The 50380-nt window shown below is 72.5% G+C and carries 53 protein-coding genes; 25 read left to right on the top strand and 28 right to left on the bottom strand.

Annotated elements, in window-relative coordinates; translation table 11 throughout:
* Positions 1 to 12: 12 nt before the first annotated feature.
* Genes QIS96_RS27555 through QIS96_RS27545 form a run of 3 tightly spaced genes read right to left on the bottom strand, consistent with a single transcriptional unit; the run spans position 13 to position 6401 of the window.
* Positions 13 to 2205 (bottom strand): NACHT domain-containing protein, encoded by a 2193-nt coding sequence (locus QIS96_RS27555; RefSeq protein ID WP_282545465.1) that lies wholly within the window; start codon positions 2203 to 2205, stop codon positions 13 to 15.
* 42 nt (positions 2206 to 2247) lie between these two features.
* Entirely contained in the window at positions 2248 to 5241 is a 2994-nt protein-coding gene (locus tag QIS96_RS27550; protein WP_282545464.1) for an AAA family ATPase, read from the bottom strand.
* On the bottom strand, positions 5238 to 6401 hold the full coding sequence (locus QIS96_RS27545) for an exonuclease SbcCD subunit D (protein WP_282545463.1): 1164 nt from the start codon (positions 6399 to 6401) through the stop codon (positions 5238 to 5240). The genes QIS96_RS27550 and QIS96_RS27545 overlap by 4 nt, the downstream gene beginning before the upstream one ends.
* A 199-nt stretch (positions 6402 to 6600) precedes the next feature.
* Between QIS96_RS27545 and QIS96_RS27540 the strand changes: the two genes are divergently transcribed.
* Complete coding sequence (locus tag QIS96_RS27540) at positions 6601 to 7227, top strand: YigZ family protein (RefSeq protein ID WP_282545462.1); 627 nt, start codon at positions 6601 to 6603, stop codon at positions 7225 to 7227.
* 61 nt (positions 7228 to 7288) lie between these two features.
* On the opposite strand, the gene QIS96_RS27535 is transcribed toward QIS96_RS27540, so the two are convergent.
* Positions 7289 to 7552, bottom strand: coding sequence for a hypothetical protein (locus tag QIS96_RS27535; protein WP_282545461.1), 264 nt, complete (start codon positions 7550 to 7552; stop codon positions 7289 to 7291).
* 277 nt (positions 7553 to 7829) lie between these two features.
* Here QIS96_RS27535 and QIS96_RS27530 point away from each other — a divergent pair, with 277 nt between their 5' ends.
* The 3 genes from QIS96_RS27530 to QIS96_RS27520 all read left to right on the top strand — a co-directional run bounded on the left by QIS96_RS27530 (position 7830) and on the right by QIS96_RS27520 (position 10679).
* The gene (locus tag QIS96_RS27530) at positions 7830 to 8795 is read left to right on the top strand and encodes a rod shape-determining protein (protein WP_282545460.1); all 966 of its coding nucleotides are present in this window, start codon (positions 7830 to 7832) and stop codon (positions 8793 to 8795) included.
* Between the two features lie 48 nt (positions 8796 to 8843).
* Positions 8844 to 10151 carry a PQQ-like beta-propeller repeat protein gene (locus QIS96_RS27525; protein WP_282545459.1) on the top strand — a complete coding sequence of 436 codons (1308 nt, stop codon included), beginning with the start codon at positions 8844 to 8846 and terminating at the stop codon, positions 10149 to 10151.
* A 120-nt stretch (positions 10152 to 10271) separates the two neighbouring features.
* A complete protein-coding gene (locus QIS96_RS27520) occupies positions 10272 to 10679 on the top strand; it encodes a CoA-binding protein (RefSeq protein ID WP_282545458.1) in 408 nt (135 codons plus the stop codon).
* A gap of 286 nt (positions 10680 to 10965) precedes the next feature.
* Here QIS96_RS27520 and QIS96_RS27515 read toward each other — a convergent pair whose 3' ends face one another.
* Together QIS96_RS27515 and QIS96_RS27510 are read right to left on the bottom strand one after the other, a co-directional pair.
* Positions 10966 to 11529, bottom strand: a complete 564-nt coding sequence (locus QIS96_RS27515) for a YbaK/EbsC family protein (RefSeq protein ID WP_282545457.1) — start codon at positions 11527 to 11529, stop codon at positions 10966 to 10968.
* A gap of 62 nt (positions 11530 to 11591) precedes the next feature.
* On the bottom strand, positions 11592 to 12164 hold the full coding sequence (locus QIS96_RS27510; protein WP_282545456.1) for a helix-turn-helix domain-containing protein: 573 nt from the start codon (positions 12162 to 12164) through the stop codon (positions 11592 to 11594).
* Positions 12165 to 12301: 137 nt separating this feature from the next.
* Here QIS96_RS27510 and QIS96_RS27505 point away from each other — a divergent pair, with 137 nt between their 5' ends.
* The gene (locus QIS96_RS27505) at positions 12302 to 13168 is read left to right on the top strand and encodes a DMT family transporter (RefSeq protein WP_282545455.1); all 867 of its coding nucleotides are present in this window, start codon (positions 12302 to 12304) and stop codon (positions 13166 to 13168) included.
* Between the two features lie 273 nt (positions 13169 to 13441).
* Here the strand turns inward: QIS96_RS27505 and QIS96_RS27500 are convergent, their stop codons facing one another.
* Positions 13442 to 14224, bottom strand: a complete 783-nt coding sequence (locus QIS96_RS27500) for an acyltransferase (RefSeq protein WP_282545454.1) — start codon at positions 14222 to 14224, stop codon at positions 13442 to 13444.
* 157 nt (positions 14225 to 14381) lie between these two features.
* Here QIS96_RS27500 and QIS96_RS27495 point away from each other — a divergent pair, with 157 nt between their 5' ends.
* Positions 14382 to 14912, top strand: coding sequence for a gamma carbonic anhydrase family protein (locus QIS96_RS27495; RefSeq protein WP_282545453.1), 531 nt, complete (start codon positions 14382 to 14384; stop codon positions 14910 to 14912).
* Between the two features lie 76 nt (positions 14913 to 14988).
* Here the strand turns inward: QIS96_RS27495 and QIS96_RS27490 are convergent, their stop codons facing one another.
* Together QIS96_RS27490 and QIS96_RS27485 are read right to left on the bottom strand one after the other, a co-directional pair.
* Positions 14989 to 15645: a DedA family protein gene (locus QIS96_RS27490; RefSeq protein ID WP_282545452.1), complete on the bottom strand. Its 657-nt coding sequence runs from the start codon at positions 15643 to 15645 to the stop codon at positions 14989 to 14991.
* A gap of 193 nt (positions 15646 to 15838) precedes the next feature.
* Positions 15839 to 16276 carry a DUF4442 domain-containing protein gene (locus QIS96_RS27485; RefSeq protein WP_282545471.1) on the bottom strand — a complete coding sequence of 146 codons (438 nt, stop codon included), beginning with the start codon at positions 16274 to 16276 and terminating at the stop codon, positions 15839 to 15841.
* A gap of 276 nt (positions 16277 to 16552) precedes the next feature.
* Here QIS96_RS27485 and QIS96_RS27480 point away from each other — a divergent pair, with 276 nt between their 5' ends.
* Positions 16553 to 17704, top strand: coding sequence for a hypothetical protein (locus tag QIS96_RS27480; protein ID WP_282545451.1), 1152 nt, complete (start codon positions 16553 to 16555; stop codon positions 17702 to 17704).
* Between the two features lie 62 nt (positions 17705 to 17766).
* Complete coding sequence (locus tag QIS96_RS27475) at positions 17767 to 19071, top strand: MFS transporter (protein WP_282545450.1); 1305 nt, start codon at positions 17767 to 17769, stop codon at positions 19069 to 19071.
* Here QIS96_RS27475 and QIS96_RS27470 read toward each other — a convergent pair.
* From QIS96_RS27470 to QIS96_RS27460, 3 genes are all read right to left on the bottom strand, one after another.
* Positions 19033 to 19824 (bottom strand): spermidine synthase, encoded by a 792-nt coding sequence (locus QIS96_RS27470; protein ID WP_282545470.1) that lies wholly within the window; start codon positions 19822 to 19824, stop codon positions 19033 to 19035. The genes QIS96_RS27475 and QIS96_RS27470 overlap by 39 nt on opposite strands.
* A 936-nt stretch (positions 19825 to 20760) precedes the next feature.
* Positions 20761 to 21603, bottom strand: coding sequence for a patatin-like phospholipase family protein (locus tag QIS96_RS27465; protein WP_282545449.1), 843 nt, complete (start codon positions 21601 to 21603; stop codon positions 20761 to 20763).
* 107 nt (positions 21604 to 21710) lie between these two features.
* Positions 21711 to 22463, bottom strand: a complete 753-nt coding sequence (locus QIS96_RS27460) for a DNA alkylation repair protein (protein WP_282545448.1) — start codon at positions 22461 to 22463, stop codon at positions 21711 to 21713.
* 49 nt (positions 22464 to 22512) lie between these two features.
* Between QIS96_RS27460 and QIS96_RS27455 the strand changes: the two genes are divergently transcribed.
* Both QIS96_RS27455 and QIS96_RS27450 read left to right on the top strand, forming a co-directional pair.
* Positions 22513 to 23241, top strand: a complete 729-nt coding sequence (locus QIS96_RS27455) for a TVP38/TMEM64 family protein (protein ID WP_282545447.1) — start codon at positions 22513 to 22515, stop codon at positions 23239 to 23241.
* A gap of 313 nt (positions 23242 to 23554) precedes the next feature.
* Positions 23555 to 24427 (top strand): undecaprenyl-diphosphate phosphatase, encoded by an 873-nt coding sequence (locus QIS96_RS27450; protein ID WP_282545446.1) that lies wholly within the window; start codon positions 23555 to 23557, stop codon positions 24425 to 24427.
* A gap of 36 nt (positions 24428 to 24463) precedes the next feature.
* Here QIS96_RS27450 and QIS96_RS27445 read toward each other — a convergent pair whose 3' ends face one another.
* Positions 24464 to 24667, bottom strand: a complete 204-nt coding sequence (locus QIS96_RS27445) for an antitoxin (RefSeq protein ID WP_282545445.1) — start codon at positions 24665 to 24667, stop codon at positions 24464 to 24466.
* 202 nt (positions 24668 to 24869) lie between these two features.
* Here QIS96_RS27445 and QIS96_RS27440 point away from each other — a divergent pair, with 202 nt between their 5' ends.
* From QIS96_RS27440 to lnt, 4 genes are all read left to right on the top strand, one after another.
* Positions 24870 to 25211: a deoxyxylulose-5-phosphate synthase gene (locus QIS96_RS27440; protein WP_349017420.1), complete on the top strand. Its 342-nt coding sequence runs from the start codon at positions 24870 to 24872 to the stop codon at positions 25209 to 25211.
* A gap of 125 nt (positions 25212 to 25336) precedes the next feature.
* Positions 25337 to 25513: a hypothetical protein gene (locus QIS96_RS27435; RefSeq protein WP_282545443.1), complete on the top strand. Its 177-nt coding sequence runs from the start codon at positions 25337 to 25339 to the stop codon at positions 25511 to 25513.
* Positions 25514 to 25605: 92 nt separating this feature from the next.
* Complete coding sequence (locus QIS96_RS27430; RefSeq protein WP_282545442.1) at positions 25606 to 26127, top strand: nuclear transport factor 2 family protein; 522 nt, start codon at positions 25606 to 25608, stop codon at positions 26125 to 26127.
* A gap of 169 nt (positions 26128 to 26296) precedes the next feature.
* Positions 26297 to 28138 (top strand): apolipoprotein N-acyltransferase, encoded by a 1842-nt coding sequence (gene lnt / locus QIS96_RS27425; protein ID WP_282545441.1) that lies wholly within the window; start codon positions 26297 to 26299, stop codon positions 28136 to 28138.
* Here the strand turns inward: lnt and QIS96_RS27420 are convergent.
* Positions 28047 to 28967 (bottom strand): Gfo/Idh/MocA family protein, encoded by a 921-nt coding sequence (locus QIS96_RS27420; protein ID WP_282545440.1) that lies wholly within the window; start codon positions 28965 to 28967, stop codon positions 28047 to 28049. The genes lnt and QIS96_RS27420 overlap by 92 nt on opposite strands.
* A gap of 79 nt (positions 28968 to 29046) precedes the next feature.
* A complete protein-coding gene (locus tag QIS96_RS27415; RefSeq protein WP_282545439.1) occupies positions 29047 to 30312 on the bottom strand; it encodes an FAD-dependent monooxygenase in 1266 nt (421 codons plus the stop codon).
* A gap of 93 nt (positions 30313 to 30405) precedes the next feature.
* Here QIS96_RS27415 and QIS96_RS27410 point away from each other — a divergent pair, with 93 nt between their 5' ends.
* Both QIS96_RS27410 and QIS96_RS27405 read left to right on the top strand, forming a co-directional pair.
* A complete protein-coding gene (locus tag QIS96_RS27410) occupies positions 30406 to 31092 on the top strand; it encodes a TetR/AcrR family transcriptional regulator (RefSeq protein ID WP_282545438.1) in 687 nt (228 codons plus the stop codon).
* A gap of 79 nt (positions 31093 to 31171) precedes the next feature.
* Positions 31172 to 31687 (top strand): hypothetical protein, encoded by a 516-nt coding sequence (locus QIS96_RS27405; RefSeq protein ID WP_282545437.1) that lies wholly within the window; start codon positions 31172 to 31174, stop codon positions 31685 to 31687.
* An 84-nt stretch (positions 31688 to 31771) separates the two neighbouring features.
* Here QIS96_RS27405 and QIS96_RS27400 read toward each other — a convergent pair whose 3' ends face one another.
* From QIS96_RS27400 to QIS96_RS27370, 7 genes are all read right to left on the bottom strand, one after another.
* Positions 31772 to 32311, bottom strand: coding sequence for a hypothetical protein (locus tag QIS96_RS27400; RefSeq protein WP_282545436.1), 540 nt, complete (start codon positions 32309 to 32311; stop codon positions 31772 to 31774).
* A 178-nt stretch (positions 32312 to 32489) separates the two neighbouring features.
* A complete protein-coding gene (locus QIS96_RS27395; RefSeq protein ID WP_282545435.1) occupies positions 32490 to 33188 on the bottom strand; it encodes a uracil-DNA glycosylase in 699 nt (232 codons plus the stop codon).
* Between the two features lie 130 nt (positions 33189 to 33318).
* Positions 33319 to 34902, bottom strand: coding sequence for an ABC transporter substrate-binding protein (locus QIS96_RS27390; protein WP_282545434.1), 1584 nt, complete (start codon positions 34900 to 34902; stop codon positions 33319 to 33321).
* A 151-nt stretch (positions 34903 to 35053) separates the two neighbouring features.
* A complete protein-coding gene (locus tag QIS96_RS27385; protein ID WP_282545433.1) occupies positions 35054 to 35809 on the bottom strand; it encodes an SDR family oxidoreductase in 756 nt (251 codons plus the stop codon).
* 15 nt (positions 35810 to 35824) lie between these two features.
* Complete coding sequence (gene fabG / locus QIS96_RS27380; protein WP_282545432.1) at positions 35825 to 36586, bottom strand: 3-oxoacyl-ACP reductase FabG; 762 nt, start codon at positions 36584 to 36586, stop codon at positions 35825 to 35827.
* A 198-nt stretch (positions 36587 to 36784) separates the two neighbouring features.
* Positions 36785 to 37177, bottom strand: a complete 393-nt coding sequence (locus QIS96_RS27375; RefSeq protein WP_282545431.1) for a DUF3037 domain-containing protein — start codon at positions 37175 to 37177, stop codon at positions 36785 to 36787.
* On the bottom strand, positions 37174 to 38025 hold the full coding sequence (locus QIS96_RS27370) for a HipA family kinase (RefSeq protein ID WP_282545430.1): 852 nt from the start codon (positions 38023 to 38025) through the stop codon (positions 37174 to 37176). The genes QIS96_RS27375 and QIS96_RS27370 overlap by 4 nt, the downstream gene beginning before the upstream one ends.
* A gap of 323 nt (positions 38026 to 38348) precedes the next feature.
* Between QIS96_RS27370 and QIS96_RS27365 the strand changes: the two genes are divergently transcribed.
* The gene (locus QIS96_RS27365; RefSeq protein ID WP_282545429.1) at positions 38349 to 38861 is read left to right on the top strand and encodes a Rieske (2Fe-2S) protein; all 513 of its coding nucleotides are present in this window, start codon (positions 38349 to 38351) and stop codon (positions 38859 to 38861) included.
* A 60-nt stretch (positions 38862 to 38921) separates the two neighbouring features.
* Here QIS96_RS27365 and QIS96_RS27360 read toward each other — a convergent pair whose 3' ends face one another.
* Entirely contained in the window at positions 38922 to 39557 is a 636-nt protein-coding gene (locus QIS96_RS27360; RefSeq protein ID WP_282545428.1) for a cysteine hydrolase, read from the bottom strand.
* Positions 39558 to 39761: 204 nt separating this feature from the next.
* Between QIS96_RS27360 and QIS96_RS27355 the strand changes: the two genes are divergently transcribed.
* On the top strand, positions 39762 to 40232 hold the full coding sequence (locus tag QIS96_RS27355) for a pyridoxamine 5'-phosphate oxidase family protein (RefSeq protein WP_282545427.1): 471 nt from the start codon (positions 39762 to 39764) through the stop codon (positions 40230 to 40232).
* Positions 40233 to 40581: 349 nt separating this feature from the next.
* Here QIS96_RS27355 and QIS96_RS27350 read toward each other — a convergent pair whose 3' ends face one another.
* Positions 40582 to 41484 (bottom strand): LysR family transcriptional regulator, encoded by a 903-nt coding sequence (locus QIS96_RS27350; protein ID WP_282545426.1) that lies wholly within the window; start codon positions 41482 to 41484, stop codon positions 40582 to 40584.
* Between the two features lie 74 nt (positions 41485 to 41558).
* On the opposite strand from QIS96_RS27350, the gene QIS96_RS27345 reads away from it, so the two are divergent.
* The gene (locus tag QIS96_RS27345; RefSeq protein WP_408907267.1) at positions 41559 to 42512 is read left to right on the top strand and encodes a DMT family transporter; all 954 of its coding nucleotides are present in this window, start codon (positions 41559 to 41561) and stop codon (positions 42510 to 42512) included.
* Between the two features lie 36 nt (positions 42513 to 42548).
* On the opposite strand, the gene QIS96_RS27340 is transcribed toward QIS96_RS27345, so the two are convergent.
* Positions 42549 to 43880 (bottom strand): aminotransferase class I/II-fold pyridoxal phosphate-dependent enzyme, encoded by a 1332-nt coding sequence (locus tag QIS96_RS27340; RefSeq protein WP_282545424.1) that lies wholly within the window; start codon positions 43878 to 43880, stop codon positions 42549 to 42551.
* Between the two features lie 23 nt (positions 43881 to 43903).
* Between QIS96_RS27340 and QIS96_RS27335 the strand changes: the two genes are divergently transcribed.
* Positions 43904 to 44641, top strand: a complete 738-nt coding sequence (locus tag QIS96_RS27335; protein WP_282545423.1) for a pyridoxamine 5'-phosphate oxidase family protein — start codon at positions 43904 to 43906, stop codon at positions 44639 to 44641.
* A 159-nt stretch (positions 44642 to 44800) separates the two neighbouring features.
* Here the strand turns inward: QIS96_RS27335 and QIS96_RS27330 are convergent, their stop codons facing one another.
* Positions 44801 to 45832, bottom strand: a complete 1032-nt coding sequence (locus tag QIS96_RS27330) for an EamA family transporter (RefSeq protein ID WP_282545469.1) — start codon at positions 45830 to 45832, stop codon at positions 44801 to 44803.
* 228 nt (positions 45833 to 46060) lie between these two features.
* The gene (locus QIS96_RS27325) at positions 46061 to 46594 is read right to left on the bottom strand and encodes a Clp protease N-terminal domain-containing protein (RefSeq protein WP_408907266.1); all 534 of its coding nucleotides are present in this window, start codon (positions 46592 to 46594) and stop codon (positions 46061 to 46063) included.
* Positions 46595 to 46901: 307 nt separating this feature from the next.
* Here QIS96_RS27325 and QIS96_RS27320 point away from each other — a divergent pair, with 307 nt between their 5' ends.
* Together QIS96_RS27320 and QIS96_RS27315 are read left to right on the top strand one after the other, a co-directional pair.
* A complete protein-coding gene (locus QIS96_RS27320) occupies positions 46902 to 47291 on the top strand; it encodes a hypothetical protein (RefSeq protein WP_282545472.1) in 390 nt (129 codons plus the stop codon).
* Positions 47292 to 47434: 143 nt separating this feature from the next.
* On the top strand, positions 47435 to 47863 hold the full coding sequence (locus QIS96_RS27315) for a type II toxin-antitoxin system Rv0910 family toxin (RefSeq protein ID WP_282545421.1): 429 nt from the start codon (positions 47435 to 47437) through the stop codon (positions 47861 to 47863).
* Between the two features lie 122 nt (positions 47864 to 47985).
* Here QIS96_RS27315 and QIS96_RS27310 read toward each other — a convergent pair whose 3' ends face one another.
* Positions 47986 to 48615 carry a PadR family transcriptional regulator gene (locus QIS96_RS27310; protein WP_282545420.1) on the bottom strand — a complete coding sequence of 210 codons (630 nt, stop codon included), beginning with the start codon at positions 48613 to 48615 and terminating at the stop codon, positions 47986 to 47988.
* Positions 48616 to 48840: 225 nt separating this feature from the next.
* Between QIS96_RS27310 and QIS96_RS27305 the strand changes: the two genes are divergently transcribed.
* From QIS96_RS27305 to QIS96_RS27295, 3 genes are all read left to right on the top strand, one after another.
* Positions 48841 to 49044, top strand: a complete 204-nt coding sequence (locus QIS96_RS27305) for a hypothetical protein (RefSeq protein WP_282545419.1) — start codon at positions 48841 to 48843, stop codon at positions 49042 to 49044.
* 114 nt (positions 49045 to 49158) lie between these two features.
* Positions 49159 to 49713 carry an SMI1/KNR4 family protein gene (locus QIS96_RS27300; RefSeq protein WP_282545418.1) on the top strand — a complete coding sequence of 185 codons (555 nt, stop codon included), beginning with the start codon at positions 49159 to 49161 and terminating at the stop codon, positions 49711 to 49713.
* 43 nt (positions 49714 to 49756) lie between these two features.
* Positions 49757 to 50362, top strand: a complete 606-nt coding sequence (locus QIS96_RS27295; protein ID WP_282545417.1) for a DinB family protein — start codon at positions 49757 to 49759, stop codon at positions 50360 to 50362.
* Positions 50363 to 50380: the final 18 nt, after the last annotated feature.

The following is a 50380-nucleotide window of genomic DNA, read 5'->3' as shown; positions in this document are numbered from 1 at the left end:
GAGCGGGCTGAGCTACCTCTGCGCGGCGAGGCGACGCTGCAGACTCGCATGCCGGAACTGGTAGTGGGCCCCCGTGGACCGCAGCACCCCCAGCTTGTGGGCGTCGTGGAGGAACGACGCCAGGCTCCACGGGGTGTGTCCTCGCCAAGCGAGCCAGCCGCGCGCCGTCGTGTAGTGCCCCCAGGCGCTGGTGGAGAGAACAACCAAGCCGAGCCCCACGCCGCAGAGAAGCGCACCGACCGACGCGCCCATGACCCCTTGGACGGCTGGAGACGCCGAGATGACCAGGTCGTAGCGAGCGCGGTCGATCCCGGCCGTGGCAAGGAAGCCGCCCACACAGCCCCCAGCGAGCGAGCCGAACAGCCATGCGTAGAGCACGGCGTTGCGGTCGTCTCGCAGGGACCTCAGCGGCGTAACAGTATGTTTCGGCTCCGTGGGGCGGGTGAAGCGTCGGGCCGACGCGAACACGAGGCCGAAGGCGAGTCCGGCGGCAACCCCGTAGGTGACCGGGTAGAGCAGCCCGGCCAGGAGACCGCCGGTGACGAGGCCGATGAGGCCGAATCCCAGATCGATCACCAGCGGCCGCAGCACGAGCCGGTTGTGCTGCCGGGCACGGCGTGGGGCGAATCGCCGCGGCGGCTCCGCCCTCACCAGGCCGAGCAGCGGGCTGAAGACCAGACCGACAGCGGCACCGAACAGAGCGCCGAACCCCGGCCGCCCGAACAACCCGAAGATGAGTAGCCCCAGCAGACAACAGCTGACGGCTCCGATCACTGTGGGCACGACGACGAACAAACGGCGAGGTATGGCCGCCAGATCCCGCAGGTTCCACCAGCTCAAATCGACGGGCCGCCGTCCCCCGTCGCGGAACTGGGACTCAAGCCTGTTGGCGAAGAACGTCAGCGCCCGTAGCGCCTGCTCCTCGGGCCACTCCCGAGTGGGGCGTCCCGGGTTGCCGTCATCGGAGCCCAAGGGCGGAGAGTCGAAGACCACGGGGATGAACGCATCGAGGAGATGGTCCTCGATCTGCTCCCTCGTGCCGAACCGCACGGGGTCCAGCAGGTCCTCGGGCGTGCTGCTACGGGAACGGTACGAGGCTCGGGTCAGAAACAGCATCAGTGGGCTGGACAGCGCGTCGGCCAGCGGTCCGGCCGGGTCTTCTCGGAGGGTGCGCGTGACGGACGCCCAGCGGTCCAGGTCGTCGGGAAAGTGCGCCACCAGGTAGGCGACCATGTCGATGGCCGGTACCGGCAGGAGGCGAACCAGCCTGCTGTCCGGCAGCGGCTCTTCGGCGGTAGTCGCCGCGTACTCGTCCGGGCGGCAGGTCAGTACCAAGTCCGCGGGCAGATGGGTGTTGTCACGCAGCGTTCTGATGACCTGCACACGCAGCTCGGGCGGCAGTTCGTCGAGTCCGTCCAGTACAAGGAGCAGCCGTCGATGGGAGAGCAGCTCCATGACAGCCCCCGCACCGTACTTGGTCGTGTCCTCCAGGAACCGATAGTCCTCGGTGAGGCGTTGCACGATCCAGTTCTGGAAGCTGATCTCCGGTTCCCAGGTGGAGAGTTGGAGGAGGACCGGCACGCGCTGTGGATCGGCAGGGCGGCACAGCGCGAGCGTGAGGTCGACGCAGAGGCCAGTCTTCCCGGAACCGGCATCGCCCACGACGATCAGGCGCGACGGGCGGGCTGCGTAGTCCTCGACGAGCGCGTCGAGGCTGCCGTGCTCCGGCAGCGGCCGTGGCGCTTCGACGGTAGTGGCGCGGGAGCGCTGGTCGTGCAACGTGTCCCAGCGCACGGGGATGCGGTCGATGGACAGATGTTGTTTCCGGCGCCCGGCTTCACTGGTCCAGTGCCGCTTCACGGCGTGGTTCAACGCGACGGCCGCAGCGTCGAGTTGGGTGCCCTCACTTGGCTCGGCGTTCCACGCCCACGTCCGCGTGAGGAAGGATTTCGCCGGCGAGGCGACGAGCAGCACCCCACCGATACCGAGGACAGCTGTCACGGGTTCGAAGCCGAAGTGGATCACAGCCCCGACGGCCACCGCGCATCCGGTCAACCAGAGCGCCAGGACCCCACGCTCCCTGTTCGTCATGACAGCATGAAAACCCAACTCGGTTGTGTCGTCTATGGGGTGACGATCAATCACCGACAGCCGCAGGGCGGCCTGACAGATTCCCACCCTGGCCGGGCCGGACCGTCGCAGCATCCGCGCTCGGTCGACCGAGGCTCAACACCTCCCGTACGCGACTCAGTTCGCGGACTGCCGCACCCGCGACCCCGCCCGCCCCTTCACGACCTCCAGCTGCGCGTGCACGCGGCGGCGCAGGTCGGCGACGTGGCTGACGATGCCGACGCTGCGGTCGCGCTCCCGCAACGAGTCGAGGACGTCGAGGACCTCGTCGAGGGTCTGGTCGTCGAGGCTGCCGAAGCCCTCGTCGATGAAAAGGGTGTCGAGGCGGACGCCGCCGGCCTCGTCGGTGACGACGTCGGCGAGGCCGAGGGCGAGGGCCAGGGAGGCGAAGAAGGTCTCGCCGCCGGAGAGGGTCGCCGTGTCGCGTTCGCTGCCGGTCCAGGCGTCCACGACGTGCAGGCCGAGCCCGGAGCGGCCGCGGCCCGCGCGGTCGTCGGAGTGGACGAGGGTGTAGCGGCCGGAGGACATGCGCTGCAGGCGGGCCGTCGCGGCGGCGGCGACCTGTTCGAGGCGGGCGGCCAGGACGTACGACTCGAGGCGCATCTTGCGTTCGTTCTCCGCCGACGTGCCGGCGGTGAGGCTCGCGAGGCGTGCCACCCGGTCGAACTCGGCGCGCAGCGGCCCCAGTTGGCGGGCTTCCGCGGCCGACTGGCGGGAGAGGCGGTCGAGTTCGGCGCAGCGGTGTTCGGCGGCGGCGCGTGCCGTGACGGCGGTGCGCAGGCGGCGGTCGGCGGCCTCCGCCGCGGCCTGGGCGGCGGCCGGGTCGGCGGGCGGGAGCAGGTCCGCGGCGGCGGTCTCGGGCTCGGCGAGGACCGCGCGTACGGCTGCTTCCTCCTGGCGGCGGGCGTCGATGCGGTGCTGGAGTTCGCGGTACGCGGCGTCGTCGAGGGCGGCGTCGGCGGCGTCCTGCGGGGTGGCGAAGCCGGCGCGGTAGGCGGCGTCGGCGAGGCGGGCGTCGGCGTCCTTGAGGCGGCGGGCGGCGTCCTCGGCGGCGCGGACGGCGTCGGCGGCGTCGGTGAGCAGGGCCGCCTGGCGCTCCAGTTGCGCGGCGCGGGCGGCGACGCTCGCGGCGCCTCCTCTCGCCTGCGTCAACTCCTCCTGGAGCGTGGCCTGTTCGCGGTCGAGGGACTCGCGCAGGGAGCTGCGGGACGCGGCGCGGGTGGCGGCCTCCTGGCGGTGGGCGAGCCGCCGCTCGTGCTCGGCCTCGGCGCGGGCGAGGGCTTCGCGGGCGGCGTGCAGGCCGAGGGCGAGCTGCCGGGCCTCGTCGAAGAGGCGCGCCAACTCCTCGGCCTTGTCGGCGAGTTCGCGTACGGGGGCGTCCCCCGCTGCGGCGGTCTGCACGGCGAGCGCCTCGCGTACGTCGGCGAGGGCCCGCTCGGCCTCGGCACGCTCCTCGTCGGCCCGCCGGTACGCGGCGAGCGCCGCCTCCTCGGCCTGGCGGCCCACGTGGCCGTCGACGAGCGGGGCGGGCTCCGGGTGCTCGGTGGCTCCGCAGACGGAGCAGGGCTCGCCGGGGGTCAGGCCCTGGGCGAGTTCGGCGGCGATGCCCTGCAGGCGGCGCTCCTTGAGCTGCAGCCAGTGCTCGTGCGCGCCGGTGGCGGTCTCGCGTACGGCGAGGGCGTGGTCGTTGGCCTCGACGGTCCGCGTCTGGAGGGTGTCGCGGCGGTGTGCGGCGGCGGCCTTCTCGCGGGCGGGTTCGAGCTGCCCGGCGAGGTGCTCGGCGCGGGTCGCGGCGTCCTGGGCGTGCTCGATGCGCTCCTGCAGGGTGCGGCGGGTCTCCTCCCAGCCGTCGAGCCAGGCCGCGGCCTCCTGAAGGGCCTCCGTGTCGGCGCGTTCCTGCCGGTCGGCCTCGGCGCGGCGCTCGGCGAGCTCGGCGAGGCGCTGTTCGGCGCGGCGAGCCGATTCGAGGCCGCCGAGCTCCTCAAGTGCCTTGCGGGCGGCGGTGGTCAGGCCGGTGGCGGAGGCCCCGTCGAACCGTTCGGGCAGCTGGGCGCGTGCGGCCGACTCCGCGCAGCGGGCGCGCCCGTGCTCGGCGTCGGTCTCGGCGCGCAGGGCGAGCGCGGGCGTCACGGCCTCGGCCTTGCGGGCCCGGTCCATGCGCTGCTGCCAGTCGCGCTGCTCCCCGGCACGCTCGTCGAGCCGTGCGGACCGCGCCCGCGCCTCGGCGTACCGGGCCTGCAGGCGGTGGGTTTCACGTACGGCGTCGAGCTCGGTCTGGGCGCGGGTCTGGGCGGACTCGGCTGCGGTGACGGCGCAGGCGGCGACGGTGCGGCGTTCGCGGGCGCCCGCGCGGGCGACAGCGGCCCACTCCGACAGGGCGGCGGCGAGGCCGGGTTCGCCGGGGGCCGCGCTGGGCAGCGGGAGTTCGGCGGCGTCGCCCGCGGCCTGCTGGATGCGGTGGGCGACGGCGAGGAGCCGGTCGTCGCCCGCGGTGACCTGGGCCTGGGCGGCGCGGCGGCGCTCGGCGAGGTGGGTCTCGACGGCGGCGAAGCGGCGGGTGTCGAAGAGCCGGCCGAGGAGTTTGCCGCGGGCCTCGGCGTCGGCGCGCAGGAACCGCGCGAAGTCGCCCTGCGGCAACAGGACGACCTGGCAGAACTGTTCGCGGCTCATGCCGAGCAGCGCCTCGATCTCGGCGCCGATCTCCTGGTGGGAACGGCTGAGGTCCTTCCACGTGCCGCTCTCGGCGTCGTACTCGCGCAGCCAGGACTGGGCCTTCTCGGTGGTGGTGCCGGTGCCGCGCTTCTTGGGGCGCTCCCAGGGCGGCTGCCGGGTGACCTCGATCCGGCGTCCGGCGACGGTCAGGTCGAGGCACACCTCGGTGCGGGCGGTGGAGGCGGCGTGGTCGCTGCGCAGGGTGCCGCCGCGGGTCTGGCGGTCGCCGGGCACGGCGTTGTAGAGGGCGTAGCAGACGGCGTCGAGGACGGAGGTCTTGCCCGCGCCGGTCGCGCCGTGCAGCAGGAAGAGGCCGGCGCTGCCGAGCGCGTCGAAGTCGACCTCCTGCCGTCCGCCGAAGGGCCCGAAGGCCGTCACCGTCAGGTGGTGCAGCCTCACCGGGCCACCTCCTTGACCATGTCGGAGACGCGTACGTCGTCGAACGCGGCCTGCAGCACGGCCCGTTCGGCCTCGTCGGGCCCGGCGCCGCGGACGTGCGCGACGAAGTCCTCGGCGATCTCCTGGTCCTCGCGGCCCTTGAGGCGCTCGGCGTACGAGTCCACATGGTGGCCGTCGGCCCTGCGCGGCGCGAAGGCGAGGCTGAGGATGTGCGGGAAGCGTTCGCAGAGCCGGGCCATGGGCTCGGGCGGCCGTACGGCGTCGGTGAGGGTGGCCTCCACCCAGCAGTCCTCGTACGGCTCCAACTCCGGGTCGGCGAGGAGCACTTCGCGTTCGCCCTCGATCCGGGCGAGGCGGCGCGGCACCGGGCAGTCGATCCGCTCGGCGGCGATCTCCCCGCCGGGGCCGAGGTCGACGAGCCACATGGACTTGCGGTGGTGCTGCTCGGAGAAGGAGTACGCGAGCGGGGAGCCGGAGTAGCGGACGTGCTCGGAGAGGGTCTGGCAGCCGTGCAGGTGGCCGAGGGCCGCGTAGTCGACGCCGTGGAACACGGCGGCGGGCACGGACTCGACGCCGCCGACGGTGATGTCCCGTTCGCTGTCGCTGGGCTCGCCGCCGGTGACGAAGGCGTGCGCGAGGACGACGGAGCGGGTGCCGGGCGGGCGCTCGGCGAGATCGGCCCGTACGCGGTCCATGGCGGCCCCGAGGACGGCCTCGTGTCCGGCCTTCTTGACCTTGAACTCGTCCTTGACCAGGGCGGGTTCGAGGTACGGCAGGCCGTAGAAGGCGACGTCGCCGTGCTCGTCGGAGAGCACTACGGGCTCGTGGCAGGCGGCGGGCGCGGTGCGCAGGTGGATGCCGGCGCGGCCGATCAGCCCGGCCCCGACGCCGAGCCGGCGGGCGGAGTCGTGGTTGCCGGAGATCATCACGGTCGGCACGCCCAGCTCGGCGAGCCGGTGCAGGGCGTCGTCGAAGACCTCCACGGCGGCGAGCGGCGGCACGGCCCGGTCGTACACGTCCCCGGAGACGAGCACCACGTCGACCTGCTCGGCACGCACGGTGTCGACAAGGTGGTCGATGAAGGCCCGCTGAGCGTCGAGCAGGCTCACACGGTGAAACGCCCGCCCCAGGTGCCAGTCGGAGGTGTGTAGAAGCCGCATGATCCCCGAGGGTATCGGGCCCCGACAGGGCGCGGGGTTGTGACATCTGCGGCTCCGCCGCGTGGGCGCGAGCAACCACGACGAAAGCGGCAGCCGAACGACGGCAGAGGAAAGCCCCTCCGGCGCTTGAGGAGCGGGGGGCCGGGGGCGGAGCCCCCTGGGGGAAGGCGGGTCGACGCACCCCGCATAGGCTGACGGAATGCAGGACGAGTACCGCACCGTGGCCCGCGAGGGCGTGCACGAGACCGAGGTCAACCGCTCCCGCTTCCTGTGCGCGCTCGCACCGGCGGCGACGGAGGAGGAGGCCCAGGAGTTCATCGCGCGCATCCGCAGAGAGCACCCGGGCGCCAACCACAACTGCTGGGCGTACGTGATCGGCGCGGACGCCTCCGTGCAGAAGGCGAGCGACGACGGCGAGCCCGGCGGCACGGCGGGCGTGCCGATGCTGCAGATGCTGACGCGGCGGGACATGCGGTACGTCGTCGCGGTCGTCACGCGCTACTTCGGCGGCGTGAAGCTCGGCGCGGGCGGCCTGATCCGGGCGTACGGCGGGGCGGTCGGCGAGGCCCTGGACGCGCTCGGCACGATCACGCGGCGCCGCTTCCGGCTCGCCACGGTGACGGTCGACCACCAGCGCGCGGGCAAGGTGCAGAACGATCTGCGGTCCACCGGGCGCGAGGTGCGGGACGTGCACTACGGCGAGGCGGTGACCATCGAGATCGGCCTGCCGGACGCGGACGTCGAGGCCTTCCGCGCCTGGCTGGCGGATGTGACGGCGGGCTCGGCGGAGCTCGAGCTCGGCGGGGAGGCGTACGGGGACGCGTGACGCCCAGGCCACGCCAGGGCCGAGCCCGGCTCACTCCCGGCCCACGCCCGGCCGGCCGCGCTCACCGCTCCTCCTCGGCGACCTCCGCGACCCAGCCGTAGGGCAGCTCGTCGCCGTCGACCGTCGCGGCCTCGACGGTGCGGGTGGCCGGGTCGATGTCGACGTGCACGCCGTCGCCCTCGTAGCGGGGGAAGCCGCTCGCGCCGGTCTCGCCGGTGCGCTCGACGGTGGCCGAGCGCAGGGCGGTGCCGTGGTCGAGCTTGCCTTCGGCGTCGGTCAGCTGGGGCTTCAGGACGACGGTGAACCGCTCCGGGATCGCGCTCATGCCCCGAGGCTAAGCCGCGGGGTCGGGGCGCGCCTCCCGTCACCGGGGCAGGTACGGGACCGGTCCGGGTTCGGTACGGGTCCGGTACAGGTCCGGTACGGGTCCGCTCCGATTCCGGTACGGGTCCGTGAAGCGCCGGGCCCGCGCGCGTACCGCTGAATCGGACGCCCCACGCTCGCCGCCCTGTTCGAGCTGTGCCAGCGTCGAAGACGCGGCCCCGCGGACGTTCCCGGGGCCGGCCGCCTTCGGCGTACCGGTTCCACTGAGCGGAGAGCCCATGCGCACCCTGGCCCGCGGATACTCGATCGACCTCGGCAGCGCGATGCTGCGGATCCTCGCCCGCGACGGGGAGCGGATCCTGCACATGCCGACGGTCGCCGCGATCGACGCCGAGGGCCGAATACGCGCACGGGGCAGCCGCGCCGTGGAGATCCAGGGCAGCCGCCCGGACACGCTGCACCTGGTGCGGCCCGTGCTGCAGCGGTCCGTCGCCGACCCGCTGGTCGCCGCGTTTCTGCTGCGCGCGGCGCTGCGCGAGGTCTCCGGCGACGCGAAGGCCCGGCACTTCGCCGCCGCGACGCTGTGCGTGCCGGACCGGATGGGCGAGCTGCAGGTCGAGGCGCTGCTCGCCGCCTGCGAGACGGCCGGCCTCAAGCGGGTCCGGCTCGTCGCCAACTCCCTCGCCCAGGCGGTCGGTTCGGGTGTTCCGCTCGCCGAACCCGCGGGCGCGCTCGTCGTCGACGTGGGCGCCGAACGCAGCTCCGCCGCGCTGCTGTCCTGCGGCGACGTGATCGCGACGAGCACCTTCCCGGTCGGCGGTCTGGACGTCGACGAAGGCCTCGTACGGCTGCTCCGGCACCGGCACGGCCTGATCATCTCCCCGTCGGAGGCCGAGCGCGCCAAGGTCCGCATCGGCACGGCCGACTCCGGCACCGTCCCGGTCCGCGGCCACGACCTGCTGCGCGGCCTTCCCGACACCCGCACGATCCCCGTCGCGGAGCTGGCCCGGGTCCCGCTCGCCACGTACGACGCCCTGGCGAAGCACGTGCTCGCGCTCCTCTCCGACAGTCCGCCGAAGCTGGTGGAGGACGTGCAGGACCGCGGCCTCGTGCTGTGCGGCGAGGGCGCCCGCATGCTCGGCCTCGCCGACCGGCTGCGGGACCGCCTCTGCCTGCCGGTGCACGTACCGGACCAGCCGGGCGACGTGGGCGTGCTCGGCGCCTGGGACGTGGCCGAGGTGTGAGCCGGAATCCCCTCCCGCGCCGGGGAGTTGCCCGGCTACCCTGCCGGAATGCTGGAGACGATCGGGGTCGACCGGCGTCAGGCGCTGCGGTACGGCGCGGGCGCGGCCGGGGCGGTCGCCGCGCTGATGGCGGGCAGCGCGGTGCTGAAGAACGCGACCGAGGAGGAGAAGCCCCCGCTCCGCAGGCCGCTGTGGGCCTTCCGGCCGTCCGGCCGGGACGGCGACGTGCTCTGCCTGGACCCGGTGCTGCACGCGAACGGCACGCTGTACGTGCGCTCGGCGGGGCCCACGGGCCTGTACGCCGTGGACGCGGAGTCCGGCCGTACCCGCTGGCAGGCCCGGTTCGACGGCGCCCCCGGCGAGCCCGCCGCGACGCCGCACGCCGTGTACGCGGCCACCGACGACGCCGAGGTGTACGCACTGCGCGCCTCCGACGGCCGGCGACTGTGGCGGGTGCGCCCCGGCAGCCCCCTGAAGAACGCCGTGCCGGGCCCGGTCCACACCAGCGGCTCGGTCGTCCTGGTCAGCGTCCGTCCCCACGTGGAGGAGGACGCGGACCCGGAGCCCGCCGAACTGCACGCCCTGGACGCGGCCGACGGGCGGGTGCGCTGGCGGACCCGCGGCGACGTCCTCGCGGTGCGCGACGGCCTCGCGTACGTGAACCCGCCGGACCGGAGCCTCACCGCCCTCGACGTCCGCTCCGGCGCCGTCGTCTGGTCCGCGCCGGTACGGGACTCGCTCGGCCGGCGCACCCTCGATCTCCAGGGCCCGGACGCCCTGTTCGGCCGGAACGAGGTGGACGAGGAGCGGACGGAGCTCGTGGCGTACGACCCGCGCACCGGGAACGTCCGCTGGACCGGCCCGTCGACGTACCACTCCGTGCCCGTCCTGGGCGGGGACACCCTGTACGTCATCGGCCCCGGCGCGCACCGGGCGAGCGAGCGCCGCCTGCACGCCTTCGACGCCGCGACGGGCCGCCGCCGGTGGACCCGGACCGAGCCCGCCCGGTCGCTCGACCACACGATCCCGCTCTCCGCCGACGCGCACTCCGTCCGGCTGCTACTCAGCGCCGACCTGGGCTGGGACGAGGAGCGCACGACCCTCCGGGCGTACGCCGACGACGGCCGCCTCCTCTGGGAGACAAAGCGCCGGACCTCCTCGTTCAGCCTCGTCACCCCGCCGGACGGCCAACTCGTCGTCGGCCACCTCCACGACTGGTACGGCTACGACTCCCGCACGGGCAGGCCGAGTTGGCGGCTGAACGTGGGCGAGGACACCGCGAGCGCGGCCCCGATCGCCGTCGACGGCCGGCTGTACTGCGCCCACGACTCGGGGGTGACCGCGGTCCGCGCGTAAGGCCGGGCAGGCTGGCCGCGGGAATGCGGGCCAGGTCAGTGCTGTTGGCGTTCACGAAGCTCGGTGCACGAAGCACGAGACGAGCGGCAGACAAGCGCAGCGATGCCACGGAGGCTCAGCATGTACGCGGACCGGGCGACCATTCGCAGGATCCTCACGGAGGCCGGTGACACCTGGGCGATCGTCGGGCTTTCGCGGAACGAGGAGCGGGCCGCGTACGGGGTCGCCGAGGCGCTGCAGCGCTTCGGGAAGCGGATCGTCCCCATCCACCCGAAGGCGGAGACGGTCCACGGCGAGCAGGGGTACGCCTCACTCGCGGACGTCCCCTTCCCGGTGGACGTGGTCGACGTCTTCGTCAACAGCTCGCATGCGGGCCAGGTGGCCGACGAGGCGGTCGCGGCGGGCGCCAAGGCGGTCTGGTACCAGCTGGGCGTGATCGACGAGCGGGCGTACGAGCGGACGCGCGCGGCCGGGCTCGACATGGTGATGGACCGGTGCCCGGCGATAGAGATCCCGCGCCTGGGCTGAGCCGCACGGCGCGCAGCCGTACGGGGGTCGTCGTTCGGCCCTCTTTCAGGTGAACTGACCTGCTCCTAGCCGGAATTCGCCGCGTTACGGAATGAATTGTTCCGCTCTGGTGTAGAACGTCTACGGCTGCCCCGTACCCGGTCGGCGGGGCACGGGGCAGCCGCTGCACGTCAACCGGCCTGCCGCCGGGGCGAGTTCAGCCCGTTCAGGCCGTTCAGGCCGTTCAGGCCGTTCAGGCCGTTCAGGCCGTTCAGGCCGTTCAGGCCGTTCAGGCCGTTCAGGCCGTTCAGGCCGTCGGCACTCCGAGCCCCTCGATGACCACCGCGCCCGGCAGCTCCGCGAAGGTCTTCCCCGGCACGATCAGCTTGCCGCGCCTGCGACCGCTGCCGATCAGGACGTGCGGGACGTCGAGGACGGCCGCGTCGACCAGGACCGGCCACGCCTCGGGCAGCCCGATCGGGGTGATGCCGCCGTACTCCATGCCGGTCTCGCCGGTCGCCGTGTCCATCGGGGCGAACGAGGCCTTGCGCGCGCCGAGTTGACGGCGGACAGCGCCGTTCACGTCCACGCGCGTCCCGGACAGGACCACGCACGCCGCGAGGGTGCTCTCGCCGCCGCGCTTGCCCGAGACGACCACGCAGTTCGCCGACCGGTCACGGAGTTCGGGCCCGTAGTGCTCCACGAAGACGGCCGTGTCGGCGATCTCCGGGTCCGTGTCGACATACACGAACTGCTCGGCGGGGACGCTGCCACGCCAGTGTCGTACGGCGTCGGCGACGGGCGCGGTCAGCTCGTCCAGGCAGTCGGGGGCGGGGCGGGCGTTGTCGAAGGTGCCGATGGGAGCGCGCATGAGCCGAACGTAACAGCGCGCCCCGCGACCGCCCCCGGCCGTCTCAGCTGGCGAACAGGGCCTCAGGTGGCCGGCGGGATGGACACCGCCATCGTCATCTCGACCGGCACGTCACCCTCGTTGTGGTAGCCGTGCGGGACGTTCGACTCGAAGGTGGCGGAGGACCCGGCGGGCACGGAGTGGTCGACGCCGTCCACGCGCAGGGTGAGGTGGCCGGCCGAGACGTGCACCAGCTCGACGGTGCCGCGCGGGTGCGGGTCGGACTCGCTGCTCTCGCCCGGCATGATCCGCCAGGACCAGAGTTCGAGCGGGCCGCGCTTCTCCGTGCCGACCAGGAGCTTGGTCCAACTCCCCGCCTCCGTCGACCACATGCGCACGATCTGCTCCTCGGGCACGATGCGGACGTGCCCGCCCTGCTCGTAGTCGAGGAGCGTGGTGATGCTGACGCCGAGCGCGTCGGCGAGCTTCACGGTCGTGCCGACGCTGGGGTTCGTACGCGCCTGCTCGATCTGGATGATCATGCCGCGACTGACCCCGGAGCGGGCGGCGAGGGCATCGAGCGTGAAGCCGCGCTCACCCCGCCAGCGCTTCAGATTGCGGGCTAGCGACTGGGTGAGCTGATCGAGGTCCGACACGTCCCGTCCATCGTCGAGTCTGCGGGCCGCGGCTGACGACCCCTGCGAAGTCGAATATTCTGAATGACAGAGTTCAGTTCATTGAACTACGGTGTGGTGCACCAAACGTCCAGCACACTGTACTGCGAGGCTGCCGCATGTCCGCACTCTTCGCCCTGGCCACCAGCCTCCTCTGGGGGCTCGCCGACTTCGGCGGAGGGCTGCTCACCCGACGCATCCCGGCCCTCACGGTCGTGGTCGTCTCGCAGTGCATCGCGGTGGTCGTGCTCGGCGCGGTCGTCGTCGCCACCGGCGCGTGGACCGAGTGGGGCCCGCAGCTGTGGTTCGCGGTCGCCGCCGGCATCGTCGGCCCGGTCGCGATGCTCGCCTTCTACCGGGCCCTCGCCCTCGGCCCGATGGGCGTGATCTCCCCGCTCGGCTCCCTCGGCGTGATGGTGCCGGTCGGCGTCGGCCTGCTCCTCGGCGAGCGGCCCGGACTGCTGCAGTACGGCGGGATCGCGGTCGCCGTCGCCGGCGTACTCCTCGCCGGCGGGCCGGAGTTGCGGGGTGCGCCCGTGCAGCGGCAGGCCGTTCTGCTCACCCTGGTCGCCGCCTTCGGGTTCGGCGCGGTGATGGCCCTCATCGCGGAGGCCTCGACGACGCTCACCGGGCTTTTCCTCGCACTGTTCGTGCAGCGGGTCACCAACGTCGTGGCCGGCGGCGGCGCCCTCTGGCTCTCGGTACGGCGCGGGGCGCGGGCACTGCCCGAGGAGGGCGGGCTCCGGGTCGTGTGGGCGGCGCTGCCCGCGCTCGCGTTCGTGGGGCTCGCCGATGTGGCGGCCAACGGGACGTACGCACTCGCCGCGCGGACCGGGCCCGTCACGGTTGCCGCCGTGCTGGCCTCGTTGTACCCGGTGGTTACGGCGTTGGCCGCGCGGGGGGTGCTGAAGGAGAAGCTGCGCCTTGTGCAGGCGGCGGGAGCGGGGCTCGCCCTCCTGGGCACGGTGCTGCTGGCCGGGGGCTGAGCCCCTGACCCCGGCTGTCGTTCGCCTGCGGCTTTCGTCGTGGCTGATCGCGCAGTTCCCCGCGCCCCTAAAGGGGCACGTGACCCTGCCCCCTGCACGTGCTGTGGGCAGGCGTTCCGCAGGGCGATGGGGGTCCCCCCCTGCTCGAGCGAAGCCGAGAGCTTGGGGGAGGGTGGGCACAGCCCCACGACGGCGGGAAAGCCGACGACGGACCCGGGAAGCCTCTCCGGCGTTTGAGGAGCGGGGGGGGCCGGGGGCGGAGCCCCCAGGGGGCTAGCCCGTGCGCAGCTTGTCCGCCAACTCCGCGAGCGCGCGCAGCTCTTCGGGCGTCACGCCCTCCGGGATCGGCACCGGCGCCGGGGTCCGCAGCGGCGGCTGCCAGCCGAGCTCGGCATCCCACGTGCGCACCACGCGCGCGGGCGCCCCCGCCACCACCGCGTGGTCGGGTACCTCTCCCCGTACGACGGAACCGGCCGCCACCACCACGTTCCGGCCGATGCGCGCGCCGGGCAGGATCACGGCGTTGGTGCCGATCCAGCAGCCGGGGCCGATCTCCACCGGCTCCATCCGCGGCCACTGCTTGCCGACCGGGGTGTGCGGGTCGTCGTAACTGTGGTTCGTGGACGTGACGTAGACGTGCGGCCCGAAGTAGCAGTCATCGCCGATCGTCACCGAGGTGTCGGCGATGACATGGCTGCCGCGGCCGAGCACCACACCGTCGCCGATCCGCAGGATCGGCTCGGGGCCGAGGTCGAGGTCCGGCATCAGACCGGCCGTCAGCGTGACTTGCTCGCCGATGATGCAGTGCGAGCCGAGCCGGATCCACGGCTCGCCGAAGACGGTGCCCTGCGGGAAGGCCAGCTTCGTGCCCGTGCCGATCGCGCCGAAGCGCAGCCGCCCGGGGCGCGCGGCCGTGACCGCGCCCGCGCCCTGCACCCAGCGCCAACCGGCGTGCACGGCACGCGTGACGGCGCGACGGCGCCAGGCGGCGAGAGCAGCGCTCCGCCCACCCGTCCCTCTGCCCGCGAATGAGAACGCGTTCTTGTTCTTCGGCACCCGCTCACCGTACTCAGCGCCGCGGCACCCGACAGGGCCGTGGCCTGTGATCTTCGCCCCACCCGCCGCGCGTGCGCGCACCCCCGTCGCTTACGGTTCCGGTGAGGCGCGACGGCTCCGGCCACCCGCCGGACACGAACGACAATCAGGAGACGCAATGGCAGAGCGGGCGTTGATCGCAGGCGTCGGCGGCGCGGAACCCGAGGTGGACGAGGCGGCGTTCGCCGCACCCACCTCCGTCGTGATCGGCGACGTGACCCTGAAGGCGGGCGCCAGCGTCTGGTACCACGCGGTGCTGCGCGCCGACTGCGGACCGATCGTCGTCGGCGCCGACAGCAACATCCAGGACAACTGCACCGTGCACGTCGACCCGGGCTTCCCGACGACCATCGGCGACCGGGTCACGGTGGGCCACAACGCCACGGTGCACGGCTGCACGGTGGAGGACGACTGCCTGATCGGCATGGGCTCGACCGTCCTCAACGGCGCGGTGATCGGCGCGGGTTCGCTCGTCGCGGCCCAGTCCCTCGTGCCGCAGGGGCTGCAGGTGCCGCCGGGCTCGCTCGTCGCGGGCGTACCGGCGAAGGTCAAGCGGCCGCTGACGGACGAGGAGCGCGAGGGCCTCAGGCTGAACGCCGCGATGTACACGGAGCTGGCGAAGCAGCATCGCGAGGCGCACGCGGAGTAGGTCTACGCGGAGCAGGCCCCGGAGAGCGATCCGCACCGTCGACCACGGCACCGCAGATCGCCCTCCGGGCTCGTCCTCAAACGCCGGACGGGCTGGTTTTCACCGCGACTTCGGGCTCGACGACTGGCTGAGCCTGCTGCTTCGCCCGCCGCTTCAGCACCAGCATCGAAGTGACGCCGAAGGCCACCGCTAGCACCAGGCCGAGCCAGGAGAACCGCTTGAGCCAGGCCTCGGCGACCACGCCGACGTAGTAGATGACCGCGGTCGTGCCGCCCGCCCAGACGATGCCGCCGAGCACGTTGGCCGTGGCGAACTTCCAGTACGGCATGCGCAGTACGCCCGCGAGGGGCCCGGCGAAGATCCGCAGGAGCGCCACGAAGCGGCCGAAGAAGACGGCCCACATGCCCCACTTCTCGAAGGACCGCTCGGCGGAGGCGATGTTGGCCTCGCTGAAGTGCTTGGGGAATCGGCGTCCGAGCCGGGCGAGCAGCGGCCTGCCGCCCTTGCGGCCGATGGCGTACCCGATGGAGTCGCCGACGATCGCGCCGCCGGTCGCACACGCGCCGAGCACCACGGGGTCGAGCTCGCCGTGCTGCGAGGCGAGCAGTGCCGAACTGACGAGGATGATCTCGCCGGGGAGCGGGATACCCAGGCTCTCCAGACCGATGACCACCCCCACCAGGATGTAGATGCTGACCGCGGGAACGGTCTCGAGCCACTCCTGGACGTGCAACGCCGGTCCTCCGTCTTCCCTGGTGCCACTGCCCGGCGTGCGCTCCCCTCGGCGCACGACGCGCGCAGCCTACTGGATCGCGGAACGGCCCCGTTCCCGACGGTTCGACGTCGGGAACGGGGCCGGAGCGGGGCCCGAGGCGGGACTGCCCGGGTACGGATGAGCCGAGGCTGAGTTGCGGCTCATCCGTGGCTCAGCTGTTGGGACGCAGGGTCCAGACGACGGTCATCTCGGTGGTGACCGCGCCGTCCTCACGCGTGACCGCGATGTGCACGGGGAACTCGGGGCGCTTGCCCTCGTCCAGCTCCGCGAGCACGTCGGCGATCGGGCGGCCGAGCGTCGCGGTGGCCGTGACGCGACCCTTGGCGATCTTCTTGAACGCGATGTCGGAGGTGACCGGCAGCGGCACGGCGCGCGACAGCTGGTCCCCGAAGGCGGCGAGGACGATCGCGCCACTGGCCGACTCCCCGAGCGTGAAGATCGCGCCGGCGTGCGGGCCGCCGACGTGGTTGCGGTAGTCGGGGTCGTCCGGGAGGTGGAGGACGGCCCGCTCGGGCGTGGTCTCGGCGTACTCCAGCTTCAGGGTCCGGACCATCGGGACGGTTGCGGCGAGCATCTCGCCGATGGACATCTGGTCAGCGCTCATGAGCGCGATGTTACCCGTGGGTATCTTCCGTGCCGACGGGCAGCCGGGTGAGCTGCGTCACGCCCCGGACCGACCGTGCGCGAGGCGGGTCATCCGGCCTCGATCAGCGGGCGAACACCGACGGGACCGTATCCATTTGTGCTGGTCACCCCCTTTGCCCGACCCTGTCGACAGCCTCGACCGGCCCGGCCTGTCGCCGGCGGGTCACAATTGGGGGCGCCCGTGGCAGGCGGGTCCGCGGCACCTCTATCGTTACGGGCCATGTGGCCAGGACAGCAGCCGCCCGGGGGCGAGCAGAACCCGCAGAACCCTGATCAGCAGCAGTACCAGCAGCCGGGGTACCCGCAGCCGGGTCAACCGGGTCAGCCGGGACAACAGCAGCCCAACCCGTACCAACAGCCGGGCTATCAGCAGCAGGCCACACCGCCTCAGGGTGCGCCGCAGCAGCCGGGGACTCCCGCGCCAGGGACTCCCCCGCCGCCTCCGGGCGCGCCGATGCAGCCCGGCACGCCTCCGCCGCCCGGCGCGTACCAGCAGCAGGGCGTCCCGCAGTGGAACGCGCCGACCGCCCCGCTCGGCGCCCCGCAGCCGCCCGGCGGCGGTGGCCGGAACAAGACCACGGTCACGGCGATCGTCGCGGCGACCGCCGTCGTGATCGCCGCGGGCGTCACCGGCTTCCTCGTGCTCGGCGGCGAGGACGACAGCACGGACGAGTCCAAGGGCGCCGAGAAGAAGCCCACGTCCTCCGCACCGGCCACCCCCAGCGAGGAGCCCTCGCCCACGCAGGAGGGGCGCGGCAACGGGACCACGGTCGAGCCGGTCATCGACGGCTGGCAGGTCGTCGTCAACCCGAAGCGCGGCACCGCCTTCGACGTACCGCCCGGCTGGGTCGTCAAGGAGCCGGACAGCCAGCTGACCTACATCGACGAGAAGACCGACAAGCCGGTCACGACGATGACGGGCATCACGGAGTACAAGCCCGACTGGTGCCGGTACGACGAGGACAAGGACGGCCGGAAGGACAGCTGGAAGCTGGCCGCCGCGGGCACCAAGGGCGCCAACGGCGCGAAGAACACCGGTGAGGCCGCGCAGAACACGGTCGGCTGGTGGGTCTACGGCCCGTACACCCAGCCCAGCCAGAAGATCATCGGCCTGTCCAAGCCGTCCAAGTACAAGTCGAAGCTCACCGGCCTCGAGGGCAGCATCGCGTACGCCGAGTCGCAGGGCGTGCCGAAGTCCAAGAACCCGTGTGCCACCGAGGGCAAGGCCCTGTCGTTCGCGTTCAAGAACGAGGCCGGGGACTTCGTGGTGTGGTCGCTCTTCGGTCCGATGGACGTGAAGGACGAGGTCAGCGAGGCCACGATCAAGAAGATCCTCAGCTCGGTCCGGCTCGCGGGCATGCCGCGCGGCTGAAAGAACGAGCTTGACCCTGGGGCGGTTTGGCGGGGCGGGGGCGCGGCGGCGATAGTTCAGCGGTGGACAACGCCGTGACACCCCGACTCCGCCGCCCCGCCTGGGCAGGCCGCAACTACAGCCTGCTCACCGCGGCCGCGGTCGTCACCAATCTGGGCAGCCACGGCGCCCTGATCGCCGCGGCCTTCGCGGTCCTGGACGCCGGAGGCGACGGCGGCGACGTGGGGCTCGTCGCGATGGCGCGCACGATCCCGCTCGTCGTCTTCCTGCTCATCGGCGGCGCGGTCGCCGACCGGCTGCCGCGGCACCACGTGATGGTCGCCGCGAACACCCTCAACTGCCTTTCCCAGGCGGCGTTCGCGGCCCTGGTGCTGCTCGGCGAGCCGCAGCTGTGGCAGATGATGCTGCTCACCGCGCTCGGCGGCACGGGCCAGGCGTTCTTCAGCCCCGCCGCCGAGGGCATGCTGCTCTCCAGTGTCACCGGGGACCAGGCGAGCCGGGCCTTCGCCCTCTTCCGGATGGCGATGCACGGCGCCGCGATCGGCGGTGCGGCACTCGGCGGCGCCCTCATCGCGGCGATCGGGCCCGGCTGGGTGCTCGCCGTGGACGCCGTCGCGTTCGCCGTCGCGGGTGTGCTGCGCGCGTTCCTCCGGGTCTCCGAGGTGCCCGAACGCGCCCCGGGCGGCGGCATGTTGGCCGACCTGCGGGACGGCTGGCGCGAGGTGATCGGCCGGCCCTGGCTGTGGACGATCGTCGTCCAGTTCTCCGTGGTGGTGGCGGTCATCGGCGCGGCCGACGCGGTCTACGGTCCGCTGGTCGCCCGCGACTCGCTCGGCGGCGCGGCGCCCTGGGGGCTCGCCCTCAGCGCGTTCGGCGCGGGCACCATCGCGGGCGCGTTCCTGATGATGCGGTGGAAGCCGCGGCGGCTGCTGCTCGCCGGTTCGCTGTGCGTGTTCCCGCTCGCGCTGCCGTCGGCGGCGCTCGCGGTGCCGCTCCAACTCCCGCTGCTCGCCGCCGCGATGTTCGTCAGCGGCGTCGCCATCGAGGTGTTCGGCGTCTCCTGGATGACGGCCCTGCACCAGGAGATCCCCGAGGACAAGTTCTCCCGGGTCTCCGCGTACGACTGGTTCGGCTCCGTCTCCCTCGTACCCCTCGCGACGGCCCTCGCGGGCCCGGCCGAGACGGCCTTCGGCCGGGACACCGCGCTGTGGGGCTGCGCGACGCTCGTCGTCCTGATGACGGCGGGGGTGCTGTGCGTTCCGGACGTACGACGCCTCACGCGCCGTACGGAACAGGAAGTGGCCCGGTCCGGGGCGGAGGAGACCGGCTCAGCCGACGCTGAAGGCGCCGCCGGGCGGCTCGGGTGAGGCCACCGCGTCCTGCTCGCCCACGGGGCGCGCGTCCCCGACGAACCGGCGCAGCGCCTCCCCGTCGGTGACGCGCGCCGGGAACACGTCCGCGGCGGTGCGCCGGGCCAGGGCGGCGGCGTCGAGCTCGTGGTGCGCGGCGACGAGGACGGCGTTGCCGAAGCGCCTGCCGCGCAGCACGGCGGGCTCGGCGATCAGCAGCAGCTCCTCGAACACCTCCTGGAACGTGGCGAGTTGGGAGCGCAGGAAGGCGAAGGGGGCGCTGTCGGCGAGGTTGGCGAGGTAGACCCCGTCCGGCCGCAGTACGCGCTCGGCCTGGCGCGCGTAGTCGAGGGTGGTCAGGTGCGCGGGCACCCGGGAACCGCCGAACACGTCGCCGACGACGACGTCCGCGCTGTCGTCCGGGGCCGCCTCCAGCCAGGCGCGGGCGTCGGCGTGATGCGTACGGATCCCGGAGTCCGGCGCGAGGGGCAGCTCCTCGGCGACCAGCTCGGCGAGGCCCCGGTCGGCCTCGATCACCTCCTGCACCGACCCGGGCCTGGTCGCGGCGAGGTAGCGGGGCAGGGTGAGGGCGCCGCCGCCGAGGTGCACTGCGTGCAGGGGCTGCCCGTCGTCGGCGGCGAGGTCGAGTACGTGGGCGAGCCTGCGGGCGTACTCGAACTCCAGGTGCGTCGGTTCGTTTAGGTCCACGTACGACTGCGGCGCGCCGTCGACGGTCAGCAGCCAGGCGCGGCTGCGGTCGATGTCCGGCATCAGCTTGGCGAGGCCGTGGTCGACGGCACGGGTCACGGGTATCGGCTCGTCCGCCGGGGGTGTCGAGTGGTCCACGGGGCCATTCTGCCGCTCCACGCGGGGGTTCTTCCCCTCCCCGCGGCTCCTGGGGGCTGCGCCCCCTCGGCCCCGTCCCCAGCTGCCGCGCTGGGGGCGATTTCTTCCCCACCCCACCCCTTCCCGAAAGTCCTCAGCGGACGGCTACTGGGCGCTGCACCCCCTCAGACCCGTCCTCAGCCGCCGCGCTGGGACGACTTCTTCCCCACCCCACCCCTTCCCGAAGTCCTCAGCGGACGGCCGCCCTTCCGGGCCTGACGAGGCCGTCGTTCGGCTGTCGCACCGTCGTGGCCGGTCGCGCAGTTCCCCGCGCCCCTCACGGGGCACTCGAATCCAACCCAGCCCACAAAAAGCAGCCCCTCCGGCGTTTGAGGAGCGGGGGGCCGGGGGCTGGCCCCCGAAGCAGGGTCCGGGGCGGCAGCCCCGAGGCGGGGCGGAGGGGGCGGTACCCCACCCCGCCCCTTCCCGAAAGTCCTCGCGGACGGCCGCCCCTCCGGGCCCGGCGAGGCCGTCATTCGGCTGTCGCACCGTCGTGGCCGGTCGCGCAGTTCCCCGCGCCCCTCACGGGGCACTCGAATCCAACCCAGCCCACAAAAAGCAGCCCCTCCGGCGTTTGAGGAGCGGGGGCCGGGACTGGCCCCCGAAGCGGGGGCGGGGGCGGCAGCCATGGGGAGCAGGGCCTAGGGGCGCCAGCCCCGAAATGGGGGGCCGGGGCGCAGCCCCGGGGGAGCGGGGTCCAGGGGCGGCAGCCCCTGGGGAGCCGAGGCCCAGGGGGGGGCGGCAGCCCCGGGGAAGCCGGGGGGGGCGCAGGCCCCGGGGCTGGCCGCAGGACTTTCGGGAAGGGGCGGGGTGGGGAAACGCTCAGCCCCGCCACACCCGCCCCACCGACTCCACGCACGCCCCCGCCTGCGCAAGCCCCGCTCGGGCGGCCGGGGCCCGGCGGGTCGGGTCGAGGGTTCGGCGGCCGAAGGCGCGCCGCGCCGCCGCGTCCGGCGTGATCAGCGTGACCCGCGCCCCCTCGGCTTCGAGCCGCTCCGCCTGCCGGCGAGGCGACGGCAGCGGCCCGCCGCCCGCCGGCTGCGGAGCGAGGATGACGACCCGTGCGTACCCGCTCGCGAGGTGGACGTTGGCGCAGGAGTGGATGCCGCCGTCGATCCACTTCCGCCCCTCGATCGTGACGGCGGGCCACACCCCGGGCACCGCACAGCTCGCCGCGACCGCGTCCACGACCGGCACGCCGCTGGCCGCGTCGAAGGCGCGCAGCTCGCCCGTGCCCGCGTCGACCGCGGTGACGAGCAGCCGGCGCTCCGGCCAGCTGTGGGAGACGAGGCGCCGCGCGATCACCTCCCGCCGCGCCGCCTCGTCCCCTGCGTCCGCGGCGACGGCGAGCGCGCCGAGCTTCCTGCCGTACGCCTCGGGTGTGCGCGAGCCGAGGACGGCGCGGGCGTACTTGAGGACCAGGCCCGCGCCCAGCTGCCCGGGGATCTCCCCTGCGGGATCGGCGAGTTGGCGCTCGTACAGCTCGGGCAGCGTGAGTTTGCCGGAGGTCAGCTGGGCGCCGACGACCGAGCCCGCGGAGGAGCCGACGACGAGGTCGGCGTCGCTGAGGTCGACGCCCGCCTCGGCGAGCCCGTGCAGCACGCCGATCTCCCAGCCGACTCCGGTGAGCCCGCCCGCTCCGAGCACCAGTGCCGTCTCCGCCATAACCGCCGCCCCTCCGTCGTACCGCCTACGCTGCCTGTGTCGCTTCGGGCAAGGAGTGTGTCGTACGCCGACGGGGGACGCTCAACCGGCCCCCGCCCGCCGGGAGTTCAGGGGCCGATGGAGCCGATGGGACCGATGGGGCCGATGGGACCGATGTTCTTCAGGGCCTCCCGTACCGACAGCGGCGCGAGCCGGTCGGCGTGCTCGGCGACGAAGGTCCGTACCGCCTCCGGGTCCGTCTTCGCGTACTCCCGCAGGCACCAGCCGACCGCCTTGCGGACGAAGAAATCGGGGTGCCCGGAGCGGCGCAGGCAGTAGCCGAAGAGGCGCTCGGTGTCGGTGGCGTCCTTGAAGCGCAGCTGGTGCAGCAGGGCCGCGCGGGCCACCCACAGGTCGTCGTCCTCGATCCAGTCGTCCATGTCCCGCTTCAGGCCGGGGTCGGCGGCGACGAGTCCGCCGACGACGTGCGCGGCGAGCAGATCCACCGTGTCCCACCAGGGCACGGTGGCCACGAGATGCCGGGCCACGGGCAGGAACGCGGACGAGCAGACGCGCACGTACCACCGCAGGTAGTCCACCGCGAAGTAGTGGTACTCGCGCTCCGGCAGTCGCCAGCAGCGCAGTGCGACCGCCGCGCAGTCCGCCTCGTCCGGCCGCGGCAGCCCGTCGAGCACGGCGCGGGACAGCGCCCGCCGCTCGGTCGCCATGATCCCGAGGAACGGCGCGACGCCCTTCATGTACGCGGCCAGCTCCCCCGCCCTGTCGGGGTCCGCGCCCTCGGGGTACGTGCGGACGAGGCGCGCGAGCACCTCGTCGGCGAGCTCGCTCGCCGGCACGGACAGGGGTTCCCAGGCGCACATGAGACGCACCATACGGCGATCACACATATGTGTCGGTTAGTCTCCCCGGATGTTCGAACCCGTGCCAGAGCCCGCGGCCGCCGCTCCCCAGGGCCTCGCCGTGCGCTTCGGCCGCGCGCTGCTCGCCCCGTGGTCCCGGCTCGCCCTGCTCGTCGTGCTGCTCGCGGCGGCCGGCACCAGCGTCCTCGTCCTCGAACCGCAGCGGCTGCTCGCCGACGGCTGGCCGGTGCAGCTGAACGGCGCGGCGGCGGTGGTCGTGTTCGCCGTCGCGTACGGCCTGTGCACCGCGGCGTTCGTCCCACGGCCGCTGCTCAACCTGGCCGCGGGCGCCCTGTTCGGTACGCAGGCGGGGCTCGTCGGGGCGCTCGCGGGCACGGTCATCGGCGCGGGGCTGGCCTTCGGCCTGGGCCGGGTGCTCGGGCAGGACGCGCTGCGCCCGCTGCTGCGCGGCCGCGTCGTGCACGCGGTGGACGGCCAGCTGAGCCGGCACGGATTCCGTTCGACCCTCGCCGCGCGGCTCTTTCCCGGAGTGCCGTTCTGGGCGGCCAACTACTGCGCCTCCATCTCCCGGATGGGCTGGTTCCCCTTCCTCCTGGCCACCGGCCTCGGCTCGATCCCGAACACCGCGGCGTACGTGGTGGCGGGCAGCCGGGCGAGCACGCCGACGTCCCCCGCGTTCCTCGTCGCCATGGGGTTCATCGCCCTGACCGGACTCGCCGCGGCGATCGTCGCCTGGTGCAAGCGCCACAAGCTGCGCGGCGACGGCGCCGAGGGGTGACGGCCGCCCCGTCTCCGGGCGCGACGCACGGACCCGGCTCTCCAGCAGGGACGGCCCGAGCTCTCCGGGCAGGCACAGCCCGAACTCTCCAGCAGGCGCAGCCTCTCCGGGCAGGCGCAGCCCCAGCTCTCCGGGCAGGCGCAGCCCGTGAACGGGGCCCCGAACGGCTGCCGCTACGCTTCCCCTGAACAACGGCGACGATCACAAGAGTCAGATGCTTAAGCCGACACCTCGTCCGTCCATCCACTCAGGGGTCCTGACCTGCCAGTTCGCTGGTCAGTCCATGATCAGCACGCGAATGGCCTAGCACCCAATGTCTTGGTTCGAATCCTTCATCCTCGGACTCGTGCAGGGGCTCACCGAGTTCCTCCCCATCTCCTCCAGCGCGCATCTGCGCCTCACGGCCGCCTTCGCCGGCTGGCACGATCCCGGGGCCGCGTTCACCGCCATCACGCAGATCGGCACGGAGACCGCGGTCCTCATCTACTTCCGCAAGGACATCGCCCGGATCATCTCGGCCTGGTTCCGCTCGCTCACGAACAAGGAGATGCGCGGCGACCACGACGCCCAGATGGGCTGGCTGGTGATCGTCGGCTCGATCCCGATCGGCGTCCTCGGCATCACGCTCAAGGACCAGATCGAGGGCCCGTTCCGCGATCTGCGGCTGATCGCCACCACGCTGATCGGGATGGGCATCGTCCTCGGCATCGCCGACCGCCTCGCCGCCCGCGACGAGGCCGGCGGCCGCCACCGCGCCCTCCGCGAGCGCAAGACCCTGAAGGAACTCGGCGTACGCGACGGACTGATCTTCGGCGTCTGCCAGGCCATGGCCCTGATCCCGGGCGTCTCCCGCTCCGGCGCGACCATCAGCGGCGGCCTGCTCATGGGCTACACCCGCGAGGCCGCCGCCCGCTACTCCTTCCTGCTCGCCATCCCCGCCGTACTCGCCTCGGGCGCCTACGAGTTGAAGGACGCGGGCGAGGGCCATGTCTCGTGGGGCCCGACGATCTTCGCGACGGTCATCGCCTTCGTGGTCGGTTACGCGGTCATCGCCTGGTTCATGAAGTTCATCACCACGAAGTCCTTCATGCCGTTCGTGTACTACCGCGTCGTCCTCGGCATCGTCCTGTTCATCCTGGTCGGCATGGGCGTACTGAGCCCGCACGCGGGCGAGTCCGCGGGCTGAGCCACGAAGGCGTCGACGCTGCTCAGGAGTTGAGCGTCACTGCTGCGGCGGGTCGTCCTGGCCCTTGGCCTGCTGGTCCGTGCCCAGCTGCTGCTTGAGCTTCTCCTGGGCGGTGTCGACGTGCTTGCTGTACTTGCCCTGCGTCTTCTCGTCGACCATGTCACCGGCCTTGTCGACGCCCTGACCGGCCTTCTCCTCGTGGCCCTTGATCATCTGCTTCAGCTTGTCCATCACAGACATGGCAGTCCTCCTGCTCTGCTGTACGGGTTCCTCCAGCATCCCGGACCTGCGCGCGGGGTGCATCCGCTGAGCCGCGTCGCCGGTTCCGCCGCAGTTCACAGCCCTCGCGGCGGTTCTCGCGGATAGAAGGCGGCGGTTCTGGCCTACGGAAAAGGGGCTGCCTCGCGCCCGTACCACTCCGTACGGTGCCCTGGTGGTCATCATGCGGAGTCATCTCGTCTGCCTCGGCTGCCGGCACGCGTTCAAGAAGGCGTCGCCGCAGCCCGTCCCCTGCCCCTCCTGCGGGGAGCCGATGATCGACGCCGGGGAGCAACTCGCCGTACCGCCGCGCCGGGACGTCGACGGGTGGCGGGCCCTGGCCGTGGTCCTCGAAGCCGGCCTGCGCTTCCGCCCGACCTGCGGCTGCATGCCGGACGGGCCCGGCTACCGGCCCCGCACCCTGCGCGAGGTCCGCGAACGCCAGGAGGTCGCCGCCCGAACCGGCCGCCCCCTCGCGGAAGTTCTCGCCGATCCCGACCCGTGGTCCGACGAGCGGCGGGACTGACGTCGGCGGAAGGAGGCGTTCCGCAGGGTGACTTCCGCGCATATTGCCGTGGGTGTGACCGGATAGGCACAGAAGTCGCCTGCAGAGCACGGCCGTTGTCAGACCCAGGCCCTAGACTCTTTCACATGATCGCCACTTCGCCCGAGGGTGCCCCGTGGTCCGCAGACGAGTTGAACGAGCGGATACGCGGCCTGATGCTGTGCTCCGGCGGGCGGTTGAGCGATGAACAGCGTGCTGAGTACCAGGTGCTCGTCGTCGCCTGGTCCGCAGCCGTTCGTGAAGAGGTCGTGAAGGTCGCCTGACCGGCAGGCGACCGCGAACGGACGGCGACCCGACAGCGACCGGTCCGCGCACGCCCCTTGGCCTCACGGCTCCGGGGGACAACACTGAATCGATGACGCAGCGTGTGGACCTCGCAACCGTGATGGACCGGCTGGCCATCGACGCCCTCATCACCGACTACGCCGTGGCCGTCGACGACGGCGACTGGCTCGCGTACCGCAGCCTCTTCAGCCCCGACGGCCGCGCCGACTACAGCTCCGCCGGCGGCGTCGAAGGCGCGGCCGACGAGGTCGCCGAGTGGCTGGCCGACACCCTCCAGCTCTTCCCGATGCGCCAGCACCTGATCGTGAACCGCAGACTCCGCTTCGGCCCGCTCGACGGGGACGTCGGCGACACCGCCGAGGTGCAGGCCGACTACACCAACCCGATGCGCACCTGGCCCGACGGCGGCGCCCCGGACTTCGAGTGCGGCGGGCGGTACGTGTTCTCGGTGCTGCGCACCCGCATCGGCTGGCGGGTCACGAGGGTCGTCGTACGCGAGAAGTGGCGCCGGATCGCCATCGAGGGGCGGGACGCGGACGGCCTGCGGGAGCAGCCGCCCGCACCGCGCCCGCAACCCGACCACTCCTCCTGACCACGGCTCCTCCTGACCACCGCTCCTCCCGACCACCGCTCCACCTGACCGGAACGACCCGCTCGGCGCGCCCTCGCGCCGCGGACCACGTCCTCTGTCGAAGATCGCGGAGCGGGAGCACACTGGACGTACGCACGCACCGGATGTCCGGCGCCGAGGGAGGCACGGCATGGAGCTGACCGGCTGGTCGACCGGCGCACTGCGCAGAGCCGGCTTCCGGGACGGCGGCCCGAAGGGCCTGCCCCAGCCCCGGCGCACCACGAACCGGCACTTCGGTCGGCACTTCGGACACGACCGGCAGGACCGGCAGGACCGGCAGGACCGGCGCGATCGGCAGGATCGACGGGATCAGCACGACCGGCAGGACCGGCGGGACCGGCAGCCGTCCGGGCGGGCGCGGAGCGGTGTGCGCGGGCGGCTGCTCGACTCCCGCTGGGGCCGGGCCGCCCTCTGCGTCCTGGCGGGCGCGCTGCCGGCGCTCGCGTTTCCCGAACCGTCCTGGTGGTGGTTCGCCTACGTCGCGCTCGTGCCCTGGCTGCTGCTCGCCCGCTCGGCGCCGACGGCGCGCAGGGCCGCGTACGACGGCTGGCTCGGCGGGTTCGGCTTCATGCTCGCGGTGCATCACTGGCTGCTGCCGAGTCTGCACGTCTTCACGTTCGTGATCGCCGCGCTGCTCGGCGCGCTGTGGGCGCCCTGGGGGCTGCTCGTACGGCGGCTGCTCGGCGGTTCGCCCGCGCCGCGGCGGGTGGCGGCGGCCCTGGTGCTCGTGCCCAGCGCCTGGCTGATGGTCGAACTGGTCCGGTCCTGGGAGGGGTTGGGCGGGCCGTGGGGTCTGCTCGGGTCGAGCCAGTGGCAGGTCGAGCCCGCGCTGCGGGTCGCGTCGGTGGGCGGGGTGTGGCTGGTGAGCCTGCTCGTCGTCGCCGTGAACACCGCGTGCGCCGCGCTGATCGCCGTCCGGCGGGCACGCGTCCCGGCGGTCGCCGGAGTCCTCGCCGTGGCCGTCGCGGCGTGCGCGGCCTGGGCGTGGGCGCCGCGCCCCCAGCCGGCCGGCTCGGCGCGGGTCGCCGTCGTACAGCCCGGCGTGAACGGCGGGGCGGTCGGCGCCGCGAAGCGCTTCGCGAGCGAGGAGGCCCTGACCCGCACGCTGGCCGGGCGCGGTCTCGACCTGGTCGTCTGGGGCGAGAGCAGCGTCGGGTACGACCTGGCCACGCGACCCGACCTGGCGCAGCGGATCGCGCGGCTGTCCCGGGAGGTGGGCGCGCAGATCCTGGTGAACGTGGACGCGCGCCGCTCCGACAAGCCCGGCATCTTCAAGTCCGCGATCCTCGTGGGCCCCGAGGGTCCGACCGGCGACCGCTACGACAAGATGCGGCTCGTGCCGTTCGGCGAGTACGTGCCGATGCGCGGCCTGCTCGGCTGGGCCACCTCCGTCGGCAAGGCCGCGGGTGAGGACCGCAGGCGCGGCACCGCACCCGTCGTACTGCCGGTGTCGGGCCGGGCGGACGCCCCCGCCGGGCGGGCCTGGGGGAAGGTGGGGCCGCTGGTGTGCTTCGAGACGGCGTTCCCCGACATGAGCCGCCACCTGACGCGCTCCGGCGCGCAGTTGCTGCTCGCGCAGTCGGCGACGTCGACGTTCCAGGACAGCTGGGCGCCCGAGCAGCACGCCTCGCTCGCCGCGGTGCGCGCCGCCGAGAACGGCCGCCCGATGGTGCACGCCACGCTCACCGGCGTCTCCGCGGTGCACGGCCCGGACGGCGCGCGCGTCGGCGGCACCATCGGCACGGACGAGAGCACGGCCCGGACGTACGACGTCCCGCTCGCCACCGGCACCACGCTCTACGTCCGCTTCGGCGACTGGCCGGTGTACGGGGCGGTGGCGGCGCTCGCCCTGCTGTGCGCGGTCGAGGCGGTACGGGCGGTCAGGCGCCGGGGCGACGGGAGCCGGCCGCGAGCGACTCCCGCACCACCCGCTCGCACAGCTCATGCGTCGCGAGCGCGTCGCGAGCGCTGAGCACCCGACCGGCGCGCACCGCGTCGAGGAAGGCGTGCACCGCCTGCTCGATGCCGCGCTGCCGCGCCACCGGCACCCAGTCGCCGCGCCTGCGGATCGTGGGCTGGCCCTTGTGGTCGACGACCTCGGCGAGGTTGCGCACCTCGCGCTTGGTGTCCTGGCCCGAGACCTCGAGGATCTCCTCGGTCGAGCCACTGAGCCGGTTCATGATGCCGAGCGCGGTGAACCCGTCACCGGCGAGCTGCAGCACCACGTGGTGCATCAGGCCCTCGCGGACGCGGGCGCGCACGGAGATGTCGTCGACCGGACCGGGCACGAGGAACCGCAGGGTGTCGACGACGTGGATGAAGTCGTCGAGCACCATCGTCCGCGGGTCCTCCGGCAGGCCGACCCGGTTCTTCTGCATCACGATCAGCTCGCGCGGATGGTCGGCGCACTGCTCGTACCCGGGCGCGAGGCGCCGGTTGAAGCCGACGGCGAGGCTGACGTTCCGCTCCTCGGCGAGCTCCACCAGCCGCTCGGACGCGGCGAGTTCGTACGCGAGCGGCTTGTCGACGTACGTGGGCACGCCCGCTTCGAGGAGCCGCGTGACGATCTCGGGGTGCGCCGCGGTGGGCGCGTGCACGAACGCCGCGTCGAGGCCCTGGGCGATGATCCCGTCGAGGTCCGCGTGGGCCTGCTCGACGGGCACGCGGTATGCGGCGGCGACGCGTTCGAGCGTGGCGGGCGTCCGCGTCTGCAGGTGCAGCTCGACCCCGGGGAGGGTGCCGAGGACGGGCAGATAGGCCTTCTGCGCGATGTCGCCGAGCCCGATGCAGCCGACCTTCACGTGCGTGCTCCCTGCTGTGCGCGGTGGTACGAGGCTCAGCAGCATACGTGCGGCCGGGGCGGCCGGGCGGCCGGGATGGCTATGGCTGTTGGGGTTGCCGGGGCGGGCGGACCTGCTGGGGCGGTTGGACCTGCTGGGGCGGTTGGACCTGCCGGGGCGGTTGGACCTGCCGGGGCGGTTGGACCTGCTGGGGCGGTTGCCAGTCCACGATGCCGTCGAGGGTGCGCAGGACCAGGTTCGGGCCGAGCCGGTCGACGCCCGCGATCAGCGCGTTCCGAAGGAGCGCCACCGGGCGGCTGAGGCGTGTGGTGTTGATGCGGCCCGTGCGGTACGCCTTGGCGACGATGCCCATCGTGCGCGGCAGCCGCTCCGCCGAGTACGCCGCGAGGGCGGGGCCGGGCTCCCGCTCCGGGTCGGCGTGGTGGGCGAGGACCACCGCGTCCTCGATCGCCTGGTTGCCGCCCTGGCCGAGGCTGGGCGTCATCGCGTGCGCGGCGTCGCCGAGCAGGGCGACCCGGCCCCGGTGGTACGCGGGCAGGGCGTGGCGCATGTAGTACACGTCGTGCCGCAGGATCTGCTCGGGCCGCGCGCTGTCGAGGATCGTCGGGATCGGCTCGTGCCAGTGCCCGAACCTCCGTATCAGCTCCGCCCGTTCGCCGCCGGGAGCCTGCCATCCTGCGGGCACTCCGGCGGCCGCGTACGCGTACGCCGTTCCGTCCTTCATCAGGTGCGAGCCCCACAGCTCGCCGCGGCCCCACGTCTCGTGCGAGCCGAAGTGCCGCTCGGGCGCCGGCACGACGACCCGCCAGGTGGTGAATCCCGCGTACGTCGGTCCGGGGTGGCCGGGGAACAGGGCCGCGCGCACCCCGGAGTTGATGCCGTCGGCGCCCAGCACGAGCTCGGCCTCCAGGTCGCCCTCGTCGGTGGTGACCGTCGCGGGCCTGCCCGGTCCGCCCGGGTCGGCGAGGCGCGCGGCCAGGCCGGTGCGGACGGCGTCCTTCGGCAGCCGGGAGCGGAGCACGTCGACCAGGGTGGCGCGGTGCAGCAGCACGAGGGAGCCGCCGAAGCGCTCGGCGACCGCTTCGCTGCTGGTGCGCGAGAGCCAGCGGCCGCCGGGCGTGCGCAGGCCGCCGTCCCGCTGCCAGGCGGCGAGCGCGCGGATCTCGTCGCCGAGTCCGATGACATCGAGGGCGCGCTGGGCGTTGGGCGAGAGGGAGATGCCCGCGCCCACCGGCTCCAGGGCGGGCGAGCGCTCCAGGACGGTCACGGCCCAGCCCCGCTGGTGCAGCGCCGCGGCCGCGGTGAGGCCGCCGACGCCGCCTCCGATCACGATGGCCCGGACCATGAATCCTCCTCGCGACGAGACCGTTCACTACACCTGTAGTACTTACGGGAACGAGGTTACTACAGGTGTAGTCGCAACCGATAGGGTGCCCTCATGCCCGACCCCACGCCCGCACCCGCTCCTGAACCCGTCGCCCGTGCACCGCGCGCCTCCCGCACTGCTGGCACCTCCCGCGCCCCCCGTGCCTCCTCCCGCACCTCCTCCCGTGCCGAGTTGATCGCCGACACCGCGATCACGCTGCTCGCCCGGCGCGGCATGCGCGGCCTCACGCACCGCGCGGTCGACGAGGCGGCGGGCCTGCCGCAGGGCTCCACCTCCAATCACGCGCGCACCCGGCTCGCTCTCCTGGAGGCGACCGTGCGACGGCAGGCGGAGCGCGAGGCGCAGACGCTGATGCCGGCGGAGGCGCCCGACCCCGAGGGCGGCGTCGAGGCCCTGGCCGACACCCTCGCCCTCGCCCTGCACCGCGCCCTGACGGAGCACCGCGAACTGACCGTCTCCCGCTACGAGTTGGCCCTCGAAGCCACCCGACGCCCGGAGCTGCGCGCCTTCTACGACGAGCAGGGCGCCCAGTTCCGCACCGCGGTGGAGGCCATGCTGAGGGCGGTCGGCTCCCGGGACCCGCGCCGCCACACTCTGTCGCTCGTGGCCTGGAGCGACGGCCTGATGTTGTCCTGCACGGCTGGCTCGTACCACGCGGAGGTCCCGAGCCTCGACGAACTGCGCACCGGTTTCCGGGAGATGCTGGGCGGGATGGTGGGGCCGGGTGGCCAGGTGTAGCAGCCGGGGTTCACCCGTGCGGGGCAATCCCTTGCCGATCTCTCGCTCAAGAGGCCGTCCGCACAGCAGAGTTGCGCAGATGCACCGTACGAGGACCGCAGCGACCCTGCTCATCACGTTGACCGCCTCGGCCGTCAGCGGCTGTGTCTCCGTGGGCGGGGCCGTGGCCCCACAGTCCCGGGCCGACGCCGCCGAGCCCCAGCCCCTTCCGCAGGCCGACCGCGGCGGCTCCGAGCCACGACTGGTCACGGCCCCGGCGCATGAGGCGTTACGGATGATGGCGCCGGCCGCCCCCGAGTCCGTCGACTCCCTGCGCACCCCCGAGCGGCCGAAGCGCGACCGCTCCCCCGCGTCCGCCGCCTCGGGCCCCGGCCCCGACTCCGGTTCGGACACGGCCCGGGGAGGCGGCCCCGCACAGTCGGAGCAGCAGGGGCGGCACCGACGCGCGGCCGGCGCCTCCCCTCTGCCCGGAGTCCACCTACCCCCCGAGTCCCTGCTGCCCGGCACCGATCTCTGCGGTCTCGGCGAGCGGTACGGGCGCTGGGCCCCGGAGAGCCCGCAGGCCCGCATCTGCCGTGCCGAGTACGGGAGTTGAAGTACGGGTTGAAGTACGGGGTGACGTACGGGAGTTGAACCACCGGGGACGTGGGGACGGGAGGAAAGGGGACCTCCTCCCCGACTACCCCTCGCTGCGCGGCGGTCCCACCGGGCCGCCGCCACCCCGCTCGCCCCGCTCGCCCCGCTCGTCCGCCCCGAGCTGGAGCTCCAGGCGTTCGATCGCGGCGCGGATGCCGTTGCCGTAGGCGTCGTTGCCGAGCGTGCCGATCGCGCCGCGGGCCTGGCGGAGGTGGGCGCGGGCCTCATCCTCGCGGTGGAGCTTCACATAGTCCGCCGCGAGGTTGAGGTGCAACGACGGGTAGAACGCGCGCACTTCGAGGGATCTGTGGTGCTGCTCCAGGCGCTCGTCCGTCAGCACCTCCGCGGCCGTCAAGGCCAGCAGATCCCAGGCGAGTTCATCCGCCGGGTCGTCCTGGGTGTCCGCCATGTAGTGCGCGATCGTGACGCGGTGCAGCGGGTCGCCGTGCTCGCCGATCTCCGTCCAGAGGCCGAGGAGGCGGTTGCGGGCCTCCTCGCGGTCCCCCGCGCGATGCAGCATGACCGCTTGCCCCGCCCGTGCCATCACGGCGTCCTCGGACGACTGCCCGTGCTGCTCCGCCACTGCTTACTCCCGACTCGTACGACGATCTGCGAACACCACCGACGCTAACCGCCGCCACTGACAATCCGGCTCAGGCGCGAACGCTCAAGTGGCGGACGCGGCTTACCGATCCGGCCGAGCCGCGGCCGAACCGCAGCCGAACCCGGCCGGGATCAGGCCGAGGCTTGGCCGGGAACGGTCAGGCAGCGCCCAGGTTCGGAATATGCCAATCGATCGCCTCGTGGCCCTGCGCGGCGACCGCGTCGTTGATCTGCGTGAACGGCTGCGAGCCGAAGAACTTCTTCGCGGAGAGCGGCGAAGGGTGCGCGCCCTTCACCACGATGTGCCGCTCGGTGTCGATGAGCGGGAGCTTCTTCTGCGCGTAGTTCCCCCACAGCACGAAGACCGCCGGGTCCGGGCGGGAGGCGACCGCGCGGATCACGGCGTCCGTGAACTTCTCCCAGCCCTTACCCTTATGGGAGTTGGCCTCCCCCGCTCGAACCGTCAGCACCGCGTTCAGGAGGAGCACGCCCTGCTCGGCCCACGGCATCAGATAGCCGTTGTCCGGGATGGGCGTGCCGAGTTCGGCCTGCATCTCCTTGTAGATGTTCCGCAGCGAGGGCGGGGTCTTCACGCCGGGGCGGACCGAGAAGCACAGGCCGTGCCCCTGGCCCTCGCCGTGGTACGGGTCCTGGCCGAGGACGAGCACCTTCACGTTCTCGTACGGCGTGGCGTCCAGAGCGGCGAAGACCTGCTCGCGGGGCGGGTAGACGGGGCCCTTCGCGCGCTCCTCCTCGACGAACTCGGTGAGCTCCTTGAAGTAGGGCTTCTCCAACTCCTCGCCGAGAACCTCTCGCCAGGACTCGGGGAGCAGGGCTGCGGTGGTCGGGTCCGTCACGTGAACAACCTCCATGGTGCGGTCACTTATCACCGTCGAACCTACCTGCGACCGCTGACAACGCCGAAGGGCGGCCGGAGTTCCGGCCGCCCTCGAAGGTCGTGGCGCGCTGTCGCTGAAGGAGCGGCGGCTACCAGCTGGTCTTCCGGCTCAGCTCCCACATCGTCATGATCGTCGAGGGGTCGAGGGCGCGTTCGCCGCCGGCGATCTCCTCGGAGGCGGCGACGTACTGCTTGCCCTGCCACAGCGGAAGGAGACGGGCGTCCTCGACGAGGATCTCCTGCGCCTTCTCGAACTCCTCGGCCACGGCGCCGCGGTCCGTCTCACGGCGCGACTGGGGCAGCAGCTGGTCGGTGATGCGCGGGCTGGCGTAGGGGATGCCCAGGTTGTTGTGCTCGCCGACGAAGGGCGCGATGAAGTTCTCCGGGTCCGGGAAGTCCGGGAACCAGCCGCGGCCGAAGACCGGGTACTCGCCGCCGCGGAAGCCCTTCTCGAACTCCTTCCAGGGGCGGCCCTTGATCGTCACGTCGAAGAGCCCGGAGTCCTCCAGCTGCCGCTTGATCTCCTCGAACTCCGTCTTGGTGACCGAGCCGTAGCGGTCCGTGGTGTACCAGAGGGTGAGCGGGACGGGGCGCGTGATGCCCGCGTCGGTGAGGATCTTCTTCGCCTTGGGGGTGCTGGGCTTGCCGTACGTGTCGAAGAAGCCCGTGGTGTGGCCGGCGACGCCGGTCGGGACCATCGAGTAGAGCGGTTCGACGGTGTCCTTGTAGACGTTGTGCACGATCGCGCCGCGGTCGATGACCTGGGCGACGGCCTCGCGCACGGCGGGGTTCTTCGCCCACTGGTCCTTGGGGTTGAACACCAGGAAGCGGGTCTCGGTGCCCGCGCCCTCGACGAGTTGGAGCTTGTCCTTCGCGGCGGCCGAGCCCTGGAGGTCGACGATGTCCTGCGAGGTCAGACCACGGAACGTGACGTCGATGTCGTGCTTCTTCAGGGCCCGCACCATCGCGCCGGAGTCCTGGAAGTAGCGGATGGTGACGGCGTTGTTCTTGTGCTCGGCGAACCCGTCGTAGTTCGGGTTCCTGGTGAGCACGGCCTTCTTGTCGGCCTCGTACGAATCGAGCTTGTAAGGGCCGGAACCCACGACGCCGTCGCCCTTGCGGAGGGAGTCCGCCGGGTACTCCTGGGGGTCCACGATCGACATGGCCGGGGCGGCGAGCACGAACGGGAAGGTCGCGTCGGCCTTCTTCAGGTGGAAGGTGACGTCGCGGTCGCCGTTGGTCGTGACGCGGTCGAGGCTGCCGAGCAGGCCCTCGGGGCCGCCCTCGACGCCGATCTTGCCGATCCGGTCGATGGAGTGCTTCACGGCCTTGGCGTCGAGCGGGTCCCCGTCGGAGAACTTGAGGCCCTCGCGCAGCTTGCAGTGGTACGAGGTGTTCGACTCGTCGGTGAACTCGCAGGCCTCGGCGGCGTCCGGCTCGGGCGTCGCGGCGCCGGTCGGGTAGCTGACCAGCGTCTGGTAGACGTTCCGGTACAGCTCCCAGGATCCGTCCCAGGCAGCGGCGGGGTCGAGGGTGCTGGGCGCACTGGTGGTGCCGACGACGATCGGCTTCTCCTCGTCGGCGCTTTCGGAAGTGAAGACACCGCATCCCGTGAGCAGGGATATGGACGCAAGAGTCGCAGCGGCCTGCAGACTTCGGGTCCGGTTGAACACGCGCACGCTCCTCGATCAACCACGCCAGGGGGTTGGCGCACCTTACCGCAGCGCCCTGCCCGGCCAACGTCCAGGCCGGGCAGGGCACTTGATGTACCGAGATGCTCCTCTTCAGCCGCTACGTGCGGTCCGCAGCGGCTTGAGCGGTTTGTCAGCCGACGCCCGCATTGAGGAAGATGCCGCCGTCCACGACGAGCGTCTGCCCGGTGACCCAGTCCGACTGGTCCGAGGTGAGGAACGCCGCGGCGCCGCCGATGTCGGCGGGCACGCCGAGCCGGCCGAGCGGGTAGGCGGAGACGACCTCCTCCTCGCGGCCCTCGTACAGCGCCTTGGCGAACTTGGTCTTCACCACGGCGGGCGCGATGGCGTTGACCCGCACCTTGGGCGCGAACTCGTGCGCCAGCTGCAGGGTCAGGTTGACCATCGCGGCCTTGCTCATGCCGTACGCGCCGACGAACGGGGAGGCCGAGACGCCGGCGATGGAGGCGATGTTGACGATCGCGCCGCCGTTCTCCGACTGCCAGGCCTTCCAGGTCTGCTGGGCGAAGCCGAGCGCCGAGATCACGTTGGTCTCGAAGACCTTGCGGGCGACGTTCAGGTCGAGGTCGGCCATCGGCCCGAACACCGGGTTCGTGCCGGCGTTGTTGACCAGGAAGTCGACCCGGCCGAAGGCCTCCATCGCGCGCTCGACGGCCACGGCCTGGTGGGCCTCGTCGTGGGCCTTGCCGGCGACGCCGATGACCCGGTCGGCGCCGAGCTTCTCGACGGCCTCCTTGAGGGCGTCCTCGTTGCGTCCCGTGATGCAGACCCGGTCGCCGCGGGCGACGAGCTCCTCGGCGATGCCGTATCCGATGCCGCGGCTCGCTCCGGTGACGAGCGCGGCCCTGCCACTGTCCTGCACTGCCATCTGGAACCCTCCGGGCTAGTTGAGCGGGCCGCCGGCGACGTACATGACCTGGCCGGAGACGAAGCCCGCGGCGTCGCCGGTGAAGAAGGCGATGGCGTTGGCGATGTCGTCGGGGCGGCCGACGCGCTGGACCGGGATCTGGGTGGCGGCCGCGGCCTGGAACTCCTCGAAGCCCATGCCGACGCGCTCGGCGGTCGCCTTGGTCATCTCGGTGACGATGAAGCCGGGGGCGACGGAGTTGGCGGTGATGCCGAACTTGCCGAGCTCCTTGGCGAGGGTCTTGGTGAAGCCCTGCAGACCGGCCTTGGCCGCCGAGTAGTTGACCTGGCCGCGGTTGCCGAGCGCCGAGGAGCTGGACAGGTTGACGATGCGGCCGAAGCCGGCGTCGACCATGTGCTTCTGGCAGGCCTTGGACATCAGGAAGGCGCCGCGAAGGTGCACGTTCATGACCGTGTCCCAGTCGGAGGCGCTCATCTTGAAGAGCAGGTTGTCGCGGAGGACGCCCGCGTTGTTGACCAGGACCGTGGGAGCGCCGAGCTCGTCCGCGATCCGGGCGACGGCGGCCTCGACCTGCGCCTCGTCGGAGACGTCGCAGCCGACGGCGATCGCCTTGCCGCCGGCGGCCTTGATCTGCTCGACGGTGTCCTTGCAGGCGGCCTCGTCGAGGTCGATGACGGCGACGGCGCGGCCTTCGGCGGCCAGTCGGATCGCGGTGGCGGCGCCGATGCCGCGCGCGGCTCCGGTGACTACGGCGACGCGCTGCTCGGTGGTGGACATGCTGGTTCTCCCTCGGCCTTGGAATGCGGCTCTCGCGTCGCTCCCGCCGGGACGACCCTGTCCGGTGAGCGACCGCTTAGTACCTACAGCATCCGTGACGCTAGAAGCCCTGGCACCCGGTGTCAACGGCCCACCGGTGTCAGGGCTTCGTCACAGTCGCCGATCAGGTGCCGATCACGTGCCCGATCGGACGCCGCCTCAGCGCACCAGGAGGTCCAGGAGACGCTCGACCTCGGCCTCCGGGTCGGCCGTCAGGCCGGTGTGCACCGGGCCCGGCTGGACCACCGTGGAGCGGGGCGCGACCAGCCAGCGGAAGCGCCGCCCGGCGTCGTCGCGCGCCGCCTGGCCCGCGTGTTCGCCGCCCTGGCAGACGCCCTCGACGGCGCGGAGCGCGGCCCGTACGCCCGCGACGTCGGCGGTCGGGTCGAGCGCGGTCAGCTTGCGCTCGTCGAGGTGGGTGCGGGCGGCCACGAAGGACCTGGCGCGGCAGTAGACCACCACGCCCGCGTTGAACACCTCGCCGCGCTCCACGCGCGGGACGACGCGCAGCAGCGCGTACTCGAACACATCACGGCCGTTGCGCTCGCTCACTCGCCCGCGCCCTTCTTGTTCTTGGTGGGGTGCGGCCAGGGGGTGAGGTGGTCGGTGAGCCACCCCGGCGCGTTGGACTGCTTGCGCTCCACGCGCGGGCCGAGCGTGATGCGGTCGGCGAGGCCCTGCACACGCGCGTGCAGCACGTCGACGTACGCGCGGCGCAGTTCGTCGGGGCTCTCGAAGCCGGGCTCGTCGACCAGCCACTCGTCGGGCACGTCGGCGGCGACCTCGGTGAGGAGTTCCTCGGTGACGCGCGGGGCGAGCTCGGCGGCGGCCGCGGCGATGTCGGGGCCGAAGGGCGCGAGCGCGTGGTCGGAGGCGTCGTAGGGCTTGGCGGCTGCGGCCTGGGCGGTGCGCCAGTTGTGGTGCCAGATCATGCTGGCGCCGTGGTCGATCAGCCACAGGTCGCCGTGCCACACCAGCATGTTCGGGTTGCGCCAGGAGCGGTCGACGTTGTTGATCAGCGCGTCGAACCAGACGACGCGGCCCGCCTCCTCGGCGCCCACCTCGTACGCGAGCGGGTCGAAGCCGAGGGAGCCCGGCAGGTAGTCCATGCCGAGGTTGAGGCCGCCGCTGGCCTTGAGCAGCTCCTGCACCTCCTGGTCCGGCTCGCCCAGGCCGATGACCGGGTCGAGCTGGATCTGCACGAGCTCGGGCACCCGAAGGCCGAGCCGGCGCGCCAGCTGCCCGCAGACGACCTCCGCGACGAGCGTCTTGCGGCCCTGTCCTGCGCCGGTGAACTTCATGACGTACGTCCCGAGATCGTCGGCCTCGACGATCCCGGGGAGCGAGCCGCCCTCACGCAAGGGCGTGACGTAGCGGGTCGCTGTGACTTCGGTGAGCATCGCTCCAGGCTACTGGCGAGTCGCGGGGTGTTCGATCGAGTTGTCGCGTACGACCGGCACGCGCGCGTGGTGGTCGTACACGCGCAATGTCGTGCACGCGCGCGTGGTGGGGTCCGATGGTGGTGCACGCGCGCGTGGTTGGGGCCTGACGGCTGCGGGGGCCGGAGCGTGGCACCCGTCCGGCGGCACCCGTCCCGGCTGTCGTCGGCGCGGGTTGGTTCGCCGTCCGTGCGTCCTCTGGATTTCGCGGCGCGGGCATTGGAACGTTGAACGACGTCCCGGACCGCCCAACGCCCCAGAACCTTTACCGCATGGAGGATGACATGGCCGTATCGCAGGACACCTCTCGGCCGGACCCCGCCCGACGCACCGTGGTGGCCGCCGCCGTGGGCGCCGCGGGGCTCGCCGCAGCCGTGACGGCGTGCGGCGATTCGGGCGGCTCCGGTTCGGAGGAGGGCGCGTCGGGAGGGACCGAGACCGGCGGCGCCGACACCCCGACGGGCGGCGCTACGAAGGAGACCGGCGGGGACACGGGCGGCGGCTCCGGCGGCAAGCCGCTCGCCAAGACCTCCGACATTCCCGAGGGCGGCGGCAAGGTCTTCAAGGACGAGGGCGTCGTCGTCACCCAGCCGACCTCGGGCGAGTTCAAGGCCTTCTCGTCGACCTGCACGCACCAGGGCTGCGCCGTCCGGGACGTCTCGGGCGGCACGATCAACTGCCCTTGTCACGGCAGCAAGTTCGCGATGGCCGACGGCAGCGTGAAGAACGGCCCGGCGACGAAGCCGCTGCCCACGGAGAAGATCGAGGTCTCGGGCGACGAGATCAGGCTGGCGTGACGGCCTGACGACGTGACGGCCTGATGGTCTGACGGCCTGACGCGCGGCGCTCAACTCCGGTCAGCGAGCCCGCTTCCAGGCCGTCAGCACGTCCTCCGTCGATGTGACCGTGGCGACGAGCGCGAGCGTGTTGCGGATCACCACCGGCGTGTAGTCCGACGGCACGCCCGCTATCGCGTCGGCCGGGACCACGGCCGTGTAGCCGAGATTGACCGCGTCGAACACCGCGTTGGGTATGGCAACGTTGGCCGAGACGCCCGTGACGATCAGGGTGCGGCAGCCCAGGTTGCGCAGCAGCGGGTCGATGTCGGTGCCCGCGATCGGGGAAAGACCGTGCAGCCGGCGTACGACGAGATCCTCGTCGGCGACCTCGATGGGGGGCGCGACCCGAACCGCGCGCGTACCGGACAGCTGCTGCACCGGGAGGCGTTCGGCGGCGCGGAACAGCCGGGCGTTGTGGTTCGCGCCTCTGCCGTCGGGCCGCCGCTCCGCCACGGCGTGCAGCACCTGGACGGAAGCGGCGTGCGCGCCCTCGACCAGGCGCGCGACGTTGTCGAGCGCGCCCGACTCCCGTGCCTCGCGGGCGAGTTCGGGCAGCGCACTCTCCTCGCCGACGACGCCCCCCTGGCATTCGACGGTGAGCAGCACGGTACTTGCGGGGTCGAGGAGTTCGGCGAGCTGTGCGCTGGACGGCATGGTTCCCCCTGTCGCTGGCCTCGGGCTGCGGCGGAGGGTAGCCCCCATTGCGTACCGGTGGAAGAGCGTTCATGATTTCCTGACGCACAGTCAGACACGGTGCGGCGACCGGCTTCTGGGCTTGACGGTGGGCGGCGCCGAGGCCCGTCGACACGGAGGATCCACAGAGTTCCACGGAGATCCACGGAGATCCACGGAGGATTCGTGACTGATACGCAGCGCAGAGGACGCAAGATCATGATGACTCCGGAGGAGCGCGACGCGTTTCTCGGGGAGCAGCGCACCTGCCGGGTCGCGACGGTCTCGGCGGACGGCGCTCCGCACGCCACCGCGCTCTGGTTCGCCTGGGACGGCTCGGCGCTGTGGCTGTACTCGATCACGCGCAGCAAGCGCTGGGCCGATCTGCGCCGCGATCCGCGCATCGCGGTGGTGGTGGACGCGGGCGTGGAGTACGGGGAGCTGCGTGGGGTGGAGCTTTCGGGCAGCGTGGAGTTCGTCGGCGAGGTGCCGCGTACGGGTGAGCCGTGTCCTGAACTGGCCGTTCCGGAGGAGCTGTTCGCTCGGAAGGTCTTCGGGACGGATGCGATGCCGCACGATGGGCGGCATGCGTGGGCTCGGCTCGTGCCGGACTCGATCGTGTCGTGGGACTTTCGCAAGTTGAGCGTTTTGCGGTGAGGTGGCCTGCGCGGGGGCCGTTCTTCTTCATCCCCTCCCCACCCCTTCCCGGCTGTGTCAGTTTGCGGCTGCCGCCGCGTGGCCTGCGGACGGCCGCCCTTCCGGGCCCGACGAGGCTGCCGGTCGAGCGCCCCGTCGTCGTGGCTGATCGCGCAGTTCCCCGCGCCCCTGAAAAACCAGCCCCTGCCGGGGCTAAATACAGCCCCAGCCCGCAAAGAATCAGCCCCTCCGGCGTTTGAGGAGCGGGGGTCCGGGGGCGCAGACCCCGGAGTTGCCCGCTGAGGGCTTCCGGGAAGGGCGGAGGGGATCAAAAGAGCCCGGACTACGAACCGCACCGTACAAGCACCCCCTACCCCACCAACTCCCCCGCCGCCCGCAACGCCGCAACCGCAGCCCGGATCGAGGGTCTTCGGTCGGCGTCCGCGCGCCACACCGCGTACACATGCCGGCGCACGCCCTGCCGGACCGGAACCACGCTCACGCCCTCCGGCAGCACGCCCCGCCCCAGGCGCGGAGTGATGCACACGCCCAACCCGGCGGCCACGAAGGCGAGTTGGGTGTGGTGTTCCTCGGCGAAGTGCCGCAGGCGCGGCTCGATGTCCTTGGCGCGCAGGGTGTAGAGCAGCCAGTCCATGCAGTACGCCCCCTCCGGCCAGGAGATCCAGTCCTCGTCGGCCAGCTCTTCGAGGGCGATCTCCGCGCGCGTGGCCAGCGGATGCCGCGCGGGCAGCACGACGTCCGCCGGGTCGTCGAGCAGCGGGGCCTTGGCGAGGCCGTCGGGCACGGGCAGCGGCTTGTTGTACCAGTCGAGCACCACCGCCAGGTCCAGGTCCCCGCGGACCACCGCCGCCGCGCCCTCCTCCGGCTCCAACTCCCTTGATCTGACCCGCAGTCCGGGGTGCTCCTCGCGCAGCGCCACGAGCGCCGTGGGGAAGAGGCCGCGCGCCGCCGTGGGGAACGCGGCGATCCGCAGCTCGCCGACGGCCTGGCCGCGCTGCGCCTCCAGGTCCGACTGGGCCAACTCGACCTGCGACAGGATCCTGCCCGCGTGGTCGGCGAGCAGCCGCCCGGCGTCGGTGAGGCGGATGCCTCTGCCGTTCTTGGCGAGCAGCTGCTGACCCACCTCGCGCTCCAGCTTGGTCATCTGCTGCGAGACCGCCGAGGTCGTCACATGCAGCCCGGCGGCGGCCTTGCTCACGGAGCCGTGCCGGGCCAGGGCGTCGAGGGTGCGCAGGCGCTCCAGGTTCAACATGTAAGCAATGCTACGCAATCCCACTGACAAAATCTCGCTTGTTCTACGAAATCCATTCAGTCATCGTGAGTCCCATGGCTTCCGTCAGCACGCCCCGCCCCTCCGCCGGCACGCCCCGCACCGGCTCCGAGGACTCCCCTCCGGCCACCCGCCCCGCCCTGGACTGGCGTATCCGGTTCGCCGCCCTCTCTCTGGTGTGGGGTTTCAGTTTCCTGCTCATCAAGGTCGGTACGCAGGGCTTCGCGCCGTTCCAAGTCACCTTCGGGCGGCTGCTGTTCGGGGCGGCGGTGCTCGGCGTGGCGCTCGTCGTGAAGCGGGAGCGGCTGCCGCGCGGGCTGCGCACCTGGGGCCATCTGGCGGTCGCGGCGCTGCTGCTCAACGCCCTGCCGTTCTCGCTGTTCGCGTACTCGGAGCTGACGATCCCGTCGACGCTCGCCGGGATCTGCAACGCCACGTCGCCCTTGTGGGGCATGGTCCTGTCGCTCGTCGCACTGTCCGAGGACCGGCCGACGCGGCGCAGGGTCGCGGGCCTCGGCCTGGGCTTCCTCGGGGTGCTCACCGTGCTCGGCGCCTGGCAGGGCTTCAGCGGCCTGGACGCGCGGGGCACGGCGATGGCCCTGCTCGCCTCCCTCTGCTACCCGGTCGGCTGGATCTACGTCCGCCGTACGCTCGCCGGGAACCCGCACTCGAACCTGTCCCTCACGGGCGGTCAGCTGCTCCTGGCCACGGCCCAACTCGCCGTCGTCACCCCGCTGTTCACGTCGCTGCCGTCGAGTCTGCCGGTCGTGCCGCTGCTCGCGGTCGCCGCGCTCGGCGCGCTCGGCACGGGGCTCGCGGTGCTGCTGCAGTTCGGCCTTGTCTCCGAGGTGGGTCCGACGACGGCCCAGATGGTCACGTACTTCATCCCGGTGATCGCGACGGCCGCGGGCGTCGCCCTGCTCGGCGAGCCGCTGACGTGGTCGACGCCGGTGGGCGCCCTCGTCGTCATCGCGGGCGCGGCCCTGACGCAGTCGCGGGCCAGACGATAGCCACACGACGACAGCCACAGCTCCGGCTCGGGCCCCTCACCCGAACCTCCGCACCTGCCCCCCGCCCACCGCCGCCGCGACCGCGTCAGCCACCGTGTCGATCTCGTCGAGGGCCAGGGGCGAGACCGTGATCCGCACTCCGGGGCCCGCGTTCATCCGGAAGCGGGCCCCCGGGGCGACCGCCCAACCCGCGTACAGGAGACGGGAGACGGCGCCCGTCTCGTCGGCGACGGGCACCCATACGTTCATGCCGGTCCGGCCGTGCGCCTCGACGCCCCGTTCCGCCAGGGCCGCGATGAGCGCCTCCCGCCGCCGCCCGTACGAATCCGCCACTACGCGCGCGTGGACGGCTTTTTCGGCCCACAGCCGCACCACCGCGTACTGCAGGATCCGGCTGATCCAGCCGGGCCCGAGCCGTTGCCGGCCGCGCACCCGGTCGAGCGTGACGGCATCCCCGGTGAGCACGGCGAGGCGCAGGTCCGGGCCGTACGCCTTGGCCGTCGAACGCACCACGGCCCAGCGCTCCGTGACCCCGGCGAGCGGGTGCAGCGGTACGTCGACGATGTGGTGGCCGTGGTCGTCCTCCAGGAGCACGACCTGTGGGTGCTCGGCGAGCACGGAACGCAGCGCACGCGCGCGTGCCGCGCTGATGGCCGCGCCGGTGGGGTTCTGCGCGCGGTCGGTGACGACGAGGGCCCGCGCCCCGTTCAGCAGCGCCCGGTCGACCTCTTCGGGCAGCGGCCCTTCGTCGTCCACGCCGACGGGCACCGCGCGGAGGCCGAGTGCGGGCACGAGGTCGAGGAGGCTGCCCCAGCCCGGGTCCTCCACGGCGACCGCGTCACCCGGCTTGAGGTGGGCGGCGAGCACCCGCTCGATGGCGTCGAGGGAGCCGGAGGTGACGGCGACCGGCCCGTCCGGCACCCCGTCGGCGTCGAAGAGGGCGCGCGCCGCCCGCGCCAACTCAGGCTCCACGGCCGGGTCCCCGTACAGCACGGGTCGCTCGTCGGCGCGCTCGGCGGCCGCCGCGAAGGCGCCGGCCAGGGAGGGCAGCAGGGCGGTGTCGGGGTTGCCGGTGGACACGTCGCGCACGCCCTCCGGCACCTCGACGCCGATGGCGTCCCGCGCGGAGCTGGCCGGCCGCGACCGTACGCGACTGCCTCTGCGTCCCGCCGTCTCGATGACCCCGCGCTCGCGCAGCGTGCGGTACGCGGCAGCGACCGTATTGGGATTGACGCCCAGGTCGCCCGCCAACTCCCGCATGGGAGGCAGCAGTTGACCCGGTTCGAGCAGCCCGTCGGCGACGCCGCGCTCGACGCTGGCGGCAATTTCGGCTGCACGCCGCCCCATGATCCGATACTCTCCTAGCACAAACGAGATTATGCACTAGTGCAATGGAGATCGCAATGTCCGCGCAGCCCGCCCCGACCCACTCGACCTCTCCGACCTCCCCTGCCGCCCCGACCTCCCCCAGCTCCTCCGCCTCGTACGCCCCGACGGACCGCACCGTGCCCACCCGCTCCCGGGACCGCGCCGCGTACGACCGGGAGACGGTGCACTCGATACTCGACGCCGGCCACCTGTGCCATCTGGGGTTCGTGCGCGACGGGGCGCCCGTCGTCCTGCCCACGCTCTACGGGCGCGTGGGCGAGCGCCTCTATGTGCACGGCTCCACCGGGTCGCGGCCGCTGCGGGAGGCCGGGCAGCGGGATCCGGGCCTTCCGGTGTGTCTGACGGTCACGCATGTCGACGGTCTGGTGCTTGCCCGCTCGGCCTTCCACCACTCGATCAACTACCGCTCCGTGGTGGTGCACGGCATCGCCCACCCGGTGACGGACCCCGAGGAGAAGCGCAGCGCCCTGGACGCGCTCGTCGACCATGTGCTGCCGGGGCGCGCCGCCGACTCGCGCCCGGCGAACGCGAAGGAGCTGGCCGCCACCGCGGTGCTCAGCCTGGACCTGAACGAGGTCTCGGCGAAGGCGCGCACGGGCGGCCCCAACGACGACCCCGAGGACCAGGACCTGCCGTACTGGACCGGCGTCCTGCCCGTCGCCCCGGTGTACGGGACCCCGATCCCGGCGGACGACCTGGCGCCGGGCGTAGCGGTGCCGGAGTACCTGAGGTCGCTCTGAGCCAGGCCCGTCCGGCAGCGAGGGCCCGAGGACGAGCAGAGGCACAGGGGAGACACAGGGGCGGCCAAGGGCCCAGGAACGACAGTGGGACCCGGCCGCGTCTCCCGCGGCCGGGCCCCACTGTCAAAAGGCGCTGTACAAGAGCGCTGCACAAGTGCCCTATACAGAGGTGCGCGAGGAGGACAACTCGCTCTCCTTGTCGGGCATTCCGCCCGCCACCGGCTCCGGCGAGGCCTTGGCCGGCGTGCTGCTCTGCGCGATGAACGCGCCGACGAGGACCATCGTGCCGCCGACGACCTGCGGCGCGGAGAGCTCCTCGCCGAGCAGGATCCACGCGAAGACCGTCGCGACGACCGCCTCGAGGCATGAGACGACGCCCGCGACCTGCGGCGAGAGGCGTCGCACCGCCATTACCCCGGACCCGTACGCGAGCACGGTGGCGATGAGCACGATCCAGCCGAGGAGCATCAGTCCCGGGACGGAGGTGCCGTCCATGTCGGCGCGGCCGGCGAGGACCGACCAGTCCATGGTCCACGGACGGGCCACCACGGTCAGGACCACGGCGCCGATGAGCAGCCCGTACGAGATGACGCCGAGCGGGTTCGGGGCCTCGTCGCCCGCGTCGCTGCCGTGGTCGCCGAGGATGAAGTAGCCGGCCTGGCAGACGGCGGCGCCGAGGCCGAGGAGGACGCCGAGCGCGTCGAAGCGCATGCCCGCCCACACCTCGACGACGCAGGCCAGACCGCCGACGGCGAGTACGACACCGATCGCCGCGGCCCTGGTGACGGGCCGCCGCTGCACGAACCGGATCCAGCCGAGCACGAGCGCGGGCCCGAGGTACTCGATGAGCAGCGCGACGCCGACGGGGATACGGGAGATCGCCACGAAGTAGCAGGTCTGCACGCCCGCGACGGCGAGCAGGCCGAAGCCCGCGAGCAGCGCGGGCCGTTGCGTCAGGAGCGACCGGTGCCGCCAGGCGAGCGGCAGCATGATCAGGGCGGCGCCGGCGATCCGCAGCCACACGACGTGCAGCGGATCGAGCCCGGCCTCGATCAGCGGTTTGGCCGCGACACCGGAACCGCCGAACGCGAACGCCGAGACGAGCGCGAGGCCGAGCCCGGCGCCGCGACCGGCGCCCGCTCCGGCCCCTCGGCCGCCGTGGACGCCCGGACCTGCCGGGGTCCCCTGAATCTCCTGAGACGTAGACACCGGCACATCATGACAGCCCCGTAATGAGCGTCACCACTGTTACGCCTGACATCTCAGTGCGCGAGACCGGCCGAATCACGGTCCGGGACGCGGCGGTACGCGGCCTGCCGCGGGGCTCGATCCACCGAAGGGCGCACGCACCTTCCGCGCACGCCCCGACGGACGCAAAAGCGACCGGATCAACTCCCGTACGACTGAAGGAACTTCACCTCAAGAGCCGGTCGGGTGGGCCTGCGCGGCCAGGGCCTCCGCGTCGACGCCCGCACGCCGCAGCACCTCCACGGCCCGGCACTCCGGGTCCCGGGCGAGCGCGAGGAGCAGGTCGACCCCGCCGACCTGGCGCGCTCCGCGCCGGTCCGCCGTCGCGAGCGCCGCCTCCATCGCGGTGGCGGCGGAAGGGGACCAGCCGGCGACCTCCCGTACGACGGGCAGCGCGCCGGAGTCCTCCACTGCGCCCTGCCACTGCAGCCCGTAGCCGATGCTGCGCTGCACGAGATAGCCGAGGAGGCGGGCGACCTGGCCGCCGTCGAAGAGCGCGCGCACCGCCGGGTCGGTCTCGAGGAGAGAGTGCAGCAGGTGCGCGGTGTCGATCTGCCGGTCCCCGTCCCGGAGCGCACGCCGGCGTGCACCGGCGACGACCGAGGTCAGCTCGGCGCTGAGGCGGTCGTCGGCGGCGACGGTACGGGTCTGGCCGGAATCCGCGGCCGGAGTCGGGGTCGGGGGCTGGCTATGCACATCCCTCACCCCATCAGCCGCGATCGGCCGTAGCATCCCCGCGGGGGAGCATTTGCGCGTCCGACGCAAGTTGGGCATGCATGTGCGGGTTCTCCTCCTTACGGATGAGATCTTCCCGTTCCGCCCGGTGGGGCGCGCGCCGTCTTGCTTCGCTCCCCCTGCGCAACCATGTCCCACCCGTACACGTCCCACAGGAGAGCCCCACCACACCCACACCTGACACCCCCGGCGCCTCCGGGACATACTCACGCCGCACGCTCCGTCCGTCCCGCCCCCACTCCGACCGCCGCCCACCGCTCCGGCGAAGGAAGCCGACATGCCGCCCGGCCCGCACTGCACCGCCCGCACTGCGGCGACGCATGCCGACGGCACGGAGGACCTCGGGTACGACTACGGCCTCGGCCGCGGCGACTACGACGAGTACGGGTACGGGTTCGAGCACGGCGACCACAGCTACGACGAGTACGGCTACGACGAGTACCTCGACCTCGAAGGGGACGCCGAGGAATACGGCTGCTGGCTCGTAGCCCTCGTGGCGGTCGACGGCAAGAGCTACGTGTACCGGGTGTACGCCCCGCCGGACGCGCTCCGTGGCGACCTGTTCTGGGAGGCCTGGCACTGCCACGACGAGGGCCCGCACCCGCGCGCGTACGACGTGTTCGACACCGCGTCGATACGTCACATAGGCAACCTGCACCAGGAGTGAGCCGCGCCTGGGGCGACCCGAACTCCTCAGCCAGGGACCGATTCTGACGCACCGTCAGTCTTGTAACTTACGTTCCCCGCCGCTACGTTCCGCGACACACCGGCTGCGCCCGCCGCAGCGCCCGACGAGAGAGGTGGTCGCACATGGCCGAAGTCACCGCCGAAGCACGTATCGAGGCGCCCGCCGAGAAGGTCTGGGCGAAGCTCACAGACTTCTCCGTCTACGGCGAGTGGAGCACGACCCACACCGGCTTCCCGAAGGGGGCGCCGACCTCGCTGGAGCAGGGCGGAACGTTCGAGGAGAACATGAAGCTGATGGGCTTCCCGGCGGAAGTCACCTGGACCGTCGACGAGTTGACGCCGGGCCGGACGCTGTCCATCCGCGGCAAGGGCCCGATGGGCGTGACCGTCGGCACGCGCTACTCGCTGACGCCCGACGGCGACGGTACGAAGGTCCGCATCGACGGCGAGTTCACGGGCGCCGCGGTGACGCTGATGGCCGGCAAGCTCAAGGAGTCGGCATCGGCCGCGCTCAACGAGTCGCTGCGCAAGCTGACGGCTCTGGTGGCCTGAGCCCCCACAGTCATCGGTTGCGCGAAGACGCGAGCGGCGGCGCGCCCCCACTCACAGGTGGGCGCACCGCCGCTCGCGTACGCCGACGGCCACAGCCGACGCCGAGACTGACTGACTGACGCTCAGCCCTCGTCGGCCAGGATGAGATACAGCTTCTTCCGGGCGTCGTTGACGACCGCGAGGGCCTTCTGCCGCTGCTCGGCCGAGCCGGTCTTCCAGACCTGGCCGAACGCCTCCATCAGACCGAAACCGGCCTGCCGGATCTCGTTGATCGTCTCCCAGTCGACTCCGCGCCCCGCGTCCTCCCAGGGGGCTTCGGGCCCGTCGGCGGCCGCGGTCGTGCCCGCCTCGGTGAGCGAGAACAGCTTCTTGCCGCCCTCGGTCTCGCTGACGATCAGGCCCTCGTCCTCGAGGAGTTGGAGCGTCGGGTAGACCGATCCCGGGCTGGGCTTCCACGCCCCGCCGCTGCGCTCGGCGATCTCCTGGATCATCTCGTACCCGTGCATCGGCCGTTCCTTCAGGAGCGCGAGGATCGACGCGCGTACGTCACCCCGCCGCGCCCGTCCGCGCCCGCCGCCTCGACCGCGACCGCCCCAGGGCGGCCCACCGGGTCCACCGAATCCGGGCCCGAACGGCCCGAAGGCGGCCCGCCGCCCTTCGAAGTCACCCCAGCCACCGGGGCCACAGGGGCCACGACCGTGTCCGCGACCGTGCCCCGGTCCGTGCTGATGCTCATGTCCATGGGAACGCATGGGAACCACTCCTTCTCCGTGTGCTCGTCGTACGCGTCTGCCTCCTCCGCGACCACGAACCAACGCACTCGTTGATCCATCACATCTCTATCGCGATGCTTCAACGATATATCGGAACTGTTCGGCCAGCAAACCTGCAGATGAGAGCGGGGTGTTTTCTGTGACAGCGAACTCCGACCGTCCGCCACTGAGAGCCGATCACCCCGCGGGATAGGCTCCCGCCCCATGGAACGGCTGCCCGAGAGCGTGGATCGCGACATCCTGGAGCAACGGATCGTCCCCGCGCTCGTGACGATCCGCGGAACACTCGGCTGCACGCTGCACCAGGCGATCGACGCCTTCGCACAGCGCTACGAGGAGCTCCGCCAAGACCGTCCGGACGACTTCGAGCTGAGCCGGGACGAGTACGGGCACGACTTCTGGTCCTGAGCCTGTCAACTCGTCCAGAGTGGGCTTCTGACCTGCGCGTTCACACAGGGCTCAGGCCCGCCCGACCGTGTCCGGCGACCGCGTCGGGGCGACGTGTCGGGCAGAGTGAACGCCATGCACGTCGAAGCCCTCACCCGCATCTGCCCGCCGCCCCACCCCGGCCGCAGCGTCAACTGGCCCGCAGTCGAGCAGCAGTTGAGGCTCGCCCTCCCCGCCGACTACAAGCAACTCGTCGAGACGTACGGCGGCGGGGTCTTCGCCGATTCGCTCCGGCTGCTCGAACCGGACGGGGCGGACGACATGTACGACCTGGTCGCCCAGACCGCGGAGCGCGCGGAGATCCTCGACGACCTCTGGGAAGCGGGCGAGCCCAAGCCTTCGGAGCTCCTCGACGGCGACATCAGGCTGGTGCCCTGGGGCCTCAAGGAGGACGCGGGCCACTTCCTCTACTGGCAGGCCCGGCCGGACCAGGAGCCGGAGGAGTGGACCGTCCTCCTCAACGAGGGGCGCGGGCCGCTCTGGGAAGCGCATCCGCTGTCGTGCAGCCGGTTCCTGTTCGAGGTCGTCGCAGGCACGTCGACGTCGACGTACTTCTGCGACCTCGACGCGTCCGTCACCTCGGAGGGCAGGTACCGGTTCCGGCCCAACTCGCAGATTTTCAGCGGGTAACAGCCATCGGCGAGGCCCACCGCAAGAGGGCAGACTGACCCCCATGACTGCGACGCCCCCAAGCACCCCGAAAGCCGACCTCCACCGCTACCTCCAGTCCGCCCGCGACGCCCTGCTCTGGAAGCTCGACGGGCTCTCGGAATACGACGCGCGCCGCCCCCTCACGCCGAGCGGCACCAATCTCCTCGGCCTCGTCAAGCACACCGCGACCATCGAACTCGGCTACCTCGGCGACACGTTCGGCAGGCCGTCCGGCGAACCGCTGCCCTGGGTCGCGGAGGACGCCGAGGTCAACGCGGACATGTGGGCGAGCGCCGACCAGTCGCGGGACTTCGTCGTCGGGCTCTACCACCGCGCGTGGGCGCACGCCGACGCGACGATCGAGGCGCTGCCCCTGGACACCGTCGGCAAGGTGCCGTGGTGGCCCAGCGTGAAGGCCGAGGTGACCCTGCACCACGCCGTCGTACGCGTCGTCGCCGACACCCAGCGGCACGCCGGACACGCCGACATCCTGCGCGAACTCATCGACGGCGCCGTCGGGATGGACCGGAGCAACGACAACATCCCGTCGGGAGACGCGAGTTGGTGGGAGGCGTACCGCGGGCGCCTGGAGCGTACAGCCAGGGAGGCCGGGCAGCAGTCACCGTGAGGGCCGGCCACTGGCCAC

Origin of the sequence: Streptomyces cavernicola (assembly GCF_029968035.1) — a bacterium.
GTDB classification, from domain to species: Bacteria; Actinomycetota; Actinomycetes; order Streptomycetales; family Streptomycetaceae; genus Streptomyces; species Streptomyces cavernicola.
The sequence above is the reverse complement of the archived record's forward strand: the minus strand, read 5'-3'. Positions and strand labels throughout refer to the sequence as shown.

Bases quoted from the DNA above. Each gene is read 5' to 3' on its own strand.
- QIS96_RS27555 (WP_282545465.1), bottom strand. From the start codon at position 2,205: ATGCTGCGACGGTCCGGCCCGGCCAGGGTGGGAATCTGTCAGGCCGCC.
- QIS96_RS27545 (WP_282545463.1), bottom strand. From the start codon at position 6,401: ATGCGGCTTCTACACACCTCCGACTGGCACCTGGGGCGGGCGTTTCAC.
- QIS96_RS27540 (WP_282545462.1), top strand. From the start codon at position 6,601: ATGCAGGACGAGTACCGCACCGTGGCCCGCGAGGGCGTGCACGAGACC.
- QIS96_RS27535 (WP_282545461.1), bottom strand. From the start codon at position 7,552: ATGAGCGCGATCCCGGAGCGGTTCACCGTCGTCCTGAAGCCCCAGCTG.
- QIS96_RS27530 (WP_282545460.1), top strand. From the start codon at position 7,830: ATGCGCACCCTGGCCCGCGGATACTCGATCGACCTCGGCAGCGCGATG.
- QIS96_RS27525 (WP_282545459.1), top strand. From the start codon at position 8,844: ATGCTGGAGACGATCGGGGTCGACCGGCGTCAGGCGCTGCGGTACGGC.
- QIS96_RS27520 (WP_282545458.1), top strand. From the start codon at position 10,272: ATGTACGCGGACCGGGCGACCATTCGCAGGATCCTCACGGAGGCCGGT.
- QIS96_RS27515 (WP_282545457.1), bottom strand. From the start codon at position 11,529: ATGCGCGCTCCCATCGGCACCTTCGACAACGCCCGCCCCGCCCCCGAC.
- QIS96_RS27505 (WP_282545455.1), top strand. From the start codon at position 12,302: ATGTCCGCACTCTTCGCCCTGGCCACCAGCCTCCTCTGGGGGCTCGCC.
- QIS96_RS27495 (WP_282545453.1), top strand. From the start codon at position 14,382: ATGGCAGAGCGGGCGTTGATCGCAGGCGTCGGCGGCGCGGAACCCGAG.
- QIS96_RS27485 (WP_282545471.1), bottom strand. From the start codon at position 16,276: ATGTCCATCGGCGAGATGCTCGCCGCAACCGTCCCGATGGTCCGGACC.
- QIS96_RS27480 (WP_282545451.1), top strand. From the start codon at position 16,553: ATGTGGCCAGGACAGCAGCCGCCCGGGGGCGAGCAGAACCCGCAGAAC.
- QIS96_RS27470 (WP_282545470.1), bottom strand. From the start codon at position 19,824: ATGCCGGACATCGACCGCAGCCGCGCCTGGCTGCTGACCGTCGACGGC.
- QIS96_RS27465 (WP_282545449.1), bottom strand. From the start codon at position 21,603: ATGGCGGAGACGGCACTGGTGCTCGGAGCGGGCGGGCTCACCGGAGTC.
- QIS96_RS27460 (WP_282545448.1), bottom strand. From the start codon at position 22,463: ATGTGCGCCTGGGAACCCCTGTCCGTGCCGGCGAGCGAGCTCGCCGAC.
- QIS96_RS27455 (WP_282545447.1), top strand. From the start codon at position 22,513: ATGTTCGAACCCGTGCCAGAGCCCGCGGCCGCCGCTCCCCAGGGCCTC.
- QIS96_RS27450 (WP_282545446.1), top strand. From the start codon at position 23,555: ATGTCTTGGTTCGAATCCTTCATCCTCGGACTCGTGCAGGGGCTCACC.
- QIS96_RS27445 (WP_282545445.1), bottom strand. From the start codon at position 24,667: ATGTCTGTGATGGACAAGCTGAAGCAGATGATCAAGGGCCACGAGGAG.
- QIS96_RS27440 (WP_349017420.1), top strand. From the start codon at position 24,870: ATGCGGAGTCATCTCGTCTGCCTCGGCTGCCGGCACGCGTTCAAGAAG.
- QIS96_RS27435 (WP_282545443.1), top strand. From the start codon at position 25,337: ATGATCGCCACTTCGCCCGAGGGTGCCCCGTGGTCCGCAGACGAGTTG.
- QIS96_RS27430 (WP_282545442.1), top strand. From the start codon at position 25,606: ATGACGCAGCGTGTGGACCTCGCAACCGTGATGGACCGGCTGGCCATC.
- lnt (WP_282545441.1), top strand. From the start codon at position 26,297: ATGGAGCTGACCGGCTGGTCGACCGGCGCACTGCGCAGAGCCGGCTTC.
- QIS96_RS27415 (WP_282545439.1), bottom strand. From the start codon at position 30,312: ATGGTCCGGGCCATCGTGATCGGAGGCGGCGTCGGCGGCCTCACCGCG.
- QIS96_RS27410 (WP_282545438.1), top strand. From the start codon at position 30,406: ATGCCCGACCCCACGCCCGCACCCGCTCCTGAACCCGTCGCCCGTGCA.
- QIS96_RS27405 (WP_282545437.1), top strand. From the start codon at position 31,172: ATGCACCGTACGAGGACCGCAGCGACCCTGCTCATCACGTTGACCGCC.
- QIS96_RS27385 (WP_282545433.1), bottom strand. From the start codon at position 35,809: ATGGCAGTGCAGGACAGTGGCAGGGCCGCGCTCGTCACCGGAGCGAGC.
- fabG (WP_282545432.1), bottom strand. From the start codon at position 36,586: ATGTCCACCACCGAGCAGCGCGTCGCCGTAGTCACCGGAGCCGCGCGC.
- QIS96_RS27370 (WP_282545430.1), bottom strand. From the start codon at position 38,025: ATGCTCACCGAAGTCACAGCGACCCGCTACGTCACGCCCTTGCGTGAG.
- QIS96_RS27365 (WP_282545429.1), top strand. From the start codon at position 38,349: ATGGCCGTATCGCAGGACACCTCTCGGCCGGACCCCGCCCGACGCACC.
- QIS96_RS27360 (WP_282545428.1), bottom strand. From the start codon at position 39,557: ATGCCGTCCAGCGCACAGCTCGCCGAACTCCTCGACCCCGCAAGTACC.
- QIS96_RS27350 (WP_282545426.1), bottom strand. From the start codon at position 41,484: ATGTTGAACCTGGAGCGCCTGCGCACCCTCGACGCCCTGGCCCGGCAC.
- QIS96_RS27345 (WP_408907267.1), top strand. From the start codon at position 41,559: ATGGCTTCCGTCAGCACGCCCCGCCCCTCCGCCGGCACGCCCCGCACC.
- QIS96_RS27335 (WP_282545423.1), top strand. From the start codon at position 43,904: ATGGAGATCGCAATGTCCGCGCAGCCCGCCCCGACCCACTCGACCTCT.
- QIS96_RS27320 (WP_282545472.1), top strand. From the start codon at position 46,902: ATGCCGCCCGGCCCGCACTGCACCGCCCGCACTGCGGCGACGCATGCC.
- QIS96_RS27315 (WP_282545421.1), top strand. From the start codon at position 47,435: ATGGCCGAAGTCACCGCCGAAGCACGTATCGAGGCGCCCGCCGAGAAG.
- QIS96_RS27310 (WP_282545420.1), bottom strand. From the start codon at position 48,615: ATGCGTTCCCATGGACATGAGCATCAGCACGGACCGGGGCACGGTCGC.
- QIS96_RS27305 (WP_282545419.1), top strand. From the start codon at position 48,841: ATGGAACGGCTGCCCGAGAGCGTGGATCGCGACATCCTGGAGCAACGG.
- QIS96_RS27300 (WP_282545418.1), top strand. From the start codon at position 49,159: ATGCACGTCGAAGCCCTCACCCGCATCTGCCCGCCGCCCCACCCCGGC.
- QIS96_RS27295 (WP_282545417.1), top strand. From the start codon at position 49,757: ATGACTGCGACGCCCCCAAGCACCCCGAAAGCCGACCTCCACCGCTAC.